General features: G+C 64.3%; 53 protein-coding genes and 2 pseudogenes (2 of these 55 running past the window's edge). 26 read left to right on the forward strand and 29 right to left on the reverse strand.

Features of this window, described 5'->3' with window-relative positions; translation table 11 throughout:
• A protein-coding gene (locus GGD63_RS07940; RefSeq protein WP_183240548.1) for an ABC transporter substrate-binding protein crosses the window boundary here: on the forward strand, positions 1–297 show its end. It extends 588 nt beyond the left edge of the window; only the last 297 of its 885 coding nucleotides appear in the window; its start codon lies beyond the left edge, outside the window; its stop codon occupies positions 295–297.
• A gap of 472 nt (positions 298–769) precedes the next feature.
• Positions 770–1,099, forward strand: coding sequence for a hypothetical protein (locus GGD63_RS07945; protein WP_183240550.1), 330 nt, complete (start codon positions 770–772; stop codon positions 1,097–1,099).
• Between the two features lie 231 nt (positions 1,100–1,330).
• Here the strand turns inward: GGD63_RS07945 and GGD63_RS07950 are convergent, their stop codons facing one another.
• Complete coding sequence (locus tag GGD63_RS07950) at positions 1,331–2,038, reverse strand: hypothetical protein (RefSeq protein WP_183240551.1); 708 nt, start codon at positions 2,036–2,038, stop codon at positions 1,331–1,333.
• Positions 2,039–2,263: 225 nt separating this feature from the next.
• On the opposite strand from GGD63_RS07950, the gene GGD63_RS07955 reads away from it, so the two are divergent.
• On the forward strand, positions 2,264–2,593 hold the full coding sequence (locus GGD63_RS07955; protein WP_183240553.1) for a DUF6949 family protein: 330 nt from the start codon (positions 2,264–2,266) through the stop codon (positions 2,591–2,593).
• An 81-nt stretch (positions 2,594–2,674) separates the two neighbouring features.
• The gene (locus GGD63_RS07960; protein WP_183240555.1) at positions 2,675–3,205 is read left to right on the forward strand and encodes a gamma carbonic anhydrase family protein; all 531 of its coding nucleotides are present in this window, start codon (positions 2,675–2,677) and stop codon (positions 3,203–3,205) included.
• Here GGD63_RS07960 and GGD63_RS07965 read toward each other — a convergent pair.
• Positions 3,202–3,366 (reverse strand): hypothetical protein, encoded by a 165-nt coding sequence (locus GGD63_RS07965; RefSeq protein ID WP_183240557.1) that lies wholly within the window; start codon positions 3,364–3,366, stop codon positions 3,202–3,204. The two genes, GGD63_RS07960 and GGD63_RS07965, sit on opposite strands and share 4 nt — an antisense overlap.
• Before the next feature lie 94 nt (positions 3,367–3,460).
• Here GGD63_RS07965 and GGD63_RS07970 point away from each other — a divergent pair, with 94 nt between their 5' ends.
• The gene (locus GGD63_RS07970) at positions 3,461–3,778 is read left to right on the forward strand and encodes a hypothetical protein (RefSeq protein WP_183240559.1); all 318 of its coding nucleotides are present in this window, start codon (positions 3,461–3,463) and stop codon (positions 3,776–3,778) included.
• 103 nt (positions 3,779–3,881) lie between these two features.
• Positions 3,882–4,277 (forward strand): hypothetical protein, encoded by a 396-nt coding sequence (locus tag GGD63_RS07975; RefSeq protein ID WP_183240560.1) that lies wholly within the window; start codon positions 3,882–3,884, stop codon positions 4,275–4,277.
• 189 nt (positions 4,278–4,466) lie between these two features.
• Here GGD63_RS07975 and GGD63_RS07980 read toward each other — a convergent pair whose 3' ends face one another.
• From GGD63_RS07980 to GGD63_RS08005, 6 genes are all read right to left on the reverse strand, one after another.
• Positions 4,467–4,961 carry a hypothetical protein gene (locus GGD63_RS07980; protein WP_183240562.1) on the reverse strand — a complete coding sequence of 165 codons (495 nt, stop codon included), beginning with the start codon at positions 4,959–4,961 and terminating at the stop codon, positions 4,467–4,469.
• Between the two features lie 179 nt (positions 4,962–5,140).
• The gene (locus tag GGD63_RS07985) at positions 5,141–5,872 is read right to left on the reverse strand and encodes an aspartate/glutamate racemase family protein (protein WP_183240788.1); all 732 of its coding nucleotides are present in this window, start codon (positions 5,870–5,872) and stop codon (positions 5,141–5,143) included.
• A gap of 20 nt (positions 5,873–5,892) precedes the next feature.
• Complete coding sequence (locus GGD63_RS07990; protein WP_025575681.1) at positions 5,893–6,771, reverse strand: ABC transporter permease; 879 nt, start codon at positions 6,769–6,771, stop codon at positions 5,893–5,895.
• 2 nt (positions 6,772–6,773) lie between these two features.
• Entirely contained in the window at positions 6,774–7,733 is a 960-nt protein-coding gene (locus GGD63_RS07995) for an ABC transporter permease (RefSeq protein ID WP_183240564.1), read from the reverse strand.
• A gap of 4 nt (positions 7,734–7,737) precedes the next feature.
• Positions 7,738–9,027: a PotD/PotF family extracellular solute-binding protein gene (locus GGD63_RS08000; RefSeq protein WP_183240566.1), complete on the reverse strand. Its 1,290-nt coding sequence runs from the start codon at positions 9,025–9,027 to the stop codon at positions 7,738–7,740.
• Between the two features lie 42 nt (positions 9,028–9,069).
• Complete coding sequence (locus GGD63_RS08005) at positions 9,070–10,056, reverse strand: ABC transporter ATP-binding protein (RefSeq protein WP_183240568.1); 987 nt, start codon at positions 10,054–10,056, stop codon at positions 9,070–9,072.
• 271 nt (positions 10,057–10,327) lie between these two features.
• Between GGD63_RS08005 and GGD63_RS08010 the strand changes: the two genes are divergently transcribed.
• The 3 genes from GGD63_RS08010 to GGD63_RS08020 all read left to right on the forward strand — a co-directional run bounded on the left by GGD63_RS08010 (position 10,328) and on the right by GGD63_RS08020 (position 15,435).
• The gene (locus GGD63_RS08010) at positions 10,328–11,035 is read left to right on the forward strand and encodes a GntR family transcriptional regulator (RefSeq protein WP_183240570.1); all 708 of its coding nucleotides are present in this window, start codon (positions 10,328–10,330) and stop codon (positions 11,033–11,035) included.
• 889 nt (positions 11,036–11,924) lie between these two features.
• Positions 11,925–13,217 (forward strand): amidohydrolase family protein, encoded by a 1,293-nt coding sequence (locus GGD63_RS08015; protein WP_246785412.1) that lies wholly within the window; start codon positions 11,925–11,927, stop codon positions 13,215–13,217.
• Between the two features lie 463 nt (positions 13,218–13,680).
• Positions 13,681–15,435, forward strand: coding sequence for a CYTH and CHAD domain-containing protein (locus GGD63_RS08020; protein WP_183240573.1), 1,755 nt, complete (start codon positions 13,681–13,683; stop codon positions 15,433–15,435).
• Between the two features lie 120 nt (positions 15,436–15,555).
• On the opposite strand, the gene GGD63_RS08025 is transcribed toward GGD63_RS08020, so the two are convergent.
• The 3 genes from GGD63_RS08025 to GGD63_RS08035 form a co-directional block, all read right to left on the reverse strand.
• Positions 15,556–16,182: a transglutaminase-like cysteine peptidase gene (locus GGD63_RS08025; RefSeq protein ID WP_183240575.1), complete on the reverse strand. Its 627-nt coding sequence runs from the start codon at positions 16,180–16,182 to the stop codon at positions 15,556–15,558.
• A gap of 330 nt (positions 16,183–16,512) precedes the next feature.
• Positions 16,513–17,124 (reverse strand): PilZ domain-containing protein, encoded by a 612-nt coding sequence (locus GGD63_RS08030; protein WP_026312634.1) that lies wholly within the window; start codon positions 17,122–17,124, stop codon positions 16,513–16,515.
• Between the two features lie 142 nt (positions 17,125–17,266).
• Entirely contained in the window at positions 17,267–18,508 is a 1,242-nt protein-coding gene (locus GGD63_RS08035; protein ID WP_283811929.1) for an MFS transporter, read from the reverse strand.
• Positions 18,509–18,921: 413 nt separating this feature from the next.
• On the opposite strand from GGD63_RS08035, the gene GGD63_RS08040 reads away from it, so the two are divergent.
• The 3 genes and pseudogenes from GGD63_RS08040 to GGD63_RS08045 all read left to right on the forward strand — a co-directional run bounded on the left by GGD63_RS08040 (position 18,922) and on the right by GGD63_RS08045 (position 20,775).
• Positions 18,922–20,073, forward strand: coding sequence for a zinc-binding dehydrogenase (locus GGD63_RS08040; RefSeq protein WP_183240577.1), 1,152 nt, complete (start codon positions 18,922–18,924; stop codon positions 20,071–20,073).
• Between the two features lie 3 nt (positions 20,074–20,076).
• A pseudogene (locus GGD63_RS40085) lies at positions 20,077–20,151 on the forward strand (glyoxalase/bleomycin resistance/dioxygenase family protein); the annotation flags it as partial.
• A 111-nt stretch (positions 20,152–20,262) separates the two neighbouring features.
• Positions 20,263–20,775 (forward strand): hypothetical protein, encoded by a 513-nt coding sequence (locus GGD63_RS08045; RefSeq protein WP_183240578.1) that lies wholly within the window; start codon positions 20,263–20,265, stop codon positions 20,773–20,775.
• A gap of 23 nt (positions 20,776–20,798) precedes the next feature.
• Here the strand turns inward: GGD63_RS08045 and GGD63_RS08050 are convergent, their stop codons facing one another.
• Complete coding sequence (locus GGD63_RS08050) at positions 20,799–21,152, reverse strand: cupin domain-containing protein (RefSeq protein WP_183240580.1); 354 nt, start codon at positions 21,150–21,152, stop codon at positions 20,799–20,801.
• 465 nt (positions 21,153–21,617) lie between these two features.
• On the opposite strand from GGD63_RS08050, the gene GGD63_RS08055 reads away from it, so the two are divergent.
• Positions 21,618–23,561: a DEAD/DEAH box helicase gene (locus tag GGD63_RS08055; RefSeq protein ID WP_183240581.1), complete on the forward strand. Its 1,944-nt coding sequence runs from the start codon at positions 21,618–21,620 to the stop codon at positions 23,559–23,561.
• Between the two features lie 76 nt (positions 23,562–23,637).
• Here GGD63_RS08055 and GGD63_RS08060 read toward each other — a convergent pair whose 3' ends face one another.
• Together GGD63_RS08060 and GGD63_RS08065 are read right to left on the reverse strand one after the other, a co-directional pair.
• Positions 23,638–23,940 carry a hypothetical protein gene (locus tag GGD63_RS08060; protein WP_183240583.1) on the reverse strand — a complete coding sequence of 101 codons (303 nt, stop codon included), beginning with the start codon at positions 23,938–23,940 and terminating at the stop codon, positions 23,638–23,640.
• Positions 23,941–24,067: 127 nt separating this feature from the next.
• Entirely contained in the window at positions 24,068–24,574 is a 507-nt protein-coding gene (locus GGD63_RS08065; RefSeq protein WP_183240791.1) for a GNAT family N-acetyltransferase, read from the reverse strand.
• Positions 24,575–24,720: 146 nt separating this feature from the next.
• Between GGD63_RS08065 and GGD63_RS08070 the strand changes: the two genes are divergently transcribed.
• Entirely contained in the window at positions 24,721–25,107 is a 387-nt protein-coding gene (locus GGD63_RS08070; RefSeq protein WP_183240584.1) for a hypothetical protein, read from the forward strand.
• Between the two features lie 66 nt (positions 25,108–25,173).
• Here the strand turns inward: GGD63_RS08070 and GGD63_RS08075 are convergent, their stop codons facing one another.
• Positions 25,174–26,307 carry a DJ-1/PfpI family protein gene (locus tag GGD63_RS08075; protein WP_183240586.1) on the reverse strand — a complete coding sequence of 378 codons (1,134 nt, stop codon included), beginning with the start codon at positions 26,305–26,307 and terminating at the stop codon, positions 25,174–25,176.
• 426 nt (positions 26,308–26,733) lie between these two features.
• Between GGD63_RS08075 and GGD63_RS08080 the strand changes: the two genes are divergently transcribed.
• A complete protein-coding gene (locus tag GGD63_RS08080) occupies positions 26,734–27,219 on the forward strand; it encodes a phasin (RefSeq protein WP_183240587.1) in 486 nt (161 codons plus the stop codon).
• Positions 27,220–27,496: 277 nt separating this feature from the next.
• Here GGD63_RS08080 and GGD63_RS08085 read toward each other — a convergent pair whose 3' ends face one another.
• The 3 genes from GGD63_RS08085 to GGD63_RS08095 all read right to left on the reverse strand — a co-directional run bounded on the left by GGD63_RS08085 (position 27,497) and on the right by GGD63_RS08095 (position 30,106).
• A complete protein-coding gene (locus tag GGD63_RS08085) occupies positions 27,497–28,357 on the reverse strand; it encodes a Crp/Fnr family transcriptional regulator (RefSeq protein WP_312013104.1) in 861 nt (286 codons plus the stop codon).
• A gap of 143 nt (positions 28,358–28,500) precedes the next feature.
• Positions 28,501–29,055, reverse strand: a complete 555-nt coding sequence (locus tag GGD63_RS08090) for a PAS domain-containing protein (RefSeq protein WP_183240591.1) — start codon at positions 29,053–29,055, stop codon at positions 28,501–28,503.
• A gap of 748 nt (positions 29,056–29,803) precedes the next feature.
• Complete coding sequence (locus GGD63_RS08095) at positions 29,804–30,106, reverse strand: GIY-YIG nuclease family protein (RefSeq protein WP_183240593.1); 303 nt, start codon at positions 30,104–30,106, stop codon at positions 29,804–29,806.
• Positions 30,107–30,405: 299 nt separating this feature from the next.
• Here GGD63_RS08095 and GGD63_RS08100 point away from each other — a divergent pair, with 299 nt between their 5' ends.
• Both GGD63_RS08100 and GGD63_RS08105 read left to right on the forward strand, forming a co-directional pair.
• Positions 30,406–31,230 (forward strand): rhomboid family intramembrane serine protease, encoded by an 825-nt coding sequence (locus GGD63_RS08100; protein ID WP_183240595.1) that lies wholly within the window; start codon positions 30,406–30,408, stop codon positions 31,228–31,230.
• 188 nt (positions 31,231–31,418) lie between these two features.
• The gene (locus tag GGD63_RS08105; RefSeq protein WP_183240597.1) at positions 31,419–31,847 is read left to right on the forward strand and encodes a CBS domain-containing protein; all 429 of its coding nucleotides are present in this window, start codon (positions 31,419–31,421) and stop codon (positions 31,845–31,847) included.
• Positions 31,848–31,866: 19 nt separating this feature from the next.
• Here the strand turns inward: GGD63_RS08105 and GGD63_RS08110 are convergent, their stop codons facing one another.
• Positions 31,867–32,907, reverse strand: a complete 1,041-nt coding sequence (locus GGD63_RS08110) for a patatin-like phospholipase family protein (RefSeq protein WP_183240599.1) — start codon at positions 32,905–32,907, stop codon at positions 31,867–31,869.
• A gap of 248 nt (positions 32,908–33,155) precedes the next feature.
• Between GGD63_RS08110 and GGD63_RS08115 the strand changes: the two genes are divergently transcribed.
• From GGD63_RS08115 to GGD63_RS08125, 3 genes and pseudogenes are all read left to right on the forward strand, one after another.
• Complete coding sequence (locus GGD63_RS08115; RefSeq protein WP_183240600.1) at positions 33,156–34,229, forward strand: hypothetical protein; 1,074 nt, start codon at positions 33,156–33,158, stop codon at positions 34,227–34,229.
• A gap of 121 nt (positions 34,230–34,350) precedes the next feature.
• Positions 34,351–34,677: pseudogene (locus tag GGD63_RS08120) on the forward strand (aldo/keto reductase); the annotation flags it as partial.
• Positions 34,678–35,028: 351 nt separating this feature from the next.
• Complete coding sequence (locus GGD63_RS08125; protein ID WP_246785385.1) at positions 35,029–35,172, forward strand: hypothetical protein; 144 nt, start codon at positions 35,029–35,031, stop codon at positions 35,170–35,172.
• A gap of 137 nt (positions 35,173–35,309) precedes the next feature.
• Here the strand turns inward: GGD63_RS08125 and GGD63_RS08130 are convergent, their stop codons facing one another.
• Positions 35,310–36,302, reverse strand: a complete 993-nt coding sequence (locus GGD63_RS08130; RefSeq protein WP_246785386.1) for a zinc-dependent alcohol dehydrogenase family protein — start codon at positions 36,300–36,302, stop codon at positions 35,310–35,312.
• Between the two features lie 102 nt (positions 36,303–36,404).
• Between GGD63_RS08130 and GGD63_RS08135 the strand changes: the two genes are divergently transcribed.
• Complete coding sequence (locus GGD63_RS08135) at positions 36,405–37,253, forward strand: LysR family transcriptional regulator (RefSeq protein ID WP_183240602.1); 849 nt, start codon at positions 36,405–36,407, stop codon at positions 37,251–37,253.
• 1,060 nt (positions 37,254–38,313) lie between these two features.
• Positions 38,314–40,776 carry a bifunctional diguanylate cyclase/phosphodiesterase gene (locus GGD63_RS08140; protein WP_183240604.1) on the forward strand — a complete coding sequence of 821 codons (2,463 nt, stop codon included), beginning with the start codon at positions 38,314–38,316 and terminating at the stop codon, positions 40,774–40,776.
• Here the strand turns inward: GGD63_RS08140 and GGD63_RS08145 are convergent.
• The 4 genes from GGD63_RS08145 to GGD63_RS08160 all read right to left on the reverse strand — a co-directional run bounded on the left by GGD63_RS08145 (position 40,762) and on the right by GGD63_RS08160 (position 45,918).
• Entirely contained in the window at positions 40,762–42,030 is a 1,269-nt protein-coding gene (locus GGD63_RS08145) for a serine hydrolase (RefSeq protein ID WP_183240606.1), read from the reverse strand. The two genes, GGD63_RS08140 and GGD63_RS08145, sit on opposite strands and share 15 nt — an antisense overlap.
• A 192-nt stretch (positions 42,031–42,222) precedes the next feature.
• On the reverse strand, positions 42,223–43,695 hold the full coding sequence (locus GGD63_RS08150) for a methyl-accepting chemotaxis protein (RefSeq protein ID WP_183240607.1): 1,473 nt from the start codon (positions 43,693–43,695) through the stop codon (positions 42,223–42,225).
• A gap of 137 nt (positions 43,696–43,832) precedes the next feature.
• Positions 43,833–45,503 (reverse strand): pilus assembly protein TadG-related protein, encoded by a 1,671-nt coding sequence (locus GGD63_RS08155; RefSeq protein ID WP_183240609.1) that lies wholly within the window; start codon positions 45,501–45,503, stop codon positions 43,833–43,835.
• A gap of 1 nt (position 45,504) precedes the next feature.
• On the reverse strand, positions 45,505–45,918 hold the full coding sequence (locus GGD63_RS08160) for a TadE/TadG family type IV pilus assembly protein (protein ID WP_183240611.1): 414 nt from the start codon (positions 45,916–45,918) through the stop codon (positions 45,505–45,507).
• A 215-nt stretch (positions 45,919–46,133) separates the two neighbouring features.
• On the opposite strand from GGD63_RS08160, the gene GGD63_RS08165 reads away from it, so the two are divergent.
• Positions 46,134–46,997 carry a LysR family transcriptional regulator gene (locus GGD63_RS08165; RefSeq protein WP_210315667.1) on the forward strand — a complete coding sequence of 288 codons (864 nt, stop codon included), beginning with the start codon at positions 46,134–46,136 and terminating at the stop codon, positions 46,995–46,997.
• A gap of 34 nt (positions 46,998–47,031) precedes the next feature.
• Here GGD63_RS08165 and GGD63_RS08170 read toward each other — a convergent pair whose 3' ends face one another.
• The 4 genes from GGD63_RS08170 to GGD63_RS08185 form a co-directional block, all read right to left on the reverse strand.
• On the reverse strand, positions 47,032–47,595 hold the full coding sequence (locus tag GGD63_RS08170; RefSeq protein ID WP_183240612.1) for a nitroreductase: 564 nt from the start codon (positions 47,593–47,595) through the stop codon (positions 47,032–47,034).
• A 92-nt stretch (positions 47,596–47,687) separates the two neighbouring features.
• Positions 47,688–49,730: a threonine--tRNA ligase gene (gene thrS / locus GGD63_RS08175; RefSeq protein WP_183240614.1), complete on the reverse strand. Its 2,043-nt coding sequence runs from the start codon at positions 49,728–49,730 to the stop codon at positions 47,688–47,690.
• A 210-nt stretch (positions 49,731–49,940) separates the two neighbouring features.
• Positions 49,941–50,186: a hypothetical protein gene (locus GGD63_RS08180; protein WP_183240616.1), complete on the reverse strand. Its 246-nt coding sequence runs from the start codon at positions 50,184–50,186 to the stop codon at positions 49,941–49,943.
• A gap of 42 nt (positions 50,187–50,228) precedes the next feature.
• Positions 50,229–51,986, reverse strand: coding sequence for a S8 family serine peptidase (locus GGD63_RS08185; protein WP_183240618.1), 1,758 nt, complete (start codon positions 51,984–51,986; stop codon positions 50,229–50,231).
• A gap of 17 nt (positions 51,987–52,003) precedes the next feature.
• Between GGD63_RS08185 and GGD63_RS08190 the strand changes: the two genes are divergently transcribed.
• Both GGD63_RS08190 and GGD63_RS08195 read left to right on the forward strand, forming a co-directional pair.
• Positions 52,004–53,179, forward strand: a complete 1,176-nt coding sequence (locus tag GGD63_RS08190; RefSeq protein ID WP_183240619.1) for an MFS transporter — start codon at positions 52,004–52,006, stop codon at positions 53,177–53,179.
• A 92-nt stretch (positions 53,180–53,271) separates the two neighbouring features.
• The gene (locus GGD63_RS08195; RefSeq protein WP_183240621.1) at positions 53,272–53,649 is read left to right on the forward strand and encodes a hypothetical protein; all 378 of its coding nucleotides are present in this window, start codon (positions 53,272–53,274) and stop codon (positions 53,647–53,649) included.
• A gap of 21 nt (positions 53,650–53,670) precedes the next feature.
• On the opposite strand, the gene GGD63_RS08200 is transcribed toward GGD63_RS08195, so the two are convergent.
• The gene (locus GGD63_RS08200; RefSeq protein ID WP_183240623.1) at positions 53,671–54,993 is read right to left on the reverse strand and encodes an alpha/beta hydrolase; all 1,323 of its coding nucleotides are present in this window, start codon (positions 54,991–54,993) and stop codon (positions 53,671–53,673) included.
• A 316-nt stretch (positions 54,994–55,309) separates the two neighbouring features.
• On the opposite strand from GGD63_RS08200, the gene GGD63_RS08205 reads away from it, so the two are divergent.
• Positions 55,310–55,393, forward strand: partial view of an APC family permease gene (locus tag GGD63_RS08205; RefSeq protein ID WP_183240625.1) — the 5' portion only. Its footprint extends 1,284 nt past the window's final position; only the first 84 of its 1,368 coding nucleotides appear in the window; the start codon lies at positions 55,310–55,312; its stop codon lies beyond the right edge, outside the window.

The following is a 55,393-nucleotide window of genomic DNA, read 5'->3' on the forward strand; positions in this document are numbered from 1 at the left end:
AATATTCATCGCGACCTGTTCATATCGCTCGCGCAGCGCTACGGACTGCCGGCGATCTATCCGTATCGCACCAATGTCACCGCCGGAGGACTGATCTGCTATGGGCCCGATCAGTTTGATATTTACCGGCGTGCTGCTGGCTACGTCGATCGTATTCTCAAAGGTGCGCGGCCGGCCGACCTACCGGTGCAAGCGCCAACGAAATACGAAGTGGCCATCAATCTAATAACCGCCAAATCACTCGGGCTCGCTGTGCCCCCGACGTTGCTTGCACGCGCCGACGAAGTCATCGAATAGAAATCGCGATGTCGCCTATTGGCCCCTTAGCGGTCCTCGGTCCTCGACGCCGTGATGTCTGCTTGCAGAGGTGGAACAGACTCGCGCTGGAATTATGAGTACATGCCCCAGCCTTCTGCATAGGTCTTCCTCTATGTGTTTTCCAACGATCGTGAAGGCGGAGTCTTTCAGCTATGGCGAACTCAATCCTCCGCTTGCTAGGGCAGCTTTTCCTTTGCTTGTGTTGCACCACGACGGTTCACGCCGCGCAATCTGACCGCATCATATTCCCATAGAAGAACGCAGCGGATCTGCGGGGCTTTCTCAACGTGCTGACGGCTTTTCGCGCGGCGTGCCTTGCGCAGCCCGTGACGCGGGACCTGCCTGCTCAGCTTGTGCCCGAGGGCTATCAGGTGTCCCCGATACGGCCGTCCTGTCGAAAACAGGGCGCGAGGACGACGATCTTGCCGGCGGTCACCCCATCATCGATTTCATGCTGCCGACCGCCAAGCTTTCCGACGGCACATGCAGCGTCAGGTGGAAGCGACTTTGGAGCCAGGACTACGCCGACGGCGCTCAGCGGCTCAGTCTCGATATGGCAGCGTCACTTCCAGCACGCGTTTCCTTCTATCTCAGCGCGACGCTGCTCTCGAAGCCAAATGATGTTTCTGCTGCCGCTGCTCGCTACAGCGACTTGACGACATGGCGAACCGGCTGCAACCAGGCCAAACAATGCGAGTTCGAGGTGAACGCGAGCTTCGACCAGGAGGGCGTCGACGTCATGATTACGTCTCGCGGCGAGGTGAGTGCTTCGCGGCAATGACGTTTCTGCCGCGTCTGCCGTAGGAGATCTTCGTCCGGGAGCGCGTCGGATGCCGAGATCACCGATGATGCCATTATGCCCCTGTTTTGCCCGACGGGTCAACTTGACTTCGAAAAATACGAAGTCGCGCCAGGCGCCCGGCTACTGTGCATGGGGTTGTTTTCAACTTTTTGTCGGGAAGTCCCCGCCGTCCCTGCAAGCCGATCTTGCGGCGGGGCGGAAACGCCGTGCTCAGCTCTTCGGCCCGCGCAATTGCGCCGTCAGCTTCTCCATCGCCTCGGCCACCTCGCGCCATTGCGACAGCCAGCTGCGCGGAAAGCGGAAGGTGAGGTCGGCGCCGCCGACGCGGCGCTCGGAGAGGCACATGCCGGGGGTCGCCGCATCGCGCGTGCAGCGCGCGGTCAGCGCGGGGCTTGCGGCGGAATAGAGGTCCTCGCTGGCGTAAGGTGTGTCGGCTCGGAACATCCGCATCGTCAGCCCGTCCTCGGGTTGGGTCGCGGCCTGGTCGAGATAGCGCGGATAGATCGTGGCCGTTCGCTGCTCGGGCGAGAGCGCATCGTGATGGGCCGCGATCGACAGGAAGATGCGGTCGATCGATTGCACCGCCGCTTCCACCGTATCGGCGGTGACGTGCCTGGGCGCGCCGGGCACCTCCAGCGAGGGATAGAGGAAGTCGAGATCGATGCGCTCCTGCGGCCCGGAGTGCCGCTGGATCTTCATCCGGATCGCCGTCGTCGGCAGGTTGAACAGCGTGCCGCCGACGCTCACCGGCAGCTTGTCCGGGGCGCTGGCGCCGCCGGCTCCCCAGGTCGGCCACAACAGATAGGCGACCAGCGCGACCGCGCCCAGCGCGGCAGCGCCGCCGAGCACGATCGGGACGACATGCGCCCGGGTGCGCGTCCTGGAGGACCTGAGGGGAGCTGCCGAAAACACCGTCATGACATGTGCGCGCGTAAAGACCCGAAGTTGGCCGATGGCCGACGAATCAGCGGCGAATATGCCATGGGGCGGCGAATTCGCGCAGCCTCGCCGGGCCGCGGTGAGGGGGAAGGGCCCTGCGCGGATTGACCGGCGCCGTTAACCTTCTCTTAAGGATAATGTAGCGTTAACCAGCACTATTTGTCACAGGAAGGCCCCGGCGTTGCGCAAGTGCGGACTGTTCCGATGACACCTGAAGCTCTCAATTCCTTCTTCTCGATCTGCATCGGTTTCGCGCTCGCCGGCGCCCTCGTGAACGGATACCAGGCGGTCGCACAGCGGCCCGCCGGCTTCGGCTTGCTGCAGGACGGCGTCGCGCCGAAGACCTTTGCGGCGGTGCCGTTCCTGGTGTTCGCGGCGCCCTTCATCATCATGCGCAACACGCTGCGCGGCATGCGGGTGGAAAGCCGCCGCGTCGAATTCGTGATGATGGCGACCGTCATCGCCGGCTTCTGGAGCATGATGAGCGGCACCTTCTTCCTGATGACGCTGCGCGCCGCCGGCGTCCTGACCTGACGTTCGCCTTGCAGGCTGCGCGGCCCTTTGCGTCGGGGCCGCCGTTTCGCTATGGCTGGGTCAACCCGACAGGAGACCTTGATGGCGATCTACGAGCTCGACGGGCAGGCGCCCGAACTTCCCGCCGACGGCAACTATTTCATCGCGGAGACCGCGACCGTGATCGGCCGGGTGCGCCTGAAGCCGGGCGCGAGCATCTGGTTCGGCGCGGTGCTGCGCGGCGACAATGAGTGGATCGAGATCGGCGAGGGTGCCAACGTGCAGGACGGCTCGACCTGCCACACCGATCTCGGCTTTCCGCTGGTCATCGGCAGGAACTGCACCGTCGGCCACAACGTCATCCTGCACGGCTGCACCATCGAGGAGGGCGCGCTGATCGGCATGGGCTCGATCGTGATGAACGGTGCGAAGATCGGCCGCAACAGCATCGTCGGCGCCGGTTCCGTCATCACCGAGGGCAAGGAGTTTGCCGAGCGCTCGCTGATCATCGGCTCGCCCGCGCGCGTGATCCGCACGCTCGATGACGCCCAGGTGCAGAGGATGGGGAGCGCCGCGAAGTTCTATGTCGCCAACGGCCCGCGCTTCAAGAAGGGCCTGAAGCGGATCGGCTAGCTTCTTTCGGATTTGCGCGCGTCGATCGCGCCCGCAACCTTCTCGTGGCCGGTGGCCCAGAGCGCATGCTCGTCGCTGCCGTCGATGTAAGGATTGGCTTCGGCCGGGATGCGTTCGCGCGCGGCGCGCTCGCCCTCTGCAAAGGGATCGCGATCGGTCATCGTGATTTGGCCTCCTCGCCTTCAAGCCGATGTGACGGGGTTTGTTCCGGAACGGGTCCTGGTCGGGACCGTTGACGGATAAAGGAGCATCCCAATGGCCCCACCGCGCGCAAACGCTTCAATGAAGACGTTGGTCTTGATCTTCGCCCTCGCGGCGATGCCGGCCGTATCCTTCGCGCAGGCGACCGGCGGCACGGCTGGATCGACCGGCACTTCGTCGGGTCCGACCGGAGGTGTCGCCAACGCGCCGGCGCCGCCGCCCGGCACCAACAGCCTGGGTACGGCTCAATCGTCGGGCCCGGGCTCCGGAGTGACCACCGGCTCCGGCGCCGGTGCAGCCGCCGACGCCACCGTCAACAGCGAGAACAGGCAGCTCGACAAGAAGATGAAGAGCATCTGTCGCGGCTGCTGATGCTCGCGCGGAAGTGAGACAGTGTGGCTGTCCGGATTGCCTCGACAACGCTAGCTTGATCCCGCTTTGAAGCGTGGAGCGTGTCCACGCGGAGGATCAAGTGATGTTACGTAAGACGATGATGGCGACACTGGCCGCAGCAGTGGTTGGGCTGTCGGCGCCGCAGGCGGCGGAGGCGCGGGGCGGTTTTGGACATGGCGGCGGCTTCCATGGCGGCGGCTTCCATGGCGGTGGCTTCCATGGTGGTGGCTTCCATGGTGGTGGCTGGCACGGCCATTGGCACGGCGGCGGCTTCTGGCCTGGCGTTGCCATCGGCGCGGGCCTCGCCGGAGCCGGCTACTACGGCGGCTATTATGGCTATGGCTACCCGTATTACGGCGATCCCTACTATTATGGTACCGGCTATGACGATGGTGGTTACGGCGGCTGCTACGTCGTCCGCAAACGGGTGATGACGCCTTCGGGATGGCGATACCGTCGCGTCGATGTCTGTGAATGAGGCGGGACGATCTGCCGGCCCACTAAAAAACAAGGCCGTTGACGCAGTATACCGTCAACGACCTTGCCAGCCCCGGATATTGAAATCGGCTCACGCCATCCGGTGACGGCCAGCATCGCGCGGAATCATACCGGCAAATGTGATCCAGTTCACAAGTAGAGAAAATAAAGCCGCCGGCGAAAGGCCAGTTCAGCCGCGCGAACGCTTGCGCGCGCTGGCATGGACACGGTGACTTGCCGGTTTCCTGCGGGTAACCGAGGGCGTCTCGGCCTCGGTGGCGCGGGCACTGGCGAAGGACTGGCGCAAGCCGTCGATGGATTCGTTCAGGCTCGCCACCTGCTCCGACAGGCGCTTGGTATCGGCCTGTTGGGCCGCGAGCAGCCGCTTCACGGTCTGGAGCTGGTCCTGCACGACCTGGAGCTGGTCGATCGATTCCTGCTGGGTCGCCTCCAGCCCCTTGGTCTTCTCGACCAGCTGCTCGGAGGCCTGGGCGGTGCGGGCCTGCAGCTGCCGCGATGCCACCACCCGGTCGGTCTCCGGCGCAGCGCCGGTATAGGCGCGCCAGATCGCGATCGAAGTCACGCCGGCGATCAGCAACAGAAGGGCGACGGCGGTCAGCGCGATCGGCTGGGCGCCGAGGCGAAGCAGGGGGGTGGACGGTCTGTCCTCTGCGAGATCGATCATCGCTGACAAAACCCAAATTGAAACTTGGTGAGTGGCGAAGACCGGCAGCCCGAAATCGGCGACCGGGATGTCCCGAAAGTGTTACTGTTCGGCAACAATTGGGACCAAAAAGAGGCTAGCGGCCAAAAAAGCAACCAGCGCTTGGCTTTACCCCCTGGAGTAGGGCCAAATGGCCAGATTCAGGGCTGAAACGGCGAAAACGACCCGGAATAGGTCTTCGGTCGCGGCGCCGCATAGGGGCCGAGCCGCGACGTCTTCAATCCCAGCCGTACCAGCGACTCCGCCAGCGTCACAGCGGCGGCGACGCCGTCGACCACGGGCAGGCCGTGGGTTGCGGCAAGCTCATTGGCGAGATCGGCCATGCCGGCGCAGCCGAGCACGATGGCCTCGGCACGATCATCTCGGATGGCGGCGGTGATCTCCGCCGAGATTTTTCCGAGCGCGTCAGTGTTGCGCTCCTCGAGCGCGAGCACCGGGACCTCGGCGGCGCGGACGCGGGTGCAGCGTTCAGCAAGGCCGTACTTCTTCAGATTGTGCTCGATCGGCACGATGGAGACACTCAGCGTCGTCACCACGGCAAAGCGCGCGGCGATCAGGCTCGCCATGTGGAAGCCGGCCTCGCCGATGCCGATCACCGGCGCTTTCGCGGCGGCGCGCGCGGCATCCAAGCCGGTGTCGTCGAAGCAGGCGATGATGTGGGCGTCGGCACTGTCGCGATCGGCGTCGCGGATGCAGCCGAGCATGCCGGGGACCGCAAAAGCCTCGTCGTAAAAGCCCTCGATCGAGACCGGGCCCATCGCGGGTTGGCGCGCATCGATCACGGTGCCTGGCAGGGCAACTGCGCGCGCCGCGGCAGCGATCTTCGCTGTCATGGACGCCGTTGTGTTGGGATTGACGACGTGCAGCCGCATCAGATCAGACAAGCCTCTTCTCAGACAAGTCCCTTGCCGGCGTCCGAGCCCTTGGCCGCCTGCCGCTTGTTGAGCACGTGGATGGTGCCGAGTGCAAGCGTGATCACCGTGAACGAGACGGCCGAGATCACGGTGCCGAGCGCATAGATATCGGGGTTGGTCACGGTGGTGGTGAGGCCCTGGAGATCCAGCGGCAATGTGTTCACCGCGCCGATCGCCTGGCTGGAGCGCGCGAGTTCGTCCCAGGACAGCGTGAAGCCGAACAGGCCGATACCGATCACCGAGGGCAGGATGATCGGCAGTACGACGTGACGGAAGGTCTGCCACGGCGTCGCGCCGAGATCGCGCGCGGCCTCCTCGAGACGCGGGTCGAAGCGATTGAAGATCGCGAACATGATGAGCAGCCCGAACGGAAGCGTCCAGGTCAGATGCGCGCCGAGGCCTGAGGTGAGGAGGCCCATCGAGGTCTCGAAATTCTCGTTCCAATGCGCCTTGATCAGGTCGTCGATGATGCGGAATTCCAGCGAGATGCCGAGCGAGGTGATGATCGAGGGCACGATGAGGCTCGCGATCGCCGAATAGAACAGGATGCTCTGCGCCTTGAACTTCCTGCGGAAGGCCATGCCGGCGGCGACCGACAGCACGACGGTGACGATCATCACGATCACGCCGAGCAGAAGTGAGCGGCGGAAGGCCGCGCCGAGATCGACGATGCCGGTGCCCTGGAACAGTTTTGCGATCCAGAAGGTCGACACGCCGTTCATCGGGAAGGTGAGGCCGCCCTGCGGTCCCTGGAACGACAGCACGTAGATCGCGATCATCGGGCCGTAGAGAAACAGCACATAGGCCGCGAAGAAGATCGCGAGCACGTAGAACGAGCGCGGGCGTCCTTCCTTCATGCTCAGAGCTCCTTCTTGATGTCGACGATGCGCGACATCATGGTGATGATCAGGAAGGTGATCGCGAGCAGGATCACTGCGTTCGCGGCGGCGGCCGGGAACTGCAGCGCGTTGACCCGTGTCTCGATGATCTTGCCGGCAGCCGCAATCTGCTGGCCGCCCATCACGCCGATGGTGATGAAGTCGCCCATCACGATGGTGATGACGAAGATCGAACCGATCACGATGCCGGGCTTGGCGAGCGGAATGATGACGTTGACGAGGGTCTGGAAACCGGTGGCGCCGGCGTCATAGGCGGCCTCGATCAGCGACTTGTCGATGCGCACCATCGAGTTGAAGATCGGCACCACCATGAAGAAGGTGAAAAGGTGCACCAGCGCCAGCACCACGGAGAATTCGGAGAACAGCAGCCATTCCAGCGGATGGTTGATCAGACCGGTCTTGACCAGGCCGGAATTGACGAGGCCGTTGCGGCCGAGCAGCGGGATCCAGGCGATCATGCGGATCACGTTGGAGGTCCAGAACGGGATCGTGCAGAGCAGCGACAATCCCATCTGCCAGGTCTTGGACTTGACGTGGAAGGCGAGGAAATAGGCGACCCAGAAGCCGATGAAGAGGGTGATGGCCCAGACCATGAAGCAGAGCTTCAGCGTCATCAGATAGGTCTTGCCGATCGTGCAGAGGTCGGGAAGCTGCGCGATGCAGCCTTCGAACGTGTCGGTGTAGCCGCGGCCGGAGAAGGCCGGCAGCAGCTGGTATTCGTTGTAGTCCCAGAAGGAGACGATGACGACGAACACCAGCGGAATCAGGAAGAAGGCGAGGAACACCAGCATCATCGGCCCGGCCTGGAGCCAGGAGATGAAGGACGGCGAAAGGCGCGCCGCTTTGCTGCGGCGCGCCGTCTCCGATCCCCGGACGAGGTCCGGGGATGCCTGATGCAGGATGTCCTCTGACGTGTCCATCAATTCAGGCCGCGATGAACTCGTTCCACTTGCGGACCATGTAGTCGTTCTCGTCCATCACGGCGTTCCAGCACGCGACGCCGCCCATGCGGTCTTCGTAGGAGCCGCCGTCACGCACCGCGCCGGCCTTCTCCAGCAGCGAGCCGTCGGGCGCCTTGATGTCCTTCTCGGCCGGCTTGCCTTCCATCCAGTACGCCCACTCGTAGGGCTCCATGTGCGCCTTCGCGGTGGAGAGCACGGCGGAGTAGTAGCCCTGACGGTTGAGATAGGCGCCGGCATAGCCGGACAGGAACCAGTTCACGAACTCATAGGCCCATTCGAGCTTGGCACCCGACACGCCCTTGGAGACGCAAAAGCCCGAGGCCCAGGAACGGTAGCCTTCCTTGAGCGGCTGGAAGGTGCAGGGGATGCCCATCGAGCGCACCTTCGTCACCGCCGGGGACCACATCGACTGAATGACGGTCTCACCCGATGCCATCAGGTTGACGCTCTCGTTGAAATCCTTCCAGAAGGCGCGGAATTGGCCGGCCTTCTTGGCCTCGGTCATCACCTTCATGGTGAGATCGATCTCTTCCTTGGTCATGTTGCCCTTGTCGGCATATTTGTACTTGCCGGTGGCTTCCACGACCATGGCGGCATCCATGATGCCGATCGAGGGGATGTTGAGGATCGAGGCCTTGCCCTTGAACTCAGGGTTGAGCAGCTCGGACCACGAGCTGATCGGCCGCTTGATCAGGTCGGGGCGGATGCCGAGCGTGTCGGCGTTGTAGACGGTCGGGATCAGCGTGACGAACTCGGTCGCCGTCTTGGAGAAGGTCTTGGAGTCCTTGCCTTCGAGATAGAGCACCTTCCAGGGCGCGGTGCCCTGGTTGCCGATCTTCTTGCCGCCGGGCGTCTCGCCCTTGGTGAAGACGGGCGTGATGTTGTCGAATTCCTTGATCTTCTTGGCGTCGAGGGCAAGGATGTTGCCCGACGGCACCAGCTTCTTCAGCGAGAAATATTCGGTATCCAGCACGTCGAAGGAGTTCGGCTGGGTCATCACGCGCTTGGTGACGTCGTCGGTGGTCGCGGTGATGTATTCGATCTTGATGCCGGTGTCCTTCAGGCACTGCTTGGAGATGTCGTCGCCCTCGTTCACGGCGGTGCCGAGATAGCGCAGCACCTTCGCATCGGCCGACTTCACATAGGGAAAGCCGGTGATGGCGCCGGAGCCGGCGGCAAGGCCGGCGAGACCCGCAGTGCCCTTGAGCAGCGTGCGGCGGCTGACGCCTTTTGTCCCAGTAGTCTCGGTCATATCAGTCACTCCTCTGTTGCGCATTCCAGTGATCGATCGGCGCTATTGCAGACGTTGCGCCTTGGCGGGATCCCAGGTCGCCAACACGCGGTCGCCCGGACGGAACGGGTGAACGTCGAAGGTGGCTTCCGGAACATGGGAGAACAGGGCGGTCCCATCGTCGAGCGTGAGCGAGACGGCGATGTAGGAGCCCTGGTACTCGGTCTGGGTCAGCAGCGCCGGCGCGCCGAACGCGCCGTCGGCGAACGGCAATATGCCGAGCTGATCGGCGCGCACGGCGATGAGGTTGCCGGCGTCGCTGAGCACGTTGTGGCCGCCGATGAAGCGCGCCACGAATTCGGTGCGGGGGTGATGGAAGATGTCGCGGGCAGAGCCCTGCTGCTCGATCCTGCCGTGGTTCATCACCACGATGTGGTCGGCGAGCGCCATCGCCTCTTCCTGGCCGTGGGTGACCTGGATGAAGCTGATGCCGAGCTCGCGCTGCAGCCGCTTGAGCTCGCCGCGCATCTTCACCCGCAGGAACGGATCGAGCGCCGACAGCGGTTCGTCGAGCAGCAGGATCTGCGGCTCGGTGATCAGCGCGCGGGCCAGCGCCACCCGCTGCTGCTGGCCACCGGAGAGCTGCGCCGGCAGCCGGCCGGCATAGGGGCTCATGGCCACCAGTTCCAGGAGCTCGCCGGCACGCTTGTGCCGCGTCGGCCTATCGACCCCGCGCATTTTCAGGGCGAAGGCGACGTTGTCGAGCACGGAGAGGTGCGGAAACAGCGCGTAGGACTGGAACATCATCGCCGTGCCGCGCTTGGCGGGTTCGAGGTCGGTGACGTTCTGCGCGCCGAGGATGATGTCGCCCTCGCTGACCGCCTCGTGGCCGGCGATCATGCGCAGGGTCGAGGTCTTGCCGCAGCCGGAGGGACCGAGCAGGCAGCAATAGGTCCCAGCCGGGATCTTCAGGTTGACGGTGTCGACCGCCAGCGTGGTGTCGTAGCGCTTGGTGACGGCGACCAGTTCGAGAGCGGCGGGAGTGGCCATGGCGTGTCCGAGGAGGGGCGATGCGTCCCGCCTCTCTCCGCAAGGTCCGTGCCAACAGCCATCGGTCGGCAAAATCCCAAAACTGTGCAGCGGAGTCAGATCGTTAGATCGAATCCGACGTATCCGGGCTGCCCGTCGCGCGCGCAGTCATCTGCACACAAAACGGGCGAAGATTGTATAAAGTTTCGCCTGTGATTGGATACAGCTCGTCGACTAACATTCGAGGCCGAACGTTCGCCGATCGAGCCTCACACCCAACACCTCTAAGCAAATGGCCGCCAAGACCCGCCAAAAACCCGATGCGCCAGACGCGAGCGACCGCGTCAGCCGTATCAGGGAGGGGGTGACAGCAGCCATCCTCGAACATCGTCTGCTGCCGGGGACGAAGCTAGGCGAGGACGAGATCGGCGAGATCTATGGTGCGAGCCGCACGCTGGTGCGCACCGCGCTGCAGCAGCTCGCGCATGAGGGCATCGTCAACATCGAGAAGAACCGCGGCGCCTTCGTCGCGCGCCCGACGCCTGCGGATGCCCGCGAAGTGTTCGAGGCGCGCCGCCTGATCGAGCCCACCATCGTGGACCATGCGATCGATTCGGTGTCGCCGGCCTGGCTCGATCGCCTCGGCCAGCATCTTGCCGAGGAGCGCGAAGCGGAATTGCGCGGCGACGCGCGCGCCTCGGTTCGCCTCTCCGGCGAGTTTCATCGGCTCGTCGCCGAGATGAGCGGCCACAGCATCTATCTCGGTTTCCTCAAGGAGCTGATCGCGCGCTCCTCGCTCATCATCCTGCTCTACCGCCGCCACGACACGCCGGCCTGCGGCACGGATCATCACGCCGGCATTGTCGCTGCGATCCGCAAGCGCGACAAGCAGGCCGCGCGTGCGCAGATGCTGTCGCATCTGCGTGAGATCGAAGCCGAGCTGTTCCTGAAGGATCCCGCCGCCGACGAGCTGCGGCTGGCGGACGTGCTGGGCGCCTGACGTTACCGACAGACGTTTCGGCCGGAGCTGCGGGACCACATCAGTGGCCGAGCTCGCGTTCTGCTGCGAGCTGCCCGTCCGGTGTGATCTCGTAATCGCCGTTTCGCTTTGTCATCCATCCTGATCTGACCATCTCTCGTGCAAGCTGCACCGAGCAGATCGGATGACTGCCTCCCGGGTAATACAGCCTGTCGTTTCGAACGAGCAAGTGCCCGTACAATCGGGCCTGACGCAATGCTCTGCGCATGCCGGGGGATGGATCTTTCATGCCGGTTCAAGCCTGAGCGCGACGAAGGTTCCTAATGAATGCGGCGGCCCTCAATGGCGTATTTGTTCGGCGGCGCACATAGGACCGTCATTCTGCTGCATCGTTTGTTGGTTCGAGGAGCTACGCCATGAACGTAAGGGACGAGCACACACGGTCGCTCTGGATGGACGTATCCGTCGCCGACGCTCCGGCGCTGTCGCGTACGGTCGGCACGGACGTCGCCGATTGGCCGACTCATGTTCAAGCCGCAGAGTGAGCGGCAATCCCCAAAATGTTGCGGTGAGACTTCAAGGAGCTCCGCCGCCGACGAGCTGCGGCTCGCGGACGTGCTGAGCGCCTGAGCGCAGCGCAGCCTGACCTCACACGCGATCTCTTTGGTTCATTTGCTTTGATTCAATTGCCGTCGGACAAGCCGAGTCCTTGTCAGCAGATGGCAGAGCTGCATATGGCCGCCATGGTTGTAAGTTGACGGGAGCTAAACGTCGGCGTCAACTGCGGCCAGACGTTCCATGCCTGCCATCACCCCTCGCGTAGCCTGAACGTGTATGGAAGGCTGATATGTCGAGTTTGAGGATGTCGGCCAAAGTCTTCGCGGTCGCTGCATTGCTTGGCGGCATTGCAATGGTGCTCGCAAGCCTGTCATCCGCGCGGGCCCAGGAGGCCGCGGTCCTGTTCCGCAATGTCCGGATCTTCGACGGCAAGGGCAGCGCGCTGTCGGCACCATCCAGCGTCCTCGTCAGGAACGGCGTCATCGAGAAGATTGCGACGGCAGACGCGACGGCCACCGCTGAGGTCATCGACGGCGGCGGACGCGTGCTGATGCCGGGGCTGATCGATGCGCATTGGCACGCGATGCTGGTGCGGCCGACCCCGATGGCCGTGCTCGCGGGCGATATCGGCTACAACAACCTGCTGGCCGCCAGCGAAGCAACGGCGACGCTGATGCGCGGCTTCACCACCGTGCGCGACATGGGCGGGCCGAGCTTCGGCCTCAAGCAGGCCATCGACGAGGATCTCGTCGCGGGTCCCCGCATCTATCCATCCGGCGCCATGATCACCATCACCAGCGGTCACGGCGACTTCCGCCAGCTGTCCGATCTGCCGCGCACGATCGGCGGCATGCTGAGCCGCATGGAGCGGATCGGCGGCAGCATGGTCGCGGACAGTCCCGACGAGGTGCGCGTGCGCGCGCGCGAGCAGCTGATGCAGGGCGCTTCGCAGGTGAAGCTCACCGCGGGCGGCGGCGTTGCATCGCCCTTCAGCCCGCTCGACGTCTCCACTTTCACCGAGCCCGAGCTGCGCGCGGCCGTCGAGGCCGCCGACAATTGGGGGACTTACGTTGCCACGCACGCCTACACGCCGGTCGCGATCCAGCGTTCGATCGCGGCCGGCGTGCGCTGCATCGAGCACGGTCACCTCATGGACGAGGCGAGCGCGAAGCTGATCGCAGAGAAAGGCATCTGGCTCAGCACGCAGCCGTTCCTCGATCTGTCCGGTGCCGCTGCGCTCGGACCCGCGGAGCAGGAGAAGATGCGGCAGGTGGTTGCCGGCACGGATCGTGTCTACGCGCTGGCGAAGAAGTACCGCATCAAGACCGCGTTCGGCACCGACGTCCTGTTCTCGAAGGCGCTGGCGGACAAGCAAGGTTCGATGCTGGCCGCGCTGACGCGCTGGTACACGCCGGCCGAAGCGCTGGCCATGGCAACGTCCGCGAACGCCGAGCTGCTGAGCCTGTCGGGCCTGCGCAATCCCTATCCCGGCAAGCTCGGCGTGGTGGAGGAGGGCGCGCTGGCCGATCTCCTGCTCGTCGACGGCAATCCGCTCGACAACATTGCCCTCATCGAAGATCCCGCGAAGAATTTCGTCGTGATCATGAAGGGCGGCAAGATCTACAGGAATAGTCTCGCGCACTGACGCGCATCGCCCGGTACGACCTGGCGAAACTGGAACGCTTCTAGCTCCGATCGTCGGGAACCAGCCTCTTGCGCGGCGAACCCTTTGCAACTTCCGGGACCGCGGGAGGCTGCGTGGGGCTTGTCACAACAGGGCTTGTCACAATTTCGGGGCCGTCATCGGCGGCGTGACTTCTAAGCGTCTCCAGAACCAGAAAGAATTTCTCGGCTAGCATGAGTCAATCTCGCTGACGCGTTCATCTCGCTTTCGAGAACGGCGAGATTCGCTATTCAATTCGATCACTTACTACGCGTCGCGGCAATTTAATTCGTCGCGCTCAGCGAATTATGACAATCCTCGTCAATATCTGCCGTGCGGCATGTGCATGTGGATCATGATGCGCCGCGACGTAACGTGACTATTCCTCGCGAGCCGCACCGGTTATATGCTGGCGCTCTGTCATAGAACTGTCATGTCACCGGAAATGTTAAAATCAGACGCTACGCCGGCTCGCAAAACCATGAGTGTGCCGGACGGGAATCCTGTCCCAAAGGACGGTAAGCGAACGCAAGTCATCGCCGGCTTCCTCAGGCAGCGTGACGCATCCGAGTCCGGCGCGGAACCTGCGATTGTCGAGGGCGCTGTGATTGATCAGGCGCCATTGCAAGACGCGGCGCCTGCACCGGAGCCGAGCACCACCGCGCGTCCGGCCGGCGAAATCGAGCTCAAGCTTCTCGTCGATGCCGATCGCATGGCGCCTCTCAGCGCTGCGCCGGTCATCGCGGCGAACGCACGCAACAAGGGCACGCGAAAACGTCTCAAGTCCGTCTATTACGACACGCCCGAGCGGGCACTTCGTCGCGCCGGCCTGAGCTTGCGCGTACGCCAGAGCGGCACGCGCTTCGTCCAGACGGTGAAGACCGATGCAGCGGACGATCCACTGCGCCGCGGCGAATGGGAGGCGAGCGTGGCCTCGCTTGCGCCCGATCCCGCTCTGGCGATGCCATTCATTCCGGAGAAGCTTCGCGAGCAGCTCGAAACGCAGCCGCTGGAAGCCGTCTTCACGGCCGATGTCCATCGGCACACGCGCATCGTCGAGCTGCCGTCCGGCACGGTCGAGGTCGCCTTCGACCGGGGCGAACTGACGGCCGGCGACCGGTCGCTGCCCGTGAGCGAGATCGAGCTGGAGCTCAAGTGCGGCAGCGCGAGCACGATCTACGAGATCGCGCTGCGCCTTGCGGAGCACGGAGCAGTGAAGCCGTCGATCCGCAGCAAGTCCGCGCGCGGCTTCGATCTTGCCGCCGACAAGGCGCCGTCCGCGTGCCGGCCGGGCAAGCTTCGGCTCGATCCGTCGGTGACACTCGACGAAGCCTTCGCGACGATCCTGCGCTCCTGCTTCCTCCATCTGCTTCAATCGCTCCCGGCGGCCGAGGACGGCCGGAATCCGGAAGGCGTGCATCAGCTGCGCGTTTCGCTGCGCCGGCTGCGCTCGGCGCTCGACCTGATGCGATCGGTTGGCGCGCTCAGCAACCTCGATGCGCTGCGGTCGGAAGCCAAATGGCTGGCGCAGGACCTGTCCGCCGCGCGCGACTGGGACGTGTTCCGGCTCGACACCTTGCCGGCGATCGCCAGAGCCTGTCCTTCGGTCGCGGGCTTCGATGCGCTGGGGCGGGTCGCGGCGCAGCGTCAGTCGGAGGCCTATCGCAAGGCTCATGATGCGCTCGATGATCGCCGCTGCGCCGTCTTCCTGATCAGTCTCGGCGGCTGGATCGAGACGCGCGGCTGGCGCAACGACGTCGCGCCGGAAGATCTCGGTGGGCTCGCCGAGCCCGCGGTCAACTTCGCGCAGCGTGTCCTGTCGGAGCAGTATGCCAAGGTGCTCAAGCGCGGCCGCCGCTTCAAGTCGCTCACGGTCGACGAGGTGCACCGGGTGCGGCTCGCGGCCAAGCGGCTGCGCTATCTCGGCGAGTTCCTGCTGCCGCTGTTTGACGATCGCAAGTCCGTGCGAAAATTCGCCCGCAGGCTCGCCGGCTTGCAGGAGGAGCTCGGCGCTTTCAACGACATGGCGGTGACGGCCTCATTGCTCGACGGGCTCGGCGCCGAAGATCGCGACAGCACCATTGCGGCGGCCGCGATCGCCGGCTGGCAGGCGCGTGCATCGATCGGCGCGCAGCAGACCTTGCAGGACAGCTGGCGGGACTTCACCGCCGCGCGCGTGCCCTGGTCGTCGGAGGGCTGATCGCGTATCCGCCAAGAAAAGTTGCGGCCAGCCATTGGGGGATGGCTGGCCGCGCGCGAACCGGTCTGGGACGGGGAGGGGTGGGGATGTGACCGGGTCGCGTAACCTGTTGTCTCGTTCCTACTGATCCTTCGCGCTGGCGGTGGAGACCGCCGGCCTGGTATCGCCGAGCGAGACCCAGACGTTGGGATCGCTCTGCGACTGGCGCTTGACGAAGCGGTAGCCGGTTTCCGTCCAGGCAATGACGTTCTCGTTCTGATTGTCGAGAACGAACTCGCCCTTGTCGGTCTTCACGGTCAGCACCGCGTGCCCTTCGCCCTTCTTGTCGCGCACGACGGTGATGAGCAGGGCCTCGCGCGGCCAGCCGGCATCCATCAGCATTTTGCGCTTCAACAGCACATAATCTTCACAGTCGCCGTAACCGTCCGACGGCAGCGACCACTTCTCGATCACGCCCCAGTGCTCCTGGTCGGTCAAAGGCTTGACGGTCTCGTTGACCCAGCGATTGACCTTGACGAGGTCGCGCCACGCGGTCTGCGACATCACGATGTCGCGCGGCTGCGTCGGCCCGCCCTGGCACTGCGCGGCGTTGTCCGCACAGAACTCGACCCAGCCGATCGGCGCACGCGTGGTGTCGCCGAGGCTCGCGAAGAGCAGTCGGCCTTCGCCGGCCTGCGCTGCCGCGCTGATCCCGAAGAGCATGGCGGCGATCGCCAGTCCCTTCCCCTGTCCCCTGAAATCAAACATTGCGGCCCCCGTTTCTTGTTGGGACCACATTGCGCACGGAGCTTTTGAGTTGCCGCTAAGTCGACCAAGTCAAGTCGAGACGAATGCGAGTAAAACGAGCCGCGAATTCGATCTATACTTGAATAGAATTCGCGTAAAATTCGATATGACTGCAATTGATTCAAGTTTTATCGATTAACGCGGAGACGCTGGCGGAACCGGCATTTCGGCGCGCAAGCGGGCCTCGCGTTAACTCGCGCAGCCCCGCCTAAACGTACGAAAAAGGCGGCGTCCGCATTGCGGAGGCCGCCTTCAAGGCTGGAAAATCGCTGGTTTTGGCGCGGTTGCGTTTTACCGCGCGGTAACGCTCTCTTCGAGTGTCTCGGCCGGCTGCTCATGCATGAACTCGAGCGCGAAGCCGTCTTCGAGGTTGCGGACCACGCGGCCCTGGACCCGGCCGAGCAGAACCGTCGATTTCAGCGGCGGCCGGTTCTCGGCGGCGATGGCCGCGCCCGACAGCGACAGGTCGATGATGCGGCAGGTCATCTTGGTGCCGTCCTCGAGCGTCAGCACCGCGATCGGGTTGCGCGGCACGATACGGTCGTGGCGGCGGTCCTCCGGCAGATTGAGGATGTCGCGGTTGGCGAGCCAGGTCAGCTGTGCGGCGAGCTTGTCGCGCTTCCTGGGCGTCGCGCCGATCGTCATGGCAAAGCCATTGTCGATGATGCGGGTGATCTTGCCCTCGACGCGGCCGATATGGTCGAGATAGGCGACCACGCGGTCGCCGACATTGCCGATGCCGGGGGCGAGCAGAGCGAGGCCGCCCGGCGACATGTTGATGACCTGGCAGGGGAATTCCCGGCGGTCGGGCAGCATGTAACGGCCGAGCAGGTGCACCTTGACCCGCTGGAAACGCCGACGCTCCTCGGCGGCCGGAAGAAATTTTTTGTTCGCCAACGCCATTTTCAACACCCGACCCCCGCCCGGGCGGAGTCCGGCACGACCCTAAGGTGCATAGGGTTAATGCCGCGTTAGGATCGGGCGCGCCTGTTGCGGACAGACACAATGCGCTCGAACAGCCACAATCAGAGGCGGGAGCGGCCGGTCAAGCCGTCCGTGCCCCCCGCCGGTACAGCAGGAACAGCAGCGTCAGCAGCACGGCGGCCGACAGCCCGAGCGACCAGTGGATGCCGATCGCCGCGCCGAACACGCCGACCGTGATGCCGCTGAAAGCCCGCATGCCCAGCCCGGCCATATTATAAAGGCCGACGACGCGGCCGCGGATGTCATGGGGTGCGTTCAGCTGCACCAGGGCCTGTGCCATGGTGTTGAACGACAGCTCGAAGAAGCCCGCGAGGAACAGCAGCACGATCGCGATTGGATAGATGCGCATTGCGGCGAAGCCGAGCAGCGCCACGCTCCAGAGCATCGCCAGCGTGATCGCGGTGCGCGGCGTGCCCTTCAGCTGTCCCCAGGATTCCAGCGCGATGCCGGCGAGCAGCGCACCGGCGGCATCCGCCGCGAGCAGCACGCTGTAGGACACGCCGGGATCGCCGTGGCCGAGATCGCCCGCGAAGCCCGGCATCTGGGCGTGATAGGCGTTGCCGATCATGAACGAGGTGAGGCCGGCGAGCCACGTCATCGCCGTCAGCACCGGCTGCTTGCCGATGGCGCGGATGGTGAGCAGGATGTCGGCAAGGCCACGCACGGCGAAGCGTCGCGCAGCCAGGCTCTTGTCCCGCACCGGCGCCCAGAACAGCCAGAGCAGCATCGGCAGATAGAACAGCGTGTTGAAGATGATGCCGTGCGAGGGGCCGAGCGTCAGCATGATGATCCCGCCGACGGCCGGTCCGACCAGGATGCCGAGATAGCGCGCCATCGCGTTCAGCCGGACTGCGCTCGGCAGGTCCGCAGGGCCGACGAGATCGTACAGCAGCAGCTGGTTCGGCGTCTGCCACAGCACGCCGGCGCAGCCGTGGATCACCAGCAGCAGCATTGCGTGCCACATCTCGATCGTGTCGGTGAGGAAGAAGAAGCCCCATCCGGCGGAGGCTACAATGAACAGCAGCATGCCGCACTGGATGATGCGGCGCGGATCAAACCGGTCGGCGAGACCACCGACCGCGACGGAGAACAGCAGGAACGGCAGCCAGTGTGACAGCACGGCAAAACCGCCCAGCGTCGGCGAATGGAATTTCTGGAACACCACCCAATAGCTGATCACATGCTCGATATTGTCCGCCATCATCGCCAGCACGTAGGCTGTGAACTGGAAACGATACGGCACGGACCTCATCGCCGCGAACGAGCCGGACGCGACCACGGGATTTTGGGGAAGGGGGTTCAAGCGGGCACCTGGGTGGGACTTCGTCCGGCCATACACGGTTGCAGGTGAAGCCTCAAGACGCTTGGGTGTGCTTGAAGATCAGCCATGCGCTGCAGCCACACACTCCACCGTCATCCTGAGGTGCGAGCGAAGCGAGCCTCGAAGGATGGGCCGCAATCGCCCGTGGCCCATCCTTCGAGGCTCCCCTTGCGATGCTGACGCATCGCAAGGGGAGCACCTCAGGATGATGGCGGTGGTTGTTGTAGGCGCCGTAGCCCGGATGAGCGGAGCGATATCCGGGGCTGTTATTCCCGCATATCGCTCCGCTCATGCGGGCTACGAGACTGCCGGCTTGGCACGATCGCCCATCTCACATACGCTTGTCTTCAGCCCGCGCGACCAACCATAACAAAGCGGGCACCGAGGAAACAGCCATGCAACAGATCCGCGTCTGCACCCACGCTGGTCCCGGCTCGGAGCCCGTCATCCGCACCGTGCCGTGGCCGAAGGTCGGCAAGAAGGCCGCGCTGATCAAGGTCGGCGCCTGCGGTATCTGTGGCACCGATCTGCATATCCTGAAGGGCCACTGGCCGAAGCCGCTGCCCTGGCCGTTCACGCTCGGCCACGAGCTCGGCGGCATCATCGTCGAATGCGGCGAGGAGTTCACCGAGGACTTCATGAGCAAGCCGCTGACCGTCGGCTCCAAGGTGATGATCCCGCCGCTGATGCCCTGCGGCCGATGCTATTACTGTATCCATTATCCGCAGACCGCGAACAAGTGCCTGACGCCGGTCTATTACGGCCGTTATCTCGGCTTCGACAAGGCGCCGCACATGTGGGGCGGCTGGGCCGAATATGTCTATGTCGATCTCGAGATGCTGCCGGGCACCAAGATCTACAAGCTGCCCGACGACATGTCGCTGCGCCTCGGCGCGCTGTCGGAGCCGCTGACCTCCTGCATCCGCGCCTTCAACCGCGCCACCCGCGCCGGCGGCTTCAGCTGGGGCGACACGGTGGTGATCCAGGGCTCCGGTCCAATCGGCATTCTCGCGGTCGCCGCCGCAAAGGAGATGGGAGCAGGGCGCGTGATCTGCGTCGGCGCGCCGGAGGAGCCGCGGCTCAAGCTCGCGCGCGAGTTCGGCGCGGAGGCGACTGTGAACATCGAAGAGCTCAAGTCGGCGCAGGATCGCATCGATCGCGTGCGGAAAATCGTCGGCGGCTTTGGCGCTGATCTCGTGATGGATTGCTCGGGCCATCCCACCGCCGGCCCGGAAGGCATCGAGATGCTGCGCGACGGCGGCACCTATGTCGAGATGGGCCAGTTCACCGACGCCGGCTCGATCGACACGTCATGGCACCGCATCTGCACCAAGGATCTCAACGTGCTGGGATCCTGGGGCTTCACGGGCAACGATCTTCCGCTCGGCGTCGACATGCTCTACCGCACGCGTGACAAATATCCGTGGCTGAAGATGCAGACGATCTACCCGTTCACCGAAGAGGGCGTCGCGCAGGCGGTGAAGGACGCGATGGCAATGAAGACGGTGAAGTCGACCATCGTGCCGTGGCCGGAACTGGTGGAATAGCCACAGTCCTTTGGACACCGCACGCTGTTCTTTCGCGACTCCGACGGCAATCTTCTGGAGGTCTATGCCGAAATCTGAACTGCCAGAGCCGGCCGATGCCCGAAAAGTTCCACCGGGAAACCGCAAGTTATTCACGTGGAGGTGAAACTTAAGTCCCAGTTCCGGCTTTCAGTTCGCGGGAGAGGTCTCGTGAAGCGAATCCTGAAACCCGTCACTTACATCCTGGCTGCGATCTACTTCCTGGTGGATGCGGTCTTCATGGCCGTGGCAAGGCCCATTGCGCGCTGGATCGGGCGGCATTTCGAATTCAGGCGGTTGCGCGGCTGGATCAGATCGCTGCCGCCCTATCCCTCGCTCGCCTTGTTTTCCGTGCCTGTCATCATTCTGGAGCCGATCAAGCCGGTCGCAGCCTACCTCGCTGCAACCGGTCAGGTCGTGAGCGGTGCGGCGACTTTCATCATCGGCGAGCTGCTCAAGCTCGTGCTGGTGGAGCGCCTGTTCCATCTTACGCGGGACAAGCTGATGCGGATTCCGGCTTTCGCCTGGACGTATGGCAAGTTCACCGAGATGAAAGCGTGGCTGCAGGCAACCGAAGCCTGGCGGGCCATCCGGGCCTTGAGCCGCGCGGCGAAGGAGGCTGTTGCGCGGGCAAGAGCCAAGCTGGTCGGCAGCTTCAGCAGGCTGGCGACCTCAAGGGACTAGACCAGAACCAGCCGCATTGCCCTCTATACGAGCTTGCGCGCAGCGGCGGTGGCCTTGTCGCCGGTGTTCGGCGTACCGGTCGGCTCGATCAGCATGAGATGGACCTCCTCGCGCGCGACCGGGCGATGTTCGACCCCCTTGGGTACGACGTAGAGTTCGCCCGGGCCGAGCGTCACCGTGCGATCACGCAGTTCGATGTCGAGACGGCCCTTCAGAACCAGAAAGAAATCGTCGGTGTCATCGTGCTTGTGCCAGGTGAACTCGCCCTTCACCTTCACCACCATCACGTCGCAATCGTTGAAGGTCGTGACCGTGCGCGGCGACCAATAATCCCCAAAGGTCGCGAGCTTGTCGGTAAGCGATATGCTGTCGGTCATGTGTCCCCCGGCTTTGTGTCTCCGTGGGGCACGATTTGGGATCGAATTTCCGGCGCGACAAGTCCTCGCATTCACTCGGCCGCGCGGCGTAGATTGCGCAGCCGCGGCCGGGTTCGCAGTGCCGGCACCAGGTGTTCGCGGGCTTGGCCAGCGCCTCGATGGCCATCACCTTGCAGCAGAGCGTGCAGTCGCCGCAGCTGCGTTTGACGGAGGACGTCACGCGGTCATTCCCATTAATTCGGTGGGTCTCAGGGTAGTGGAGGTGGCTGCAAAAATCCTCTGCAACCTTCAGGCGCGGCTCTCTCCGGAAAGCCATGCATCAAAGGCATGGTGATTTGGCTGCGCTTGGCGTAAAGAGCCCCCAATCAAATCGCCAGCGTGCGGCCAGGCCCATTGCCGCGCACGCCAGCTCAGGTCCGTCGGGTTCATCGTTCCGCGCCTGAATTAACCAAGGTTTCCCATCCCGTGTCTGTTCCGGCCCTGACCCCGCCGCTCGCCCGAGCTTTGGCCGAGCGGAACTATGATTCACTGACCCCCGTCCAGCTCGCGGTGCTCGCCCACGAAGCCACCAGCCGCGACCTCTTGGTGTCGGCCCAGACCGGCTCCGGCAAGACTGTCGCTTACGGTTTGGCCATCGCCAAAAATCTGCTTGATGACGCCGAGCAGTTCGGACCCGCGGCCGCGCCGCTCGCCTTGATCGTCGCGCCGACCCGCGAGCTCGCCCTTCAGGTTCAGCGCGAGCTGGCCTGGCTGTATGGGCATGCGGGCGGGCGCGTCGTCTCCTGCGTCGGCGGCATGGATCCGCGGCGCGAGCAGCGCGAGCTCGCCGCCGGCGCCCACATCGTCGTCGGCACGCCCGGGCGGCTGTGCGATCATCTGCGGCGCGGCCGTCTCGATATCTCCGAACTCACCGCCGTGGTGCTCGACGAAGCCGACGAGATGCTCAATCTCGGTTTTCGCGAGGACATGGAATTCATCCTCGAGACCACGCCGGAGACGCGCCGCACGCTGCTGTTCTCGGCGACGTTTCCGCGCGGCATCGTCGCGCTGGCGAGGCAATATCAGCGTGACGCCTTCCGGATCGAGGTCGCCGGCGACGAGGGTGGTCATGCCGATATCGAGTATCGCGCGATCCGCATCGCGCCCGCCGACGTCGAGCATGCCGTCGTCAACGTGCTGCGTTTCTACGAGGCGCCGAGCGCGCTGGTGTTCTGCAGCACGCGCGATGCCGTCAGGCATTTGCAGGCAGCGCTCCTGGAGCGCGGCTTTGCCGTGGTCGCCCTGTCGGGCGAGCTGACGCAGAACGAGCGGACCCTGGCGCTGCAGTCGCTGCGCGACGGACGCGCCCGCGTCTGCGTCGCGACCGACGTCGCCGCCCGCGGCATCGATCTGCCGAGCCTCGACCTCGTCATCCATGCGGACCTGCCCAACGACGCCGAAGTGATGCAGCACCGCTCGGGCCGCACCGGGCGTGCGGGCCGGAAGGGGACGAGCGTCCTGCTGGTGCCGCCCGCGCGGCGGCGGCGCGCCGAGTTGCTGCTGAACCTCTCGGGCATCGACGCGGCCTGGGGCACGGCGCCGCAGGCGGACGAAATCCGCAAGCTCGATCACGCGCGCATGAAGGACGTGCTGTTCACCGAGGAGACCGCTCCCGACGACCTGGCCTTGGCGCAGGCGCTATTGGCCGAGCGGTCGGCCGAAGACATCGCCGCGGCGCTCGCGCGGCTTTATCGCGCGCGGCTGCCGGCGCCCGAAGACATCATCGATCCCGGCGAGCGGACCGTCCGGCCGCGCGACGAGCGTGGTCGTGACAGGTTTGAAGGCAGTGACGATCGTCCCGCCAAGCCGCGATCGAAGTCCGGAAAAGCGTCGCCGAAGCACGCCATGGCGGAGGGCAGCGTCTGGTTCCGCGCCGCGATCGGGCGGCGCAAGAATGCGGAGGCGCGCTGGCTGCTGCCAATGATCTGCCGCAGAGGCGGCATCGACAAGCGCGACATCGGTGCCATCAAGATCATGGACACCACCACCGAGTTCGAGATTTCCGAGCGGGTTGCGGAGTCCTTCGCCGCGAAGGTCAAGCGTCCGGACAAGGAGGACAGCATCCGCATCGAGCCGATGGCGGATGCGCCGCAGCGGGAAGAGCGTTCGGAAGAGCGGTCACACGCGCCGCGGCGTGAGCGCGGCGAGAACGATCATCGTGAACGTCGCGACGATCGCCCGCGCGATGCAGGTGGATTCAAGTCTCGCGACAAAGCCGACGGCGAGCGCCGGCCGAAATTCAATGATGCTTCTTCGTTCGGAAAGAAAAAGAAGCACAAGGGCAAGCCGGGCCACGCAGAGCCGTCGGTCACGCCGTGGCCGGTCAAGGGTGCGCCCGGAAAGAAATCAAAGAAGAAGCGTCGGGGCTGAGCGACGCCAGATCATGCAGACAGCAATGATGCCGCCGGATTGCGCCGGCGGCATCATCTGAAAAGCCTGTGTGGACTCAGCGGCCGCCGCCACCGCCACCACCACCTCCTCCGCCGCCGCCACCACCGCCCGCGTCGCGCAGCGCCGAATTGTAGCGCGGGTCGGTCTGCCTCATGTAAGCGGGCGAGATATCATGGGTGGGACGAACGACGCGACGTCCGCCGCCCTGGTTCGGCAGCTCGATCAGGCCGGCACAGCCCTCGAAAAAGGCGAACTCGCAGCCATAGGTGCGATACTGCGCCGCGTTGGCGCTGGTCGCGCTGAACGCAGCCGTCGCAGCGAATGCAATCAAGGCAACTTTCGACAATGTGAGTTTCATGGACATTCTCCAGTCTCGGTTCGGCGAGACCGGAACGGCCCGCGCAGTTCTTCGACGGGAGCTGGCCGAAAGCGGTTCGAGGACGCGGCTTCACGCCCGCGTGAGCCGGGATTGACCGGCTGGGACGTTACGTCGCGGCGAGGTCGCGGAGCATGTAGGTCGCGCCGTCGCCGTAGGATGCGAGCTTCGCGCGGAATTGCGCATCCGCCGGCACCGGCCGAAAGCCGAACCGCTCCCACAGCGGCCGCGTGGCGTAGACCGAGACCAGCGCAAGCGCCGCGATGCCCGACGCACGAGCCAGCTCCTCAATCGTCGCGATATAGGCGCGCGCGACGCCGCCGCGACAATCGGGCAGCACGGCGACGTCGTGCACGTAGATGCAATCCGCATCATTGGGGATCAGTTCGAGGAAACCATCAAGAAGCGGAATCCGGTGCTGCCTCCAGGGATGCGCGAGGCCGTAACCAACGGTCTCGTCGTCCGCGATGAGCGCGCGGCAGCCATCGGGATAGAGCCGCATCTTTTCCGCGAACACCTCGGGTCGTTCCGGAAGGTCGGGATGGATGGCCGCCGCGATCGCGCTGATCGCGGGCAGGTCGGAGGCGCGCGCGGGACGCCAATGCGGCTTGCTCATGTCGGTCCGTTGTTCCGTCTCAATCATCCCAGTTTATTCCGTCGCGCAGATATGCGCAGCGAAAAATATCTTTGCCGCCGGCTCAGGAATACGACGGCGCGTGCGGCGTCCTATCCACGCAAGCCAATTGCATGACAGGAGACACCATGACGTCCTCGATCCGCCTCGCGCTCACGCTCGCCGTCGCGCTCGCGATTGTTCCCGCCGCCTTCGCCGCGCCGCCGACCAAGACCGGCAAGACCAACAAGGGCAACGTGCTCACCGACGCCATGGGCATGACGCTCTACACCTTCGACAAGGATATGGACGGCAAGTCGGCCTGCAACGGCCCGTGTGCGACGAACTGGCCGGTGCTGAAGGCCGAGGTGAGCGATGCCGCGGGCGACGGCTACACCATCATCACGCGCGACGACGGCTCGAAGCAGTGGGCCTACAAGGGCAAGCCGCTCTACACCTTCGCCAAGGATCAGAAGCCCGGCGACATCACCGGCGACGGTTTCCTGAACGGCGCCTGGCATCTGGCGATGCCCTGACGGATCGCGCACAGACCTGGTGCGCCGTCCCGCGGGGGTGGGCGCACCGGGCCGCATGCGGGTCGGCTATCTCGGATATTCGAGCTGAATCGCTACGAAATCGCCCGTGCGCGGCCCGTAGCGCGCGTCGATCGCGCGCAGTGTCTCATCCAGCGCCTGCGCCGGCGGCAGCGCGGTCGTGGCCGGCGGCGTCCGTGTTGCCGGCCAGTCGGTTGCGATCCGGTCCGGCAGGATGCGAAGGCCGCTGCGGCTCGTCTGCGCATCCGCCGTTGCGGCGAAGGTGACTGCGCGGGAGCGATAGGTCCGCGACCATGCATCGGCGGTCAGCGCGAGCGATACCTCGTCGATGCCTGATGTCAGCGCAATCCCGAGTTGCTCGCGATTCCACAATGCAAGCGTGTTCGCGATCGCTGTCAGGGCGAACGGGCGCGTGAACCGGAATGCGTCGCTGCGATGGCGCGCATCCCATTCTGCAAGGCCGATGTCGCGGGCGACGGCTTCGGCCCTGGCGCGGCCGGCGATGGCCTCGATCAGGGTGAGAGCCATCGGCATCGACGCGGTGATGCCGGTGGTCGTGGCGACGCCGCGGTCGACGACCAGCCTGCGGTCCGCGGCATAGCGGATCGCGGCATGCTTCTTCAGGTCGCGCACGGAATACCAGTGGGTCGTGGAGCGCCTGCCATCGAGCAGCCCGGTGTTGGCGAGAACCATGGCGCCGACGCAGACGCCGATGACGATCGCGCCTTTGCCGGCCTGGCTTCTAATCCATTGCAAGGCGACCGCGTCATCTTCAGGCGTCATCGCGGGCACGATGACGAAATCGGCCCCGTCGGGATGCTCGGCATCGAACGCAGCGATCGTCGCATGCGGCTGCACTTTCAGTGCCGGATAGAGCGTGACCGGCCCCGGCTGTGTCGCCAGTGTGAGGACGTCGGCGACATCGGCGCGCGCGAGGATGCCGTAGGGCATCAGATAGTCCGTGGTCTCGCTTCTGTCGTTGATGCCGATGATGGCAATCAGCGGGCGTTTTCGCTTTGGCGGCTTCAGCGCGGCGAGCGTCGCCTCGGATTCATCTCTGGATATTGCAGGCGCACCTCCCCACGCCGGCGAGCCTGGCAGCAACCACAGCCAGGCTCCGCCGATGACCGCCAGCGGCACCACGCAGCCGAGAGCGCTCCACGCCAGAATGCGCCAGCTCATGAGATGTCACCCGGTCGTCGTTGCCCCACGCGGCGCGGAAGCTAGCCGCTCGGAGCGGTTCGGGAAATGACGCAAATCCGGCAAAAAAGGTCATGTCGCCGGCGCGATCATTTGCCTCGCAGCAGGGGCGTCCCTGCACCGATCTCAAGTTGGCGCATGCGCTTGCGACAACTTCAGAGATGCAGAATGCGGTCTGCGCCGCTTCGTCGCAGGACTTGAATTAATTTGCGCCGAGAGTCCGAAAGCGAACCGAACCTGCGACTTTCGTCGATCATAGTTGGCCCAGCAGGGGGGCGGGGCGGTTATCAGCAGCAACAATCCCACCGCATTGAAAGCAAGTGCACCGTGTCTCGGTGCGGCGCGCACCTGCACGCGTCGGGGAGTCTTCAATCCGTCATCTCGTTTCGCTTGAAAGGATGAAAGCCCGTGAGTGATGCCAACGTGAAAGCCGATGCGAATGCTGTTCCGCAGAGCGGAGCTGCCAACGGAAGCGCAAAGCTCCAGTTCGACGTACCGTTCTTCAACATGCAGGCCATCTTCGGCAGTTTCGCCGAGCAGGGCGCCACGCGGGCCCAGGCAAATTTTGCGAAGGTGAGGGCGACTTCGGAGGAAGTCACCGCAGCCCTTTGCGATGCCTGTTCGACCAATGCCAAGCGTGCCGCCGACTATGGCATCAAGCTCATCGAAATATCCCACATCAACACGACCTCCACGCTGGACTTCGTGTCCCAGCTTGCCGATGCGAGGTCGTTTGCCGATCTCGTCAACCTCTCCACCGCCCACAGTCGCAAGACCTTTGAAGCAACTTCGGCCCAGAACCGTGAACTCTGGGATCTCGCCCAGAAGGTTGCGATCGAAACGGCCGAGCCGATCAAGCAGGGCTTCAACCGGGTCATGCGTAGCGCTGCTTGAATCGAAGCGGTTGGCCGCGAGGACCGGCTGGACGAGCGTCTTCGCAAGAAGAGGCGCCGTCCGGCCGGTTGCGGCCCCCTCACTCTCGAGGTGACGCCAAGCCGGAGGAAATCAGGATGGGTATGGTGATGATCAAGTGCCCGGAAACCGGAAACGCCATTCCGACGGGTATCGAGATGGATCGCGACAGGTTTCAGTGCAGTGCGGTGTTCTTTTCGCGCACCTATTGCCGGATGTGCGCGGCGACGCACGAATGGTTCGCCAGGGAGGCTTGGGTCTACGAGACGGTCCTCGCGAACCGGAGGTCCGGGGGCGGGCAGCCATTCGGCTCCGGCGCGGCGTGAATGAGCCTTGGTGCATCCTGCGCAACGATCCGATCGATCCTGCGGCTCATCACCTTGTAGCACTCACAGGCGACGACCTCGAGCCGCTGCCTGTCGATCTCCAACTGGCCGCGCCGGCTGGATTTGATCGCCCGCGATGACCGCAGTGCGCTGACCACGTGCGTGACCGTGGTGCGGCGGACGCCGAGCAATTCCGACAGCGTCTCCTGTGTCAAGGGCAGGATGTCACCACCATCCGTCCGGTCGTGGATGTGCAGCAGCCAGCGCGCGAGGCGCGCTTCGACGGAGTGGAGCGCGTTGCAGGCAGCGACGTGCTGGAATTGCGTCATCAACGCCCGGGTGAGGATCTGAACCACAGTTGCGATGGCGGCACTGCGTTCGAGCGCAGCGTGAAATCGTGCGGGCGAGATCTGCAGCGCGGTCCCGGCCACGCGGACGACCGCAGTCATGGGCGATCGGATCGGGCCGAGCGCCGTCATAAGTCCGACAGCGCCGTCGTTGCCGATCACGGCAGTTGCCGCCGTCTGACCGTTCGGCAGCTCCATGATGAGGGCGATCGCGCCGCTGCAGGGAAAAAAGAGGTGCTCGATCCTGTCGCCCGATCGAATCAGGACTGCGTCGTGCCGGAGCTCTACTTTTCGCAAATGAGGTGCAAGCAACGCGAAATCGGCCGGCGGTAACGCAGCTAACAACCGATTTCCAATTCTGGTCGCGTGCTCCATCACGGGAATTATCCCTGGACGGACGCCCGGCAGACGCATCTTCACCAATCGGGCCGCGCTGCCGCTTGCCATGGCGAATGAAATAAACTCGTCTTAAAAGTTAAGGTTCCTCTGACCGATTGGCAAGGCGGCACGCGGACGCGTCTGATCGCGATCGGGCCTTCGAAGATCGCTGGCCGCTTGCAAGGCTTGCGCGTCTGACGCGAGGGCTGCTTCTAGCGCAGCCCCTCATACACCATCAGCCCGCGGGCGATCTGCAGTTTGCGGATCGCGCGCGGCAGCAGCTTCTCCGGCTGGTGCAGGTAGCGCCAGGAGGTGAGGGTGAAGGCTGAAAGCGCGCCGCACTCGTCGTCGAACGGCGCGAGCACGCCGGTGACGCTCACCGGCGTATGCGGGCGGGCGTTGAAGGGCAGCAGCAGGAGCTCGAGATACGCCTTGCTGCCGTCCTCGCGCACGGCGGTGACGCCGGCGATCGCGCCAAGCGTCTCGTCGGCGACGATGGTCGCGATTTCCTCGATCTCGCTGCGGCTGGCCGCCGTGAACAGCGCCGCAAAGCTCTGGTCCTTGAGGTCGATCCCGGCCAGCGCGCAGACGCGGGTACCGGCAACGCGGAAGGGGAAGCCGAGACTGGGCTCGCAGGACAGCACGAAGATATCGCCGAGCAGGCCGCGGACTGCGGCCGGATCGATGTCGGCCCGGTCAGGGGCCCGCGCACTACCGCGCTTCTTGTCCCAATACGCGAAAAATGCGCGGCTCGACGGATGTTTCATGACTGACGCTAATCCCGGGGCGCAACCTCGCGGGACAGATCTGTCCCGCTTCAGTGCACCCGCGATCCCTTCTGTTGTTGTGCAGGAGGGGATTTGCAGCGTCCATGCCGCGGGGGCGTTTTCACGCCTGTTAAGGCGGTCTTTGCGTCGTTAACGTTAAATTAACTATGCGCTTTGTGCCGGCGGCACGGCTGCTATGGTGACCGTGTCGCAAGCCTCGCCGCTTTTTCTCCAGGTTCTCGGCGGGGCCTGTACACAGGGCGTCAAACAGTTTGGCCACGGGCCGGGGAGGGGTGGGGATACACCTTCATTCCTAAAGGCATCGGAAGGCCGACACGGACAGGCAGGGCTTTCCCAGGGCCCTGCCTTTTCCTTTTTCAGACGTGGCGCGTGCCCCGGACGCAGCGCAGCACTTCTTCAGTGATGCGCTGCAGAGCCGGGGCCCATGTTGCGAACTCAATTCAGGAAGAACTGGGTCCCGGCTCAGCGGCGCGTCACTTCGTGCCGCGCCTTGTCCGGGACACGAGATGAATCCGGGTGGGCAGCTATCCGTGCCCCGGACGCAGCGCAGCACTCCTTCAGTGATGCGCTGCAGAGCCGGGGCCCAGTTTGCGAAATCAATTCAGGAAGAGCTGGGTCCCGGCTCAGCGGCGCGTCACTTGGTGCCGCACCTTGTCCGGGACACGAAGATCATGTGTCCCGGACGCAGTGCAGCGCCTCAGCGATGCACTGCAGAGCCGGGACCCAGTCAGCCAGCCAAAAAGTGCAGTTCGTCCGTCAGGTCGCGCCAGTCAGGGTTGAGGTCTTCGATCAGCTTAAGTTTCCAGGCGCGGCGCCAACGCTTCAGCGAATGTTCGCGCGCCCGTGCTTCGAGGATGGAACCAAAGGTCTCGTAACAGACCAGCAATGTGACCCCGTACCGTTTCGTAAACCCCGGCACGAGCTTGGCCTTGTGCGCGACCATCCGGCGGGTGAGGTCGTTGGTGACGCCGACATATAACGTGCCGTTTCGTTTGCTCGCTAGAATATAGACGAAGAAGGCAGTTTGCATGGGCGTGACCCGGAAGAATGAGACTACCTATAATTGCATATTTCGAGTTCGCCGCCAATCTAGGTCCCGGCTCGGCGGCGCGTCACTTCGTGCCGCGCCTTGTCCGGGACACGACATGAAGCCGGCTGGCGGCTATCCGTGCCCCAGGAAGCAGCACAGCACTCCTGCGTGCGGCACTTGGCCTGGTTCAGCTTTGGCCGTCCCCATCTCGCCTTTTGCTTTTGTGCACTTGCGCAAGGCTGGCAAAGGCGACTATCTCCAAGCCTGTCGCTCCGATCGCGCCTGAAAGCGAAGCTGCCTTGGATTCCCCGCCACAAGATTCGTCGCCGCAAGGTCCTCCTCCGGGCCCGCCAGCCGTCCATGAGGAGGCTCCGCGCGAGCCGATCCTGACGCTGCCGGTGGCGCTGACGGCCTATATCGGCCTGCTGGCACTGATCCATCTGCGGGTGCTGCTGCCGCCGGAGCTTGAGAACTGGACCATCGACGTCTTCGGCTTCATCCCGAAGCGCTACGATTCCTCGCTGCTCAATCTGCAGATTCCCGGCGGCGCCGGCGCCAAGGTCTGGAGCTTCGTCACCTATTCGCTGCTGCACGCCAATCTGACCCATCTCGGCTTCAACGTGCTGTGGCTGCTGCCGTTTGGCAGCGCGCTGGCGCGGCGCTTCGGCGCGATCCGGTTCTTCGTCTTCATGGCGGTGACGGCGGCGGCCGGCGCGCTTGCCCATCTCGTCACCCATGAGCACGCGGTGGCACCGATGATCGGCGCCTCGGCCTCGGTGTCGGGCGCGATGGCAGCCGCGATCCGCTTTGCCTTTGCCCGCGGCAGCTTCCTGTCGTTCAGCCGTTCGGACGCCGATACCGCCGCGAAAGTTCCCGCGCTGCCGCTGTCGCGTGCGCTGCGCGACGGGCGGGTGGTCGGCTTCCTCGCCGTGTGGTTCGGCGTCAACATCATCTTCGGCGTCGGCGCGATCGGCGTCGATGCCGAGACCACCAGCGTCGCGTGGCAGGCGCATATCGGCGGCTTCTTCGCGGGCCTGTTGCTGTTCGCGGTGTTCGATCCCGTGCCGCGCGTGCGAAGTGATGCTGCGGATGCGTCATCACGGGACGTTTCCGATCGTGTTTGAGGCGGCGCTTGCGGCGCGGCCCGAATTCATCCATCATTCCCTGGAAGAATGTTCCGAAGCGACAAGCCCATAGAGGCAACGCTTCGACAAGCGCGCGAGCGTGAAACCCGCGCCAAAACTGTTAGTTGAAGACTCGCGAACAAGTCCGGACCGCCAAAGGCGGACGGCTTCGATTCAGGGAGGCGGCAATGACGGTACGTTCCATTCTCAACACCAAGGGCCACCAGATCATGAGCGTCGAGCCCGACGTCAAGCTGTCGGCCGCGATCAAGCTGCTCGGTGAGAAGAAGATCGGTGCGGTGCTGGTGATGAACCAGAGCCGGCTGGAAGGCATCCTGTCCGAGCGCGACATCGTGCGCGTGCTCGGCGAGCGCGGCGCCGGCGTGCTTGAGGAGCCGGTCTCGGAGGTCATGACCCGCAAGGTCGTCACCTGCAAGGAGACCGACACCGTCGCCGAGCTCATGGAGACGATGACGACAGGCAAGTTCCGCCATCTGCCCGTCATTGAGAACGGGAAGGTGGTCGGCCTGATCTCGATCGGCGACATCGTCAAATGGCGTGTCCGCGAATACGAGACCGAGCAGGAAGCCCTGCGCGACTACATCAAGACGGCCTGACGGACCTCACGCGTCCGCCTTATTCGCCCGCTTTGGGCGCGTGGCCTGCGGGCGCCGGCGCGAGCACCTCGATCGCCTCCTGGATCGAGTCCAGCGCGCGCTCGGCGGCGCGCGTGCCGTGGGCGATCAGGTCCTCGGCGCGGTGGAAGTCGAACCAGCCGAAATGGCCGACCCGCGGCGTGATCAACATGTCGGGCGGATCGCCGGCAAGGCGCGCGCGAGTGATGCGGTCCTGCATGATGTTGAAGGCATCGACCATCACCGAGGAGATGCCCGGCCGTCCGCCGCCGCCGAAGAACTCGCGCTTCATGGTCTTCTCGGGCGAGAACAGGCGCGGAAAGCGCCGCTTGGTCGGCGTCGCCTCGGCCTCGGGCGCGACCGGGGCGGGCGCCGCGCCGTGCGCATGGATCGTCGTGGAATGGGTGAAGATGTCGCTGGAAAGATTTGCGGCGATGACGATTTCGGCGCCGAGCGCGCGGGCGGCCGAGACCGGCACCGGATTGACCAGCGTGCCGTCGACCAGCCAGCGGTCGCCGATCAGGACGGGTGAGAAGATGCCGGGCAGGGCGTAGGACGCCCGCATCGCGTCGACCATGCGGCCGCGCGTGAGCCAGATCTCGTGGCCGGTGCGGACCTCGGTCGCAACCGTGGCGAACTTGACTGGCAGGTCCTCGATCAGGGTCTGGCCGACCGCCTTCTCGAGCCGGGTTGCGAGCTTCTCGCCGCCGATCAGGCCGGAGCCGTTGAGGCGGATGTCGAGATAGCCGAGGATATTGCGCATGCCCTGCAGGCTGCGCCCCCAGTCTTCCAGCGTGTCGAGCCGGCCGGCCGCATAGACGCCGCCGACCACGGCGCCGATCGAGGTGCCGACCACGACGTCGGGCACGATGCCGTTGGCAATCAGGGTCCTGAGGATCCCGATATGGGCAAAGCCGCGCGCCGCGCCGCCGCCGAGTGCGAGTCCAATGACTGGCCGGCGGATGCTGCCCAAGCCGACTTTTTCGCCGGCCTTCTCGCCGTTGGAGCCGTTCGAGCCGCGGCCCTTCAAGATCTCCAGCACCAAAAGCTCTCCTCCGCTGGGGCCAGCCCACTGCCAGACTAGGCATCCCACTTGCGCTCCGCCATATCAGGGGCGAAGCATGGTTTATGCCGCTTTGGAAAAAGCGCTGGGCAGGAGTATGGCGAGGGGCGGTTGCCTTAAGTCTAATCACGCAGGCGTCAGCCGGGTTCCAAAGATCGGCATCGGGCCGTATTTCCTGGGATATCCGAGGCTTGAATTTGCCGCGTTTTCGGTGAAAAGCAGGGAGCATGACACGCGGGGGTGACGGCATCATCGGATGGCGGCGCAGCGGCAGGCTGCTGCCGGCGCTGGCTCTTGCCGCGTGCCTCGTGACAGCAGGTCAAGGCGCTGCGCAGGCACAGCTTTTCTCCGATCGCCCGCCGCCGGTACCCCCGGCCTCGGTGCCCGATCCCGGCGGCGCCGTCAGCCTGGCGCCCCCTTCCGGCCCGGGCGCCGGCCCACCGAGCCTGCCGCCAACCCTGACCCAGCCGGTGACGCCCAGCATGCCGCCGCCTGCGGTCACCACCGTGCCGTCGGCCGCGCCGCTCAATGCGGCCGTGCCGGGACAGGGTGTGCTGTCGCTGACGGCGAGATACGGCAAGGACTCGGCCCCGATCACCAGCGGCCTGGTCTGGCGGGTGTTTGCCGACCGTCCCGACGAGAACGGCACCTTCAAGCTGATCCGTGAGGACCGCAGCGCCACGCCGAACATCGTGCTGCCGCCCGGCAGCTACGTCGTCCACGTCGCCTTCGGCCTCGTCAGCGCGGTGCGCACCGTCAGCCTCAAGGCCGAGACCGATCGCGAATCCTTCGTGCTGCCGGCCGGCGGCCTGCGCATCGAGGGGCGCGTCGGCACCAGCCGCATTCCGCAGAACCAGATCTCCTTCGCGATCTACAAGGGCAGCCAGTTCGAGTCCGGCGAGCGCGCCTCGCTGGTGCCGAACGTTGCCGCCGGCGACGTTGTGCTGATCCCGGAGGGCACCTACTACATCGTCTCCAACTATGGCGATGCCAATTCGGTGGTGCGCTCGGACATCCGCGTGCAGGCCGGCAAGCTCACCGACGTCACCATCACCCATCGCGCCGCCGTGATCACGCTCAAGCTCGTCAGCGACCGGGGCGGCGAGGCGCTCGCCAACACCGCCTGGTCGGTGCTGACCCCCGGCGGCGACGTCATCAAGGAATCGATCGGCGCCTTCCCGCGCGTCGTGCTGTCCGAAGGCGAATACCGCGCCATCGCCAAGAACGAGGGCAAGGTCTACGAGCGCGGCTTCAACGTCGTGAACGGCGTCGACGGCGAAGTCGAGGTCGTGGCGCGCTAGCGCTTCGCCTCTCCCCGCTTGCGGGGAGAGGCCGGAATGCGCGCGAAGCGCGGATTCCGGGTGAGGGGGACTCTCCACGAGTCGACCCGGCTGAGATGGCGCGGGATCTCTCCACATCGTCGACGCAAGCGACTTCCGCAATATCGTACCGCGCTTCTCATCGAGCGCACGAAAAGCCAATCAGACGCTGGTCGATCTGCTCGGCGAGATCGCTGCGGCGAAGCAGGCGACGCCGGCGCAGATCGCATTGGCCTGGCTGCTGGCGCAAAGGCCGTGGATCGTGCCGATTCCCGGCACCACCAAGCTGCACCGGCTCGAGGAGAACCTTGGCGCGGCGGTGGTAACGTTGTCTGAGGCCGATCTCGCTGCGATTGCGGGAGTGCTGGCCAAGGTCGCGGTGCAAGGTGACCGCTATCCCGCCCATCTCCAGGCGCGGGTTGGCCGCTGACTTATGTTGCAGAGAGGCCCGGTGAGCGTTTGCTTACCGGGCTTCGCGACGTGTGTTCGGGCTTGAATACGTGTGTGAGCGCTATCAAGCGGCATCGAAGGCCGATCAACACCGATAGTGTCCGTATATTCCACGAATGTCGCGACGTCGTCATGGCCGGTGGACGATACGTAATTCCGATAATCAATTTTATTCTCTTTCCATCCTGCTGCGTTATATGTCGGGCATCCGTCCAATGGGGGACGCCGGAGCAGGCTTGTTGCCTGCGAGACCGGAGGAGCAGGGACCAAGCCCGTCGGCATGTTCGAAGTGATTCTTACCAGGCGCAAACGGTTCGGTTGGCGGTGGCAAGTGTGCGACCAGTCCGGCAAGATCTTTGCCGACGGGTTCGAGCGCACCCGGCCGGCCGCCAAATATCATGGCGAGCGCGCGTTGTTCTTCCTGCTGTCGCAGGCTCACTTGCGCAAGCGCTCGGCGGCGTCGAGCGAGGACTAACTGCGCGCGCAGCTTCGTAGCCCGGGTGAACGGCTTGTCCGCTTAGCTCAACGAGCGAAGGCGGAAGAGATACCCGGGACCGCTGTATCTGCGCGGATAGAGCCCCGGATGTCGCTTCGCTTCAATCGGGTCGTAAGCTAGACATCCACCACCAGCTTGCCCTTCGCGGCGTGATCGCGGATCAGCGCATAGGCGTCGTCCACATTCTCCAGCGTGAAGCGCCTTGCATCGAGCATCGGCGCAAGCTTGCCGGCCTCAACCAGACGCGTCGCCTCGTTCATGATCTCTCCGTGATGGGCGCGGCCTTCGCCGGTCAGCAACGGCAACAGCGTGAACACGCCGGAATAGCTGGCGGCAAGGAACGACAGCGGTGCGAGCGCATGCGTGCCCCAGCCGAGCGCGCTCACCACATGGCCGAAGCGGCGCACCGCCGCGAAGGATGCATCGAGCACCTTGCCGCCGACGGTGTCGTAGACGATGTCGAAGCCGCGGCCGCCTGTATGCTCTGCCACGTAAGTCTCGAGTGCAGTGTCGCGGTCGATGAAGACGGCGCCAAGCGCTTCGATCGTCGCGCGCTGCGCCCCTGAGCCCGTCGCGAACACATTTGCGCCGAATGCACGCGCGATCTGGATCGCGACATGGCCGACGCCGCCGGCGCCGCCATGGATCAACACCTTCTGGCCGGCCTTGAGCGACGCGCGGTCGATCAGGCCTTCCCAGGCGGTGATGAAGATCAGGGGCAGGGCAGCCGCCTCGCGCATGCTGAGATTGGCGGGCTTCATCGCCAGCAGGTCGGCGTCAACCGCGGCGAATTCGGCCAGCGATCCCGGCACGCCGCCGACGCCTCCAGTCGTGCCATAGACCTCGTCGCCCGGCTTGAAGCGCGTCACCGCGCGCCCGGTCTGTTCGACCACGCCGGCGAGATCGAGGCCGAGGATCGCAGGGAGCGGATGGCGGGCGTGCGCCGCCGCGCCGGCGTGGATCTTGGTGTCGAGCGGATTGACCCCGCTCGCACGGACTTTCACGAGCACCTCGCGGGGGCCGATCTTCGGCACGGAGATGCTTGAGAGCCGCGGCGGCGCGTTGTGGGTCTCAAGGACGGCCGCGCGCATGGTCGACTGTCTCGTCATGATCGTCTTGCTCCGTTGTCGGCCTCCAATATGCTCATGAAGTTTTGCATGAGAAGGAACGATGATGTACGACAATCGTGCATTTTTGTATGGGGGCGTCCGATGGACTGGAGCGATCTGCGCATCTTCCTGGCGATCGCGCGCGAAGGCACGCTCGGCGCGGCCGCGCGAAAGATCGGCCAGACCCAGCCGACCATGGGGCGGCGGCTTCGCGCGCTCGAAGCAGCATTGGGACAGACGTTGTTCCAGCGCACGGCCGACGGCTTTGTCCTCACCGACGAGGGCACCGCCGTGCTGCGCCACGCCGAGCGGATCGAGGACGAGGCGCTCGCGCTTCAACGTCATGCCTCCGGCGCGGAGACGCAGCTCGACGGTCTCTTGCGCCTGTCGTCCTCCGACTGGTTCGGGACGGTGATGCTGTCGCCGGTGATCGCCGCCTTCGGCAAGCGCCACCCCAAGGTGACCGTCGAGCTCCTGACCGATGCGCGCCTCTACAGCCTGCCGCGCCGCGAGGCCGATCTCGTCTTCCGCATCAAGCCGTTCAGTGAGCCCGAGGTGATCTCACGAAAGCTGCTCCACATTCCCTACGCGCTCTATGGCAGGAAGGGCAGCAAGCCGCCGCGCACCGGCGACGGGCGCGGCGTGCGCGTCGTGACCATGAATGCCGAATTCGCCGACATGCCCGACGCGGTCTGGCTGAAGCGCACCCTGCCCAACGCGGAGGTCGCATCGCGCAGTAATAACCGGCAGGTGCAGGCCGAGCTCTGTGCGAGCGGCGGCGGATTGGCTGTGCTGCCGCGCCCGCTTGGCGACCGCGACCGAAGGCTGGTCGCGCTCGACATCGGCACGTCGCCACCGGGGCGGGACACGTTTGTCGGCTATCATCGCGACCTCAAGCGCCTGGCGCGCTTGCGCGCGCTGCTGGATTTGGTGATTGAGAAGCTGGCATGACGGTTTCGTAGCCCGGGTGAGCGAAGCGACACCCGGGACAGCTCGTGCCGTGAATCCCGGATGTCGCTTCGCTCATCCGGGCTACAAGACCTTGTGTTGCCCGTCGGGCAAAACACCCAAACCATCGGTCAAGCCACCGCGCCGAAAATATTCCGCTTTACCGAAATTCGGAATCGGCGTATGTGTCGCCGCACTCCGGCCCAAGGAAGAGGGGCGTATCGCGATCGTCACGAACGCGGGCCGGGCGGCGGTGGACGCAGATGGCGTTGGCGCGAACGGGTTTGCAGGGCGGGAGACCGTGAGCAAAGTCGTCGTGCATACGACCGGTGCCATCAGCGTACGGCAAAATCGTGTGGTCCTGGCGCCCGGGGTCTGTGCGCCAAGTCTTGTGGTGATGTGAGCAGCCCGACCGGGCCCGCACATCAGTCATCTGCACGGCGACGGGGGCAATAGTGCATCGCTCCCCGGGGAGATCACGACATAAGCCGTAAAACCACTGCGCAGGGAAGGCCGGATGTTTGGCTTCACCTGTATGCCGCTGTGCAAATTCTTTGTTGCCACCTTTCGCACAGTGGACCGTGGGTGCCCGGCCGGCACCCGGCCTTCCCTGCGCCCTCTTTCATTCGAGGGTGAAATGATCATGCAAAGCTCGGGCGGAAGATGCCGCGAGAATGCGAAGGTGCGTCTACGATGACGGTGCGAGCTAAAGAGCGACAGTGCCGCCCACATACTCCGTCATTGCGAGCGCAGCGAAGCAATCCAGAAATGTATCCGCGGAAAGACGCTGGATTGCTTCGCGGAGCCTGTCATCGGGCCGCGCTTCGCGCGGACCCCGTTGGCTCGCAATGACGATGCTGATGCAGCCGTGCGCCAAAGCCGCGTCCTCGCGCGCCGACCACGCACCGCACTATATGCAACTGTCATAGTCTCTAACGGCTACTAACCAACACCTGACTTAAAACTGTCATAATCGCTGAATGGAACCCGCGCCGGCGCGCTCTTTACATGCCATTAAGTGCATCTGCATTGGATGCGCCGGGAAAGTGCGTTGGGGACTGCAATGACTGCCGCGAAGAAGATGCCGGGAAAACCGGCCGCCGAAATGTTCGACGACATCCCGGTGCTTCAGCGCAAATGGCGTGCCGCGTTGAAGCCGGGTGAGCGGCTGCCGCGCTATGAGGACGTTATGCTCGGCAGCCTCGGTAGGCTCGCCGACCATATCGCGCTCTTGAAGAACGACGGTGCGCTCGAACTGTCGCGCAGCGGCCGCTATGTGCAGAAATGGCTCGGCGAGGAGCGCTGGGACATCCCGGTCGCCGAGCTCTCGCCGGATTGCGCCACGGCACTGGCGGAAGCGGCGGCGAGCGCGCTGGCGAACGGACGGCCGCACCAGGCGAGCGCTCATTGCGTGCGCGACGGCATGGTCAGGACCTACGACGTGCTGGCGCTGCCGACCGCCTCGCGCTGGGGCGCCACGCTGGTCGGCGCCTATGTCAACGAGCGCGGCGCGCAATACAATCTGCTGGATGCGATCTTCTCCGCGACCGACGATGCGGTGATCTCGCTGGCGACGCTGCGCGATGCCTCAGGCAAGCCGTTCGATCTCCAGATCGTGCACCACAACAAGAGCGCGGGCGTGCTGCTGGAGGCCGTGGGCGCGAGCCTGTTGTGGCGCCGGATCGGCGAGGGCGGCACGCTGCTGGCATCGCCCGACATCACGGGATTCCTGCTCAGGACCGTCTCCGGCGGCCGCGGCGAACAGCTCGAGATCGAGCACAAGGATCGCCATCTCCGCCTCAGCGCCACTGCCTTCGCCGACGTGGTCTCGCTGACGATCTCCGACGTCACCGCCTTGAAGCGGCGCGACGCCTCGTTCCGCCTGCTGTTCGACAACAACCCGATGCCGATGTGGGTGTTCGACGCCGAGAGCAAGGAGTTTCTCGGCGTCAACGACGCCGCAGTCCAGCATTACGGCTACAGCCGCGCCACCTTCCTGCGCATGAAGCTGCACGAGATCTGGCCGCAGGACGAGTGGGACAGTCACGCCGAGGCCCTCGAACGCGTCGGCGACACCTATCACTCCTCGCGCAACTGGCGGCATCTGCGCGCCGACGGCAGCGAGATCGAGGTGCTCACCTTCGGCCGCCGCGTCGCATTCAATGATCGCGACGGCTATCTGGTCGCAGTGGTCGACATCACCGAGCGGCGCAAGGCCGAGGCACGCATCGCCCACATGGCGCATCATGACGGGCTCACCGACCTTCCGAACCGCGAATATTTCCGGGAGCGGTTGAAGCAGGCGCTCGACCAGGCCGGAGGAAAACGTGTCGGCGTGCTTTATATCGACCTCGACCTGTTCAAGAACATCAACGATTCCTTCGGTCATCCCTCGGGCGACCGCCTGCTCAAGGCGGTTGCCGAACGCCTGACCACCGCGGTGCGCGGCACCAATCTCGCGGCCCGGCTCGGCGGCGATGAGTTCGCCGTCATCCTGGCCGCCGACGTGTCGCCGAACGAGGCCAGCGCCTGCGCGAGCTTGCTGATCGACATGCTGAAGGCGCCCTATGAGATCGACGGGCAGGAGATGGTGATCGGCGCCAGCATCGGCATCGCGCTGTCGCCCGGTGACGGCGTGACGTCGGAGGAGTTGATGCGCAACGCCGACATGGCGCTGTACCGGGCGAAGTCCGACGGCGGCGGCGTGCATCACTTCTTCGAGCGCGAGATGGACCTCCAGGCGCAGAAGCGCCGCGACATGGAGCTCGATCTGCGCCGGGCGTTCGCCAATGGCGAGTTCGAGCTGCACTATCAGCCGCTGGTGTCGATCGCCTCCGACCGCATCTCCGGCTTCGAGTCGCTGTTGCGCTGGCGTCATCCCGACAAGGGCATGATCTCACCCGCGGAGTTCATCCCGGTCGCCGAAGACATCGGCCTGATCACCCAGCTCGGCGAATGGGTGCTGCGCGAGGCATGCGCCGAGGCGGTGAAATGGCCCGCCGACGTCAAGGTCGCCGTCAACCTGTCGCCGGCGCAATTCCGCAGCCGCAACCTGGTCCAGGTCGTGATCTCGGCCCTGGCGCAGTCCGGCCTGTCGCCGAAGCGGCTCGAGCTGGAGATCACCGAGTCGATCTTCCTGGCCGAGACCGATGCCAATCTCGCGATCCTGCACCAGCTGCGCGAGCTCGGCGTCGGCATCTCCATGGATGATTTCGGCACCGGCTATTCCAGCCTCAGCTATCTCCGTAGCTTCCCGTTCGACAAGATCAAGATCGACCGCTCCTTCGTGAAGGATTTGGCGCAGCGGCCCGATTGCGGCGCGATCGTGCGCGCGATCTCGGGGCTCGGCCGCAGCCTCAACATCACCACGACCGCGGAGGGCGTCGAGACCGAGGATCAGCTCGACTGGCTGCGCGCCGAAGGCTGCAACGAGGTGCAGGGCTTTCTGTTCAGCGCGGCGCGGCCCGCCGCCGAGATCGCAACATTGCTGGCCGAGTTCGGCCAGCGCGCCTCACGGGCGGCGTAGCGCCTCGGGGAAGCAGTCATAGATCAGCGCGTTGAACGCGGGCGTGATGCGGCTGCGCTCGTTCTGGGTCTGCTGCATCATGAGGTAGACCATGTCGAGCTTGGGATCGACGCCGAAATAGGTGCCGCTGCCACTGTCCCATTTCAACTCGCCGAGCGAGCCCGGCGGCGGTGGTTTTGCGTTGCCGGGATCGGTCCGCACCGCAAGGCCGTAGCCGTAGCCGTAGCCGTCGCCGGGAAAATAGAAATAGTCTCGCCCGACACCGGAGCCCGGCCCGACGTGATCGGTCGTCATCGCCTTGAAGGCGGCCGGGCTCAGATAGCGCTTGCCCTCGAACTCGCCGCCGTTGAGCAGCATTTGCGAGAAGCGCTGATAGTCGGTGATGGTCGAGAGCAGGCCGCCGCCGCCGGACTGCCATTCGGGATGATCGAGGCGGTCACGCTCGCCGGCGAGCAGGATGAAATCGTTCGGCAATGGCCGCGCCATCCGCACCAGCTCGTCCTCCGTCGCCAGTGCGAATTTGGTGCTGCTCATCCCGAGCGGATCGAGGATGCGTGCTTTCAGGAAGTCGTACAGCGTCTGGCCCGAGATGATCTCGATGATGGCGCCGAGCACGTCGGTGGAATGGCCATAGCGCCACAGCGTTCCCGGCTGCCGCGCCAGCGGCAGCTTTGCGATGCGATCGGCGAATTCCCTGTTGTTGAACTGGCCCTCGAAAATATTGGCGGCCTTGTAGGCCTGCTCGACCCATTTGCCGCCGATATAGTCGTAGCTGATGCCCGAGGTGTGTCGCAGCAGATCCTCGATGTTGACAGGACGGACCGGTGGCACGAGGTCGAGCTCCAGCTTGCCGTCCGGCTCGGTGACCTCGAGGCCCACCATGGTGTCGGCAAAGAGCGGGACGTATTTCGACGCGGGATCGGTGAGCGCGAGCTTGCCCTCGTCGATCAGCATCATCGCGCCGAGGCACGTGATCGGCTTGGTCATCGAGTGGAGGGCGAAGATCGTGTCGGGCGTCATGGCGAGGCCGGTCCTGGTGTCGCGCACGCCGAAGGTCTTGAGGTAAACCTGCTTGCCGTGCTGCTGGACCAGGATGACGGCGCCCGGCAGCCGGCCGCTTCTCACCTCGTTGTCGAAATAGGCGGTGATGCGGTCGAGCCCGTCGGGCGAGGGAGCAGGGATGTCCGCGGCGCGGCTTCGCGCCATTGCGCCGGCGAGCAGTGCGGCCCCGACCAGAAATTCACGACGCTTCATCCGGGCTTCCTCCCTCGGCGGGATCAAAGCCGCAAGATGCCGAAGGCGTCAACAAGCCATCGATTGAAAATCGCGTCACGATTTCCGAAAGGAACGATCGCGGACGATCCACGCTGGGCTTCGTCCGCTTACCCGACAAGGCGCCGCTTCTCGTCCGGCTTGTGGCCGTATGGCGCAATTGGACGGATTCGACTACATGGCACGAACGCTCGCGAGGAATTTATCGACCTGGACTTCCAGCTCGGATGCATTCCTGGCGAGGCTGCCCGAGGCGGTCAGAACATTCCCCGCTGCGTCGCTGGTTTCGCCGACGGCCTGATTGGTGCTGCTGATGTTGGTCGTCACCTCCTTGGTGGCCGCGGCTTGCTCTTCCACGGCGCTCGCGATGGCCGTGCTGATCTCGCTGATCCGGTTGATGGTCTGGGAAATCGCCTTCAGCGCCCCGGCCGTGTTGCCTGTCGCGGATTGCATCTCGTTGATCTGGGCGCCGATGTCCTCGGTTGCCTTGGCGGTCTGGCTGGCAAGTGCCTTCACCTCCGATGCGACGACGGCGAAGCCCCTGCCGGCCTCGCCGGCGCGCGCGGATTCGATCGTCGCATTGAGTGCGAGAAGGTTGGTCTGACCGGCAATCTGGCTAATGAGCGCCACCACGTCGCCGATCTTCTGTGCCATTGTCACGAGGCCGGAGACCAGTCGATCGGACTTTTCGGCCTCCTCGACCGCGGCCCTTGCGACCTTGCTCGCCTCGGCGACTTGCCTGCTGATCTCGTTGACCGAGGAGGAGAGCTGCTCGGAAGCCGATGCCGCCCCCGCGGATCGCTGGCTGACAAATTCGGCGGTGGAGGACAGCGATTGCGCCGTCGCCTGCATCTCGGAAGAAGCCGAAGCCAGTGTGCCCACCAGGCTCTTCACGTCTCGTTCAAAGTCATCCGCAAGCCGCACATTGGCCGTGACGACGGACCAGTTGAGCATCGCTCCGGTGTAGCTGCCTTTCCTGTCGAACAGGGGCGAAACGCGCAGGTCGAGCGTCTCGGGTCCAAGCTTGATCTTGGCCGCGTGGGGCAGCCGGGTCGGGTCGCCGACGATCCGGCGCTGGTGCTGTGGGTTCTTGTGGAAGATGTCGAACGACTTGCCGACCAGTTCGTCCGGGGCGACCGGAAGCAGATGTTTCAGAGGCGCGAGAGTCTTGACACTGGTCTTGTTGACGTAGGTGATATTGAAATCGGTGTCGCACATCATGATATTGAGCGGCATGTTGTCGAGCATCTGCAATTGGTGTTCGGTCTCGGCTTCGAGCTTGGCCTTCTCGGTCGCAAGCTCCCAGGTCAGCATCGGGCCGGTGTAGCGGCCGCGCGCATCGATCATGGCGGTAACCGTGAGATCGAGCGTCTCGCCGCCAATCGTGATGCGGGCGCGGTGCGGAAGGTTTTTTGGATCGGACAGAAGTCGTCGCTGGTGCTCGGGGTTCTTGTGGAAGATGTCGATCGATTGGCCGATCAAGGCGTCGACTTTGACGGGCAGCACGTGTTCGATTTTCTTGAGGTTGTTCCTGGTGGACTCGTTCAGATAGACGATCTTGAAATCGGTCATCTCGCAGATCATTACGCTGATCGGCATCCGATCGAGCAGACCGAACGAGCTGTCAGATTTGAAACGGGAAAGCATGCTAAGACCCCCAATTGAGAATGTTCAAAGTTAAGATGGCATCGGGCCAGGACTGGCCCATTTCCGAAACGCGGAATGACGCAGACACAACTGCTACAATGATCGCGCAATCCCTGAGCCGGATTGCGCCAACTCGATCAGTTGACGAGCACCGCCCCGTCGCAGCGCACGCCGGAAACCCATACGTCCGCTTGCCCAATTCCGACGCCGAGTGCGGCAAGCGTGGCTGCGAGTATCTGGTCGATCGAGCCCGTGGCGGCGGAGAGGATATTGGCGACCGTCGAGCCGGCGCCGGGCAGCGGCAGCGCGAGGGGACCGGTCGTGACGGTCAAGCTCATGTCCCTGAGCAGGCTCGACATCAACGAAGAGGTGAAATTTGTCGTCGTGACTGTCTTGATTGTCTGTGCCTGAATGTCGGCGTAGCTGAAGTCGACCTGCTTAGCCGTGGTATTGCTGATTTCAGCATGAGCGCGGCCGGTGACGGTTACGCCGGATATGTTGACCAATGTGGCGGGCGGAGGATTGGGCTTGGTCCTGAAATTGTTCATGTCGGCCATTGAAACGTTGCCGACCCAGGCATCGACGACACCCGGAGTGACGCCGAGCGTTACGGTCGAACTGCTGATGTCGGGCCGCCCGCAGGAGATGCCGGACAGCGTCGCTGTACCCGCTGCCACCTCGACATAAATCGGCAGATTGACAGAAGGAATGCCGCCGCTGCCGGCGAGCTGGATCGTGATCAGGACGCGCGTCTGGGCCGTGTGGACGCTCGCGCCCTGCGCACCGACGGCGAACCAGCCCGAGCCCACGGGATGTTCGCCGACCGTGGCGACCACTGAAACCTGCGTGATCCCCGGCAGGTTGAGGTTCAAGCTGGTTGCGATCTGATGATCTCCATTCGCAACGGCGGCAGTGCCGGATAGCAAGCTCAAGAGCGAAAGGCTGACTCCGACCTTCGGCTTCTGGCCAATTGCGAGGCTGCCGTAAGGCCCAAGATCCAGGAGCGATCCCGGAGCAATCCGGGTTGACTGTCCCGATATGGCCTGGGCGATGCTCGACAAGGTGATGGTGGCCGCGTTGTTGCCATTGGCGGCCTGTTGCGTCGTCAGCATTGCCCCGATGAGATCGGCCATCTTGACGTTGCTGGTCAGGACATTGTCGTAGGTCGGGCCAGTCACATTGGCCCGCGTGGCGACCGCAGAGAGGAAATCGAGCGCGTCGATGCGCGCGTTCGCGAGCGCCTGATAGTCCATTGCCGTGAGCGAAAGGTTTGTGCCCAGCATTGATCCAAGCACGGCGTTGAGCAGCCCGCCGTTGACCGCAAGGAGGCGTGAGCCGATCGCGAACGAAGCGAGGGCCGTGCTCGATGCCGTTGCTGTCGTCCTGATCGTGTATTGGCTCGAACCGGTGATGTAACGGGCGAAGTAAAGCGGTGTCTTTGTTTCGAGAGTGACCCGTGCGGCCGTCGCAGCTCCGGTTGCCGGCGTGACGAAGCGCCTCTCCGGCGCTACGGCAGCGTTGGCGGTGTAATTTCCAAGCTCGACGCCGACCAGCGCGTTCGCCGGATAGTTGTTGCGCACGACGGTCGCAGAGGCGGCATTCGTCGCGTTGTTCAAATTGCCGGCAGCGACGATCGCTGCAAGGTCCGCTGCGCTCTGGGCCTTGCGCCTGTCGGCGAAGATCGCGCCGAGATCCACGCCAAGCGCGGCGAAGCCGATGACCAGGGTCATGACGATCGCTCCCATGATCGCAACGTTGCCACGATCGTCGGAGATAAACCGGCGCAGGAGGTGCTGTGCCAATTTCATCCTAGAACCCTCCATAGGGAATGGCGGCGGAGCGAACGATCGTGGAGGCGGGAGCAGGCGCGAGTGGAAGTGCGAAGACGATGCTGGCCGACGCATCATATGTCACGGTCACCACGTACACGTTCGCAGAGTTGCTCGATGGAGCGGCGCTGACGACAAGTTTGTCTGGATCCAGCAGCGGGTAGGTCGAGGCGTGGGCGGAGACGTAGCCGGTCGCAAGCGTGTTGCGCTCGCTGTCGGAGATGCCGGCGACGGAGGAGCGGGCCGCTTCCGCGGCAAGCTGCTGGACCCCGTGAACCATCGTCAGATAGCCGCCGAAGATCACGATCCCAAACAGCATCAATAAAAAGAGCGGCGTGATCAGCGCGAATTCGACGGCGGAAGCACCGCGCAGGCAGAGCACGAATCGAAGCATGTCGACCTCAACCCCTTGTTGTGGTCGAGGATGGGGGCTAGCTCGTTACGGGTTATTGTACGGATCGTTCCGCAAATCTGCGGGCGCCATTGCGGGCTTTAGGCCCCAAAAAATTTATGGGGCCATAAAGTATTGCTTTAGATCAACATTTCAGAATTGGAGTGTGTCTAACGGGAACAACTTCTAGTTAATCACTTTTAGGGAGAATTAATTAGATGAATCAACGCAGGGGGTACGTAAATATTCCTACGGAAATCGTGCGCACTGCGATTGCGATCTCCGAGACCGGAAGCCTGTCGAAGGCCGGTGAACTGTTGGGCCTGAGCCAGCCGGCGATCAGTTCCCAGATGAAGAGGCTTCAGAATTTGGTGGGCGGACCGTTGTTCGAGCGGACCTCAACCGGTACGGCCCTCAGCGATCTCGGCAGGATTGCGCTGCAACAAGCCAGGCGCATGATCGAGGCGAATGACCAGTTGCTGAGACTGTCCGGCAATACCGATCGGTCGCAGCCGGTCAGGCTGGGGCTCAATTCGCTCTTCGCGACCGATTTCTTCAAGGCGCAACAATCTTCGGGCAGTCTTTCCGGCATTTTCGTCCAGGTCGATCAGTCCGGTACCCTCGCTAAAGCCTTGATCGAGGGATATCTCGACATCGCCTGCATATTTGATCAACAGCGCATGGATGGCGATATCCGCCAAATGATCGTGGCGGGAATTGAAGAGCCGCTCGTCTGGATCAGGGCGAAGCAGATCGTGGTGAGTCCGGGATCTCCCATCCCGATCCTGACGTGGCCTGGCGACGATTGGATGGTGCGAACGCTCGAACGTCACGAGATTTCATACAAGATCGTCTTCAACAGTCCGGATTTTGAGGTCAAGCTGCGAGCCGTGGAAGCCGGCATGGGATTCACCGCCGTGCCTGCCAGCAAGGTGCCCGGCACGGTGGTCGTCGCCAAGGACTATTATCTTCCCGAGTTGCCGACCATACGCCGGATTATGTGCGTTCGCGCGAGTCTCAACAACGCGCGTGTGGCGGAACTCACGAAGCGGCTGGCATCGTTGTTCTTCGAGCCGAGATGAGATCTTCAGCCCTCGTGGCGCGAGCTATCCGGGCCTAGAATCTGGTCACGATATCGGACAGAGTGGGGCGCGGACGGTCCTCGCTGGGCTTGGTCGGCGTGCCGATATGGACAAAGCCGGCGAGCTTCTCGTCCGGCTTGAGGCCGAGGCCGTCAAGCACGTCGCGATCGAAGGCGAACCAGCCGGTCAGCCAGCAGGCGCCGTAGCCGAGCGCGGTCGCAGCCGTGACGATGTTCATGGCGCTGGCGCCCGCCGACAATTCCTGCTCGAAGGCCGGCACCTTCGGATGCGGCTTGGTGAAGCTGACGATGCCGATCACGAGCGGCGCGTCCATGAGGCGCTTGCGCTCGGTCTCGACGTCGGCGGCCGGCGCGCCGGGATTCTTGCGGGCAAAGACCTTCGCGATCACCTCGCCGGCGCGCCGGCGGGCGTCGCCCTCGAAGATGATGAAGCGCCAGGGCGCGAGCTTGCCGTGATCGGGCACACGCGCGCCGATGGTGAGGATCGTCTCGAGTTCGGCCGCCGACGGGCCGGGTGCGGTCATCTCGCGCGGCTTGACCGAGCGGCGGGACTTCAGGAGTTCGATGGCGTCGGGCACGGGGAGGTCCTCTTCAGCTGGTCGTCGGGCGTGCCATGCTGAGATAAGCATGCACGCCCGCAACCGGAAGCGAATTTAGATCGATTTCAGGCTCAGACGATGCCACGCGCCCGCTTGACGTCCGGCGGCGTCGCCTCGTCGACCAGCGCGGCGATGGCCTCGGCCGTCGACATCACCTTCTGGCCGTCGCTGCCGAGACGGCGGACGGAGACCGAATGCGTCTCGGCCTCCTTCTTGCCGACCACGAGCAGCGCCGGGATCTTGGCCAGCGAGTGCTCGCGAACCTTGTAGTTGATCTTTTCGTTGCGCAGGTCGATCTCGACCCGCAGCCCGGCGCGCCGCGCCTGCTCCAGGACCTGCTTGGCGTACTCGTCGCCTTCCGAGGTGATGGTCGTGACCACCGCCTGCACCGGCGAGAGCCAGAGCGGGAAGTTGCCGGCATAGTGCTCGATCAGGATGCCGATGTAGCGCTCCATCGAGCCGCAGATCGCGCGATGCACCATGACAGGCGGCTTCTTGCCGCCGTCATGGTCGATGTAGAACGCACCGAACCGCTCCGGCAGGTTGAAGTCGACCTGCGTGGTGCCGCACTGCCAGTCGCGGCCGATGGCGTCGCGCAGCACGTATTCGAACTTCGGCCCGTAGAAGGCGCCTTCGCCCGGGTTGATCTCGGTCTTGATGTGATTGTTCTGCGACTGGATCTCGCGCAGCACGGTCGCCATCACGCGTTCGGCGTGATCCCACATCGCGTCGGTGCCGACGCGCTTGTCGGGGCGGGTCGACAGCTTCACCGTGAGGTCGCCGGTGAAGCCGAAATCCGCGTAGGTCGACAGGATGAGATCGTTGATCTTCAGGCACTCTTCGGCGAGCTGGTCCTCGGTGCAGAAAATGTGCGCGTCATCCTGGGTGAAACCGCGCACGCGCATCAGGCCGTGCATGGCCCCGGACGGCTCGTAGCGATGCACCACGCCGAATTCGGCGAGGCGCAAGGGCAGGTCGCGGTAGCTCTTCAGGCCGTGCTTGAAGATCTGGACATGGCCCGGGCAGTTCATCGGCTTCAGCGCAAACCAGCGCTTGTCCTCGGCCTCGTCACCGGCCGACTGCGCCGCGAACATGTTCTCGCGGTACCAGCCCCAATGGCCCGAGGTCTCCCACAGCACCTTGTCGAGGATCTGCGGTGCGTTGACCTCGCTGTAGTCGCCGGTCAGGCGGCGCCGCATATAGGCGATCAGCTGCTGGAAGATGGTCCAGCCCTTCGGGTGCCAGAACACGACGCCCGGACCTTCCTCCTGGAAGTGGAAGAGGTCGAGCTCGCGCCCGAGCTTGCGATGGTCGCGCTTCTCGGCTTCCTCGATCTGCTTCAGATAGGCGTCGAGGTCCTCCTGCTTGGCGAAGGCCGTGCCGTAGATGCGGGTCAGCATCGGGTTGTTGCTGTCGCCGCGCCAATAGGCGCCGGCCACCTTCATCAGCTTGAAGGCGTTGCCGACCTTGCCGGTCGTGGTCATGTGCGGGCCGCGGCACAGGTCGAACCAGTCGCCCTGGTAGTAGATCTTGATCGGCTCGGTGCCGGGAATGGCGTCGACCAGCTCGACCTTGAACGCCTCGCCCTTGTCGCGGAACACCTGCTTGGTCTTCTCGCGGTCCCAGACTTCCTTGGTGAAGGGTTTGTCGCGCGCGATGATCTCGCGCATCTTCTTCTCGATCGCGGCAAAGTCTTCCGGCGTGAATGGCTCGTTGCGGAAGAAGTCGTAATAGAAGCCGTTCTCGATCACGGGGCCGATGGTGACCTGGGTGCCCGGCCACAGCGTCTGCACGGCTTCCGCCAGCACGTGCGCGCAGTCGTGGCGGATCAATTCCAGCGCGCGCGGGTCGTCGCGATTGACGAGCTCGATCCTGGCGTCGGCCTCGATGGGATCGTTGAGATCGGCGAGCGCGCCGTCGAGCGCCATCGCAACCGTGCGCTTGGCCAGCGACGGCGAGATGCCCTTGGCGATATCGAGGCCGGTGATGCCCTTGTCGAACTGGCGCTGGGCGCCGTCTGGAAAGGTGAGGGTGACTTTGGGAGCGGGGGTCACGGGCTTTAGATTGGAGAGGCTGTATTGGAAGCCGGACTCGGATTTGGGCTGGTCGGTCATGCGTTTCTCCTGAGGCTCACTCCTGCGAACGAGCGCAGGTAAGCGGGAACGAGCGATATATCAGGGGATTCGGCCTGTGCAATCCGGCATTTCCAAGAAAAGGGAATGTGACGCATCATCCGGGGCGCTCGGGCCCCAGTCGCGCCCAAATATGCCATATCGCGCGATCAGACCTGCCCGGTCGGTCTGGCTGCGGCAGGCGGGGCGGATCTATCGGGATGGTGGCTTCAGGACCTTTTCGCGCGTCTTGGGCGGAGGCGTAGACGTCTCCTCCGTTACCTTCCAGCCCTCGGCGTCGCCAAGGGCCTTGCTGATTGCCCGCGGCGCGCCAGCGACCAGCAGCATATTCGGTTGTTGTTCTACGATCTCGACGCCTCCGGCGCGCAAGCGCTTTACGATGCTCTCGGACGCTTCGGATTTGGGATCGGCACGAAAGACCACGGTGCGTTCGCTCATCGCTTGCCATCCGTCGATGTGCCGGTCCCTCCGAGCGCCGTCCTACGGAAGGGGTAGTCCGAACCCTTCATAGTCGCGGCCAAAATTCTCCGGCTTGCAAGCGGCATATAAGGCGTCCTTAAGGGCGCGAGAACGGCTGGAACCGCTTTTTTGCTTCAATGCCGGGTCCTTGGCAAGGAGATAGGCCGCAAAACCGGCCACCGCCGGACATGCCATCGACGTTCCGCTCATCGAGCCGTGACCGGTTCCGGGCAGCGTGGAGACGATCTCGACACCGGCTCCGGTGGTATCAATTTCGGGACCGAAATTGCTGAAATCGGCGATGAAATCCCCCGTCTGAGGTTTGCCTTTCGGCTTGGCGACATTGCTGGTCCCGATCGAACTCTTCGGGAAGGTGCCGACCCGCCCCATGGCGGACACTGCGACGCATTCGACGAACGCCGCGGGAAAGGAGACCGGGCTTCGATCGTCGTTGCCGGCGGCTGCAATCACCACCACGCCTGCCGCGATCGCCCGGTCGATGGCCGCGCGCGTGAGATCGTCCTTGGGGCCGCCGCCAAGACTCATGTTGATGATGTCGCACTTGTCCGCGACGGCCGTGTCGATCGCCTTTGCGATGTCAAAGTTGCTGGCGCCGTTGTTGGGCGGCGGCCGCGGGTGATCGGGGAATACGCGATAGCTCCGAAGCTTCACCCCCGGTGCAACGCCGCGGAATCCGCCCGCCGGTCCACGGCCACCGACGATGCCCGCGACGTGCGTGCCGTGCTCGCCCTCGGTCAACGCGGGCCGCCAATTCTGCGCCGCCTCGGGATCGGCACGAACCTCGTCGCTCACGCAATTCAGGCCGCCTGTCACGTTGGTCAGATCGGGGTGTGTGCCGTCGACACCACTGTCGATGATTGCGACGGTGACACCGTCGCCGGCACTTGTGGGGAGCCTTCTGTAGAGCTGCGTGAGCAGCAACGTGGGATCGCTTACGTCGATGGACGTCAACTTGATTTCCGCAAGGTTCGCGCCGGTTGTTCTGGTGGCATAAAATCCCCAATAGCCGGCCGGAGCGTAGACATAGACGCGCTCAAGCGGCTGGTTCGGGGGGAGCAAGTTCAGTGTGGCGTGCCCGTTCGCGCCCGTCGTTGCCTCTGCTCCCTGACGCGCCGCGAAATTCGTGAATGCAACGATATGAGCGCCTTCGATCGGAGCGCCGCCCGAACGTGCCACGACCGAGACGGTGAACCGGGTTGCAGCGATGTTGGCCGTGGCGGCCAGCCTGACCCGGCTCGCGTCGGCTTTCCTTGCGGTTCTTTTGCCGGACGCCTTCTTGGCGGTGGTTTTCTTCACGGCTGTTCCCTTGGCCGCGGGCCGGGGAGGACGCTGATGGACGCGGAAACGCTCCCACTGCCGATGATAAAAGACTTCCGGGATGATCTTCAGGTCCGGTGAACTGAGACGAAGGCTGAGTTCTCCCTCCGGAGCCATTTCGACGAGCTTGGGGCCGTTGTCGTGAAGCGAGTCCAGCACCCGCATTTGTGGGGCCGGCGCCGCTACGCGCGCCCGCGCGGCGAGCCGTATCGTGCTGGTGCTCGGTTGCAAATTCGCGGTATCGAGCGGCTCTGCAAGATAGCCGTCTTTGCTCATCACGATGTAACGGCGAACGCCTTCCGGTTTGCTCGGCATCGATGTTCCTTCAAATATGCAATTAAAAATAGTATTAATGTCATCAAGAAACCTCAAGAAGACAAGAGGCTTCGCGCCTTCGGACCGAATTTCGATCGTGCGGACGCTTTCAATCCGCACATCCATCCACTACATGCAAGTGCATGAATTTCTCGCCCCCCGTCGCCGGCCGCTTCGCGCCAACCGCCCTGATGCTTGGCAATCTCGTCACCGGCTGCTCGGTGCTGGCGCCGGCGGGCATGCTGCCGGAACTGTCGGCGGGGCTTGGGATCAGCGTCCATGCGGCCGGACTCCTGATCACCTTCGGTGCGGTGACGCTGTGCATCGGCTCGCCGCTGACGGCGTGGCTGACCAGCCGGATCGAGCGGCGGACGCTGCTCACCGCGACGCTGGCGGTGCTCGCGCTCGGCAATCTCGCCTCGGCGTTTGCGCCCGACTACACGAGCCTCCTTATCATCCGCCTGATGATGCTAGCGGTCGGTGCGCTCTACACGCCGCAGGCGGCCGGTACGGCGGCGCTGATCGTGCCGGCGGAGCGGCGCGGCAGCACGATCGCCTATATCTTCCTCGGCTGGTCGCTGGCAGCGGCCGTCGGTCTGCCGCTGATCACCTTCATCGCCAGCCGCTATGGCTGGCGCGCCGCCTATGGCGAGATCGGCGCGCTCGGCTGCATCAGCTTCCTGTTGTTGCTGCTGCGCCTGCCGGCGGGCTTGAAGGGCACGCCGGTGGATCTGAAGACCTGGAGCGCGGTCGGCCGCAGCAGGACGATCTTGCTGCTGCTGGCGATCACCATGCTGCAAATGTCCGGGCAGTTCGTGGTGTTCACCTTCATGGGCCCGCTGCTGAAGAAGCTGACCGGGGCGAGCCCCGATGCGGTCGGCATGGTGTTCGCGATCTACGGCGTCTGCGGCTTCCTCGGGGTCGCCATCGCGACACGCATCGTCGACACCTGGGGGCCTTACCGGACCTCGCTGCTGTTCACCTGCCTCGTGCTTGCGGGCATCACCACCTGGGCGCTGAGCGCGGGCACCATCGCGTTGATGGCGATCGCGGTCGCGGTCTGGGGCCTGGGCTTTGCCTCGACCAATTCGATGCAGCAGGTGCGGCTGGTTGCGGCCGCGCCGCCGCTGGCGCCGGCGACCGTCGCGCTCAACACCTCGGTCCTCTATATCGGCCAGGCCGTCGGGTCCGCCATCGGCGGACTGCTGTTCGCCCGCGAGCTCTTGCATACGATCGGATTCGTGGCGGTCGGCTTCGTCGTGCTGGCGCTGATCCTGGTGATCCTGACCCGGCCCCGGCCGGCTGCTGCGACGTCCTGAAATCCCGCGCTTTCGTGTGCGCAAGGTGCTTGGCAAACGGCGCGATACGGCGCTAGAAGGCCGGTCATGGGGACCAAAGAGAGTTGACTGAGATGAGGATGATTCTGGCGGTTGCTGCGGTGCTCTATTCAGCCTCCGCGTTCGCGCAAGCCGACAAGCCACCGATGGTCGGGGACAAGCCGCTGGTGCAGGTCAAGCCCAAGGGCACCAAGGCGGCGGCCGCAACCGCCGCGCCCGCGCCGAAGGGCAAGCCGCAATCGATCGCGGCGCGGCTCCAGGCCTGCCTCGAGATCGATGACGGCACCAAGGACCGTCTCAATTGCTACGACGCCGTGATCCCGCCGGCGCCGAAGCCGAAGCCGGCGAAGGCCAAGGGCTACGCCGATTGCCGTTTCTTCAAGGAAGAGGACGAGCGGCTGGCCTGCTTCAACGGCTTTGCCGAGAGCATTCCGAAGCTGCCGAAGAGCTAAGCGTTCGCGTTCAGTCGCGGACTATCGGCTCGAGGGCGACGAAGCGGTGGCTGCAACCCGCGTGAGCGCCAGCGCCGGCGTCGCCGACATCTTCACCAGCACGTCCTTGAGCGGATCCCGCGTCCAGGCGCGGGTCACGTAGTCGCGATGGGTGATGCCGTCGCCGGTTTCGACGAACACCACGCTGCCGGGACGCAACGGTCCGTCCATGTCCTCGGAGACGCTGATGCCCTTCTGCCTCAGCATGCTCATCAGCTCGCGGTCGCGCCGTGCGGTGTAACGGGTGTAGGAGCTGACGAAGAAGCCGGAGCGGTGGCTCTCGATCCAGGCAGCGAACTTGTCCATCTCGCCATAGACGGCGTCGAGCAGCACCACGCCGCGGACGCGGTCGCTGATGCCGCCGACCTCTAAGCTCCAGGCCGTCGGCAGGAAGCCGCCGCTATAGCCGACGATGACGATCGGCATGTTGGCGAAGGCGCGCGCGCTGTTGGGATCGCCGGTGAGGCGGGCGAGGTGGTTCGCCGACTCCTCCATGAAGCGCTTGAGGCCGCCGGCCTGCCAGAATTTTCCGGCGCTGGAATCGGCGGCATCCACCGCCATCTGCGGGGCGAGCAGGATGGCATTGGCGCCGGAATCGGTGATCTGCTGCGGCACCAGCTGCCGGTCGCGCACGTCGCGCTCCAGCGTCGCGCCATTGCCGTGGAAGAACACCACGATCACGCCCGGCTTGCGCACGTCGAAATGCTCGGGCACGTGCACCAGCACGCGGCTGTCGCTGTAGGTCTCGTCCTGCCAGTAGACGCGTCCGGAATAGCTGCGGTGGCCGCGGCGGTCGCCCTTGGAGATGTTGAGGAACGGCGCGTCGGATGCGGGGTTGTTGCCGAAATAGGGGAAGGCCGACGACTTCATGCTGACGAGGGTCGTCAGGTCTTCGCGCGGCGGACGCTGGTAGGGGACTTGCGGCGCGAGCGAGGCGACCTTGTAGGGAGCCTGCTCCGGCTGCTGTTGCACGGCACGCTTGGGCGAGAAGTCCGACATCTGCCGTTGCAGGAAACTCTCGCTCGCAGAGGGGAAGCGCTCCCTGAACTGCGGAGCAGGGAAGCGATCCTCGAACGTGTCGGCGCTGGCAATTTGTTGGGTATTGGTCTTGGCGACCACCTGGACATTGGCCTGCGAGTGCGCCGCGAGCGCTGAGGGATCGGGCGCCTTGCCGCATTGAACCAGCGTGAGCGACAGCGGCACCAAGGCTGAGATCAGGCCGACCCGGAGCGCACGACCGTGCCGACCGGACGAAGTCCGATCGGCACGAATGTCAGCTCTCATGTTCGGAACCGCCCCGACCATCCACCCATGACCCCAATTCCAGCGGCAATGTTTAAGATAATTGAGCCGACTGGCGTTTAGGTGACGTTAAGCGTCCGGAGAAACTTCCCCACATCCGGAACGCTCGAAAGGACCACGCAATCGTGTCCTGATTGTGGGGGAGGGAGGCGGGATATTCCGGTGTTCGCGCAGCTTTATTGCACAGGAGCATGCATAAGCGGTGCTGAAATACCGATATCCTTTGCCTCATTTAGCCCTTGTTAACCCTGCTTGAATTGACTGGACCAAACTGCACGATGCTCCCCATGAGGCGTGACGCCTGAGGTTAAGGACCCCGATGACGGCATCAGATGCGGGACCCGCACCCTGGACTGGCCGGCTGACCGGGAGCGGGGCCGGGGTCTCCGTTCTGGTCGCAACC

The sequence above is a fragment of the Bradyrhizobium sp. cir1 genome, assembly GCF_014198245.1.
Lineage (GTDB): Bacteria > Pseudomonadota > Alphaproteobacteria > Rhizobiales > Xanthobacteraceae > Bradyrhizobium.

What these genes read in the sequence shown, in the direction of transcription:
- GGD63_RS08070 (WP_183240584.1), top strand. Translation starts at nt 24,721, where the DNA reads ATGACGTCCTCGATCCGCCTCGCGCTCACGCTCGCCGTCGCGCTCGCG.
- GGD63_RS08000 (WP_183240566.1), bottom strand. Translation starts at nt 9,027, where the DNA reads ATGACCGAGACTACTGGGACAAAAGGCGTCAGCCGCCGCACGCTGCTC.
- GGD63_RS07970 (WP_183240559.1), top strand. Translation starts at nt 3,461, where the DNA reads ATGGCCCCACCGCGCGCAAACGCTTCAATGAAGACGTTGGTCTTGATC.
- GGD63_RS08060 (WP_183240583.1), bottom strand. Translation starts at nt 23,940, where the DNA reads ATGAAACTCACATTGTCGAAAGTTGCCTTGATTGCATTCGCTGCGACG.
- GGD63_RS08105 (WP_183240597.1), top strand. Translation starts at nt 31,419, where the DNA reads ATGACGGTACGTTCCATTCTCAACACCAAGGGCCACCAGATCATGAGC.
- GGD63_RS07975 (WP_183240560.1), top strand. Translation starts at nt 3,882, where the DNA reads ATGTTACGTAAGACGATGATGGCGACACTGGCCGCAGCAGTGGTTGGG.
- GGD63_RS07945 (WP_183240550.1), top strand. Translation starts at nt 770, where the DNA reads ATGCTGCCGACCGCCAAGCTTTCCGACGGCACATGCAGCGTCAGGTGG.
- GGD63_RS08195 (WP_183240621.1), top strand. Translation starts at nt 53,272, where the DNA reads ATGAGGATGATTCTGGCGGTTGCTGCGGTGCTCTATTCAGCCTCCGCG.
- GGD63_RS08095 (WP_183240593.1), bottom strand. Translation starts at nt 30,106, where the DNA reads ATGCAAACTGCCTTCTTCGTCTATATTCTAGCGAGCAAACGAAACGGC.
- GGD63_RS08145 (WP_183240606.1), bottom strand. Translation starts at nt 42,030, where the DNA reads ATGAAGCGTCGTGAATTTCTGGTCGGGGCCGCACTGCTCGCCGGCGCA.
- GGD63_RS08190 (WP_183240619.1), top strand. Translation starts at nt 52,004, where the DNA reads ATGAATTTCTCGCCCCCCGTCGCCGGCCGCTTCGCGCCAACCGCCCTG.
- GGD63_RS07985 (WP_183240788.1), bottom strand. Translation starts at nt 5,872, where the DNA reads ATGCGGCTGCACGTCGTCAATCCCAACACAACGGCGTCCATGACAGCG.
- GGD63_RS08065 (WP_183240791.1), bottom strand. Translation starts at nt 24,574, where the DNA reads ATGAGCAAGCCGCATTGGCGTCCCGCGCGCGCCTCCGACCTGCCCGCG.
- GGD63_RS08200 (WP_183240623.1), bottom strand. Translation starts at nt 54,993, where the DNA reads ATGGTCGGGGCGGTTCCGAACATGAGAGCTGACATTCGTGCCGATCGG.
- GGD63_RS07950 (WP_183240551.1), bottom strand. Translation starts at nt 2,038, where the DNA reads ATGACGGTGTTTTCGGCAGCTCCCCTCAGGTCCTCCAGGACGCGCACC.
- GGD63_RS07965 (WP_183240557.1), bottom strand. Translation starts at nt 3,366, where the DNA reads ATGACCGATCGCGATCCCTTTGCAGAGGGCGAGCGCGCCGCGCGCGAA.
- GGD63_RS08115 (WP_183240600.1), top strand. Translation starts at nt 33,156, where the DNA reads ATGACACGCGGGGGTGACGGCATCATCGGATGGCGGCGCAGCGGCAGG.
- GGD63_RS07995 (WP_183240564.1), bottom strand. Translation starts at nt 7,733, where the DNA reads ATGGACACGTCAGAGGACATCCTGCATCAGGCATCCCCGGACCTCGTC.
- GGD63_RS07960 (WP_183240555.1), top strand. Translation starts at nt 2,675, where the DNA reads ATGGCGATCTACGAGCTCGACGGGCAGGCGCCCGAACTTCCCGCCGAC.
- GGD63_RS08130 (WP_246785386.1), bottom strand. Translation starts at nt 36,302, where the DNA reads ATGACGAGACAGTCGACCATGCGCGCGGCCGTCCTTGAGACCCACAAC.
- GGD63_RS07955 (WP_183240553.1), top strand. Translation starts at nt 2,264, where the DNA reads ATGACACCTGAAGCTCTCAATTCCTTCTTCTCGATCTGCATCGGTTTC.
- GGD63_RS08085 (WP_312013104.1), bottom strand. Translation starts at nt 28,357, where the DNA reads ATGGCAAGCGGCAGCGCGGCCCGATTGGTGAAGATGCGTCTGCCGGGC.
- GGD63_RS08050 (WP_183240580.1), bottom strand. Translation starts at nt 21,152, where the DNA reads ATGACCGACAGCATATCGCTTACCGACAAGCTCGCGACCTTTGGGGAT.
- thrS (WP_183240614.1), bottom strand. Translation starts at nt 49,730, where the DNA reads ATGACCGACCAGCCCAAATCCGAGTCCGGCTTCCAATACAGCCTCTCC.
- GGD63_RS07980 (WP_183240562.1), bottom strand. Translation starts at nt 4,961, where the DNA reads ATGATCGATCTCGCAGAGGACAGACCGTCCACCCCCCTGCTTCGCCTC.
- GGD63_RS08155 (WP_183240609.1), bottom strand. Translation starts at nt 45,503, where the DNA reads ATGAAATTGGCACAGCACCTCCTGCGCCGGTTTATCTCCGACGATCGT.
- GGD63_RS08090 (WP_183240591.1), bottom strand. Translation starts at nt 29,055, where the DNA reads ATGAAACATCCGTCGAGCCGCGCATTTTTCGCGTATTGGGACAAGAAG.
- GGD63_RS08165 (WP_210315667.1), top strand. Translation starts at nt 46,134, where the DNA reads ATGAATCAACGCAGGGGGTACGTAAATATTCCTACGGAAATCGTGCGC.
- GGD63_RS08185 (WP_183240618.1), bottom strand. Translation starts at nt 51,986, where the DNA reads ATGGATGTGCGGATTGAAAGCGTCCGCACGATCGAAATTCGGTCCGAA.
- GGD63_RS08025 (WP_183240575.1), bottom strand. Translation starts at nt 16,182, where the DNA reads ATGTTTGATTTCAGGGGACAGGGGAAGGGACTGGCGATCGCCGCCATG.
- GGD63_RS08010 (WP_183240570.1), top strand. Translation starts at nt 10,328, where the DNA reads ATGGCCGCCAAGACCCGCCAAAAACCCGATGCGCCAGACGCGAGCGAC.
- GGD63_RS08015 (WP_246785412.1), top strand. Translation starts at nt 11,925, where the DNA reads ATGGTGCTCGCAAGCCTGTCATCCGCGCGGGCCCAGGAGGCCGCGGTC.
- GGD63_RS08150 (WP_183240607.1), bottom strand. Translation starts at nt 43,695, where the DNA reads ATGCTTTCCCGTTTCAAATCTGACAGCTCGTTCGGTCTGCTCGATCGG.
- GGD63_RS08005 (WP_183240568.1), bottom strand. Translation starts at nt 10,056, where the DNA reads ATGGCCACTCCCGCCGCTCTCGAACTGGTCGCCGTCACCAAGCGCTAC.
- GGD63_RS07990 (WP_025575681.1), bottom strand. Translation starts at nt 6,771, where the DNA reads ATGAAGGAAGGACGCCCGCGCTCGTTCTACGTGCTCGCGATCTTCTTC.
- GGD63_RS08140 (WP_183240604.1), top strand. Translation starts at nt 38,314, where the DNA reads ATGACTGCCGCGAAGAAGATGCCGGGAAAACCGGCCGCCGAAATGTTC.
- GGD63_RS08030 (WP_026312634.1), bottom strand. Translation starts at nt 17,124, where the DNA reads ATGGCGTTGGCGAACAAAAAATTTCTTCCGGCCGCCGAGGAGCGTCGG.
- GGD63_RS08020 (WP_183240573.1), top strand. Translation starts at nt 13,681, where the DNA reads ATGTTAAAATCAGACGCTACGCCGGCTCGCAAAACCATGAGTGTGCCG.
- GGD63_RS08040 (WP_183240577.1), top strand. Translation starts at nt 18,922, where the DNA reads ATGCAACAGATCCGCGTCTGCACCCACGCTGGTCCCGGCTCGGAGCCC.
- GGD63_RS08160 (WP_183240611.1), bottom strand. Translation starts at nt 45,918, where the DNA reads ATGCTTCGATTCGTGCTCTGCCTGCGCGGTGCTTCCGCCGTCGAATTC.
- GGD63_RS08180 (WP_183240616.1), bottom strand. Translation starts at nt 50,186, where the DNA reads ATGAGCGAACGCACCGTGGTCTTTCGTGCCGATCCCAAATCCGAAGCG.
- GGD63_RS08075 (WP_183240586.1), bottom strand. Translation starts at nt 26,307, where the DNA reads ATGAGCTGGCGCATTCTGGCGTGGAGCGCTCTCGGCTGCGTGGTGCCG.
- GGD63_RS08135 (WP_183240602.1), top strand. Translation starts at nt 36,405, where the DNA reads ATGGACTGGAGCGATCTGCGCATCTTCCTGGCGATCGCGCGCGAAGGC.